This window comes from Salinibacterium sp. AL4.1 (genome assembly GCF_059767305.1).
In genome coordinates this window covers 55,129-112,144 of record NZ_JBSOQK010000003.1, presented here as the reverse complement: position 1 = coordinate 112,144, position 57,016 = coordinate 55,129, and the positions used below count along the sequence as shown (strand labels likewise).

Genomic DNA, 57,016 nt, shown 5'->3' with positions numbered 1-57,016 from the left:
CCGAGTACGGTGACGGAATTTTCCGCCTCAAAGACCGCAAAGACGCCGACTACCTGTTGGCTCCCACGCACGAAGAGGTCTTCACGCTGCTCGTGAAAGACCTGTACTCGAGCTACAAAGATTTGCCGCTGTCGATCTACCAGATTCAGGACAAGTACCGCGATGAGGCTCGTCCTCGCGCCGGCCTCCTGCGCGGTCGTGAGTTCTCGATGAAGGACAGCTATTCCTTCGACTACACGGATGCCGGTCTCGACATTTCGTACCAGCAGCACCGTGATGCCTACGAGCGTATTTTCACCCGCTTGGGCCTCGAGTACGTTGTGGTGTCGGCGGATGCGGGAGCGATGGGTGGCTCGAAGAGCGAAGAGTTCCTGCACCCGACTCCCATTGGTGAAGACACCTTCGTCCGTTCGGCTGGTGGCTATGCGGCCAACGTTGAGGCGTACCGCACGACTCCGCCTGAGGCGCAGCCGATCGAGGGGCTGCCCGCGCCGCTCGTCTTTGATTCACCCAACACGCCCACGATCGACACCCTCGTTGCTCTCGCGAACGAGCAGCAGCCTCGCGCTGATCGTCCGTGGACGGCGGCCGACACGCTTAAGAACATCGTGCTGGCGCTCACCTCGATTGATGGCTCTCGCGAGCTCGTCGTCGTCGGCCTCCCGGGCGACCGCGATGTCGATATGAAGCGCGCTGAAGTGGCGTTTGCTCCGGCTGAGGTCGAACCCGCCACCGAGAAAGACTTTGCAGAATTGGCCAAGCTCGAGGGCAATCCCGGCTTCGTCAAGGGCTACATCGGTCCGTGGTCGCCCGAGGGCGCCGTTATCGGCGAGAAGTCCGCTACCGGAGTGCGCTTCGTTCTCGACCCCCGCGTTGTTGATGGCACTCAGTGGATCACGGGCGCCAACGTTCACGAGAAGCACGTTCTCGGACTCGTGGCTGGGCGCGACTTCATCGCTGATGGCACTGTCGAAGTGGCGGATGTCCGCGCCGGCGACCCTGCTCCTGACGGTAGTGGTCCTATTGAGACCGCTCGCGGCATGGAGATCGGTCACGTATTCCAGCTCGGCCGCAAGTACGCCGAGGTTCTCGGGCTCAAGATTCTCGATGAGAACGGCAAGCTCGTCACCGTCACGATGGGCTCCTACGGAATCGGTGTCACGCGGTTGATGGCAGCAATCGCCGAGACCACTAACGATGGCAAGGGGCTCCTCTGGCCCAAGAACATCAGCCCCTTCGACGTTCACATCGTCGCAGCGGGTAAGGATGCCGTGGTCTTCGAGACCGCAGAGACCCTCGTTGGTTCGCTCGAGAGCGCTGGCCTCGACGTTCTGTTCGACGACCGCCCCAAGGTCTCGCCCGGCGTCAAGTTCGGCGATGCAGAGCTTCTGGGTGTCCCCATGATCGTGATCGTCGGCCGCGATGCTGCCAACGGAATGGTCGAAGTCTGGGATCGCGCCACCAATGAGCGCACGAGCACGCCGGTTGCCGACGTCGTCGCTGCACTCACTAAATAAGCCAGCTAAACTAGCAAGTTCGGAGCCGCAGACGGTTCTGAGTCACAACCCCTAAATGAATATCGGAGGTCCTCAATGGATATCGACTTGAGCGTGCTGCGCATGATGGAGCGCGAGCGAGAGATACCGTTCGAAGAACTGGTGCAGATCATTGAGCAGGCGATTTTGAGCGCCTATCTCAAGCACGTTGAGGCTCCCGAAGGTAAGGCTGTAGAAGTACAGCCGACCGCTCGTGTTGTGCTCGACCGCAAAACCGGCCACGTCAGTGTCTGGGTCCCTGAGTACGACGAAGAGGGTGCGGTTATTGGCGAGGCTGAAGACAGCCCCAGTGATTTCGGACGTATTGCCGCGTTCGCAGCAAAACAGGTCATCAATCAGCGCTTGCGCGACATTGGCGACGACAAGGTTCTCGGTGAATTCAAGGGTCGCGAGGGCGACATTGTTGCCGGTGTGATCCAGCAGGGTCCTAACCCGCGCATGATTCACATCGACCTGGGCACCGTAGAGGCAATCATGCCTCCCGAAGAGCAGGTTCCCAGCGAGGAATACACCCACGGTGCGCGCATCCGCGTGTACGTCACCGCGGTGAACAAGGGCGACAAGGGGCCGCAGATTACGGTCAGCCGTACGCACCCCTCGCTCGTTCGCAAGCTGTTCGCTCTTGAGGTTCCTGAAATCGCGAGTGGACTCGTTGAAATCACTTCGGTTGCTCGCGAAGCCGGCCACCGTACCAAGATGGCGGTTCGCGCCACTGAAGCCGGCATCAACGCTAAGGGCTCGTGCATTGGCGAACTCGGTCAGCGCGTTCGCGCGGTTACCGCCGAGCTCAACAGCGAGAAGATTGACATCGTCGACTACTCGGAGAACCTTGCTGAGTTTGTGGCCAATGCGCTTTCGCCGGCCAAGGTATCGAGCTCTTACGTGATCGACGAAGCCACCAAGGCTGTTCGCGCCCTCGTGCCCGATTACCAGCTGTCCCTCGCGATCGGTAAGGAAGGGCAGAACGCCCGCCTGGCTGCCAAGCTCACGGGTGCGCGCATCGACATTCAGCCCGACTCCATTCTCGACGAAGACTAATCGTTCGCCCGGTTCAGCCCCGCTCGCCCGTGTGCGGCGGGGGTGACCGGGTGTGTTGCGCCGCTGCCCGCGCTCGTGATGGGCGCGGGGGAGTGCGCGATTGCAGAGTAGGGGTATTATGGATGCAGTAAGAACGTGTGTTGGCTGTCGCGCGAGCGCCAGCAGAACCGCGTTACTGAGGGTTGTCGCATCTCACGGTGCGGTGGTGGCCGACCAATCGGCCACACTTCCGGGTCGCGGTGCGTGGCTTCATCCCACAATTTCGTGTTTTGAGTCTGCAGTAAAACGCAGAGCTTTTGCGCGTGCGTTGAAGGTGGATCCACCGCTAGATACCGGAACACTTCTTTCAGTGTTAGCTGAATATGAGGCGGGACATCAACCGATGTCCCCTAACGAACAGGCTGATTGACCTATGGACAACTAATGAGCGGCTCGAAATGAGTTCCGTCCGTAATTAGTGGTCTGCCCCTGTCTGGGAGCAGACCCAGACAGGAGAAAAGTGGCTGCAAAACCACGCGTACACGAAGTCGCCGCCGAAGCTGGCGTCGATAGTAAGGCTGCCCTAGCGAAGCTCAAAGAAATGGGCGAATTCGTTAAGGGCCCATCCTCGAGCATTGAGCCCCCCGTCGCTCGACGGTTGAAGGCTGCTCTCGAGGCTGACGCCGCGAAGGCACCGGCCGCAGAAGAGAAGCCCAAGGCTGCTCCGAAAGCCGCGCCCAAGGCCGCCGCGAAAGCGACGCCTAAGCCGAAGACCCCCATGCCCAGTGCACCGACCCCGGCGAACGTTGCTGAGGAAGCACCCGCTGCGGCAGCAGAACCCGAGCAGCCTCGCGAGCCAGAAGAGGGAGCGGTTCCCGCTCCGTTGACGGTCGCTGAGCGTCAAGCACAGGCTCTTGCCGCCGAGAAGGCAGCAGCAGCGGAGAAGGCTTCCGCCGAGTCTGGCGCGAAGCCCAAGGGAGCGGCAGATGCGCCGAGCCCCTCCGCCGTCCCTCGTCCGGGTACGCCCCGTCCGGGAAACAACCCCTTTGCCTCTAACCAGGGAATGGGTCGTCCAGCACCCGCCGGCGGTGCAAGTTCAATTCCTCGTCCCGGCGCACCTCGCCCCGGACTTCCGCGTCCGGGTGCACCGCGTCCGGGTGCACCTCGTCCCGGCGCTCCGCGTCCCGGTTCGCCGCGCCCCGGCGCTCCGCGTCCCGGTGGGCCTGGCCAGGGCCAGCGTCCCGGCGGCTTCGGTCAGCGCCCCGGCGGTCCCGGTGGAGCAGGTGCTGGTGCCCGTCCCGGCGCAGCTGGTGGCGGATTCCGTCCCGGTGGAGCACCGAACAACTTTGGTCCTAACCGTGCACCAGGCGGCGGCCGCGGCCGTGGTCCCGGTGGAGGTACCGCAGGTGCCTTTGGTCGCGGTGGCGGCAAGAGCAAGGCACGTAAGTCGAAGCGGGCGAAGCGGGCAGAGTTCGAACTGAGAGAAGCACCTTCGCTTGGTGGCGTTAGCGTCCCCCGCGGAAACGGCAAGGAAGTAATTCGCCTTCGTCGTGGTGCCTCGATCACCGATTTCGCCGACAAGATCGACACGAGCCCCGGAAACCTCGTCACCGTTCTGTTCCACCTGGGGCAAATGGCGACAGCAACCGAGTCCCTCGATGAGGCGACCTTCGACATCCTGGGCGAAGAGCTCGGGTTCAAGATCGAAATGGTCTCCCCAGAAGAAGAAGACCGCGAACTGCTTCTTGGCTTCGACATGGACCTCGACCAAGAGCTGGAAGACGAATCAGACGATGAACTCGTCATCCGTCCTCCCGTTGTTACGGTCATGGGTCACGTCGACCACGGTAAGACCAAGCTGCTCGACTCCATCCGTAACGCCAACGTTGTTGCTGGCGAAGCCGGTGGCATCACGCAGCACATTGGTGCGTACCAGGTCGTCAAGGAGCACGACGGTATCGAACGTCCGATCACGTTCATTGACACCCCGGGTCACGAAGCGTTCACCGCTATGCGTGCTCGTGGTGCTCAGGTCACCGACGTTGCGATCCTCGTGGTTGCAGCAGACGACGGAATCATGCCTCAGACGGTTGAAGCACTCAACCACGCTCAGGCAGCTAACGTTCCGATCGTTGTCGCGATCAACAAGATCGATAAAGAAGGCGCCAACCCCGCAAAGGTTCGCCAGCAGCTCACCGAATTCGGCCTCGTTGCCGAAGAGTACGGTGGAGACACGATGTTCATGGACGTTTCGGCGCTCAACAACGTCGGTATCACCGAGCTGCTTGACGCTGTGCTCCTGACGGCGGATGCCGGACTCGACCTGCGTGCAAACCCCAACAAGGATGCTCGTGGTGTCGCGATTGAAGCCAAGCTCGACAAGGGTCGCGGTGCTGTTGCTACCGTGCTCATCCAGTCGGGAACGCTTGAAGTGGGAGACCCCATCGTTGCGGGTACCGCTTACGGTCGCGTTCGTGCAATGTTCGACGAAAACGGCGAATCGGTTACTCACGCGGAGCCTTCGCGCCCCGTTGCAGTACTCGGTCTGACCTCTGTACCCAAGGCCGGCGACGTGTTCTTGGTTACCGATGACGACCGTATGGCTCGTCAGATCGCTGAGAAGCGCGAAGCAGCAGAGCGTAACGCCATGCTGGCTCGTAGCCGCAAGCGCATCAGCCTCGAGGACTTCACGAAGGCCCTCGAAGACGGCAAGGTCGAATCGCTCAACCTCATCATCAAGGGTGACGTATCGGGTGCTGTTGAAGCCCTCGAAGAGTCGCTGCTCAAGATCGAGGTCGACGATTCCGTACAGCTGCGCATCATCCACCGTGGTGTGGGTGCTGTCACCGAGAGCGACATCAACCTCGCGACCGTCGACAACGCCATCATCATTGGATTCAACGTTCGCCCCGACCCGAAGGCACGCGAGCGCGCCGTTCGCGAAGGTGTCGACGTGCGTTTCTACTCGGTCATCTACGCCGCACTCGAAGACGTCGAGAGCTCGCTCAAGGGCATGCTCAAGCCGGAATTCGAAGAAGTGCAGTCGGGTGTTGCAGAGATCCGCGAGATCTTCCGCTCCTCCAAGGTCGGAAACATCGCCGGTGTCATCGTGCGCTCGGGAACGATCACGCGAAACGCCAAGGCACGAGTTATCCGCGAAGGTGTCGTCGTTGGCGACAACCTCGCTATCGACTCGCTGCGTCGCTTCAAGGATGACGTCACTGAAGTTCGTACCGACTACGAAGCCGGTATCGGTCTTGGTAAGTTCAACGACATCCAAATCGGTGACGAGATCGAGACAATCGAAATGAAGGAAAAGCCGCGGGTTTAGCCGTTGGCTTATGACGGCACCCAGGTCAGAAAGCGGAGCTACGCAGGCTCCGCAAGCTTCCTGGCCTGGGTGCCGTCAACGCCTCGGTACACCCCGAGGCACAGAGAGTACTAAGGAGTAGAGATGGTCGACGCAGCTCGTGCCGCGAAAATGGCGGACCGCATCAAGGTAATCGTTGCCAAGACGCTTGAGCGTGGCATCAGAGATCCTCGCTTGGGTTTCGTGACCATCACTGACGTTCGGGTAACCGGCGACCTCCAGCACGCCTCCGTGTTCTACACGGTCTACGGCAGCGACGAAGAACGCGCCGAAAGTGCCGCCGCCCTTCAGTCGGCGACCGGGCTCGTGCGCCGCGAAGTGGGAAAGAACCTCACCGCGCGTCTCACTCCGTCGATTCAGTTCATTGCCGATGGCATCCCCGAGAACGCGGCCCTCATCGACTCGCTCCTCACCGAAGCGCACAAGCGTGATGCTTCTGTTGAGGCGCTCAAGAAGACCGCTCAGTACGCGGGAGACGAAGACCCCTACGTGAAGCCGCGCGACATTGCCGCCGAAGAGGAAGCCGCTGGCTTCGACGACGACGACGACGACGACGGTCACTACGTCAGCGGTAACGCTTAAGCGTTCTTCTTCAGGCCACGTAAGCGGTCTGTGCGATCCGCAGCGGTCGTTCTAGGGAAGAACGTAGCCCGAGCCCTCGGCGACGGCGAGTCCGTCTTTCAGGAGGCCAGCCAGTGCGCGCTCTCGCTGGGCGGCATCCGCCCAAACCTGCTCGATTTCGGCTGCCGTCACGGGGATATCGCTCGCGCGCAGCTCAGCGAGAATGAGCCCGCGCACCTGGCGATCCGAGCCTTCAAACTTCTTCTGCACGACCTGCTTTTTGCCGTCGTAGGCCGGATAGCCGGCCGCACGCCATGCGCAGAGGTCGCGTACGGGGCATTGCTCACACAACGGCTTCTTGGCGGTGCAGACAATAGCGCCGAGCTCCATGATGGCGGCGTTCGTTGCTTGAGCGTCAGCACGCTCCTCGGGAAGCAGGAGTTCCATTGCTGCGAGGTCGCGCTTAGTCGACGGAGGGCCGGCCTCCCCGACGCCATCCACTGCTCGAGCGATGACTCGTCGCACATTGGTGTCGACCACTGGATGCCGGTGCCCGTAGGCAAAAGCGGCCACAGCCCGTGCGGTGTAATCGCCGATACCGGGCAAGGCCAAGAGGGTCGGCACATCTTCGGGCACCACGTTGTCGTGCTGCTCGGCAATTGCTGTTGCCGCGGCATGCAGGTTGAGAGCACGTCGGGGATAGCCAAGGCGTTCCCACGCTCGCACCGCATCGCCGGGAGCGGAAGCAGCAAGCGCTGCGGGCGTCGGCCACCGCTCAAGCCACTGCTCAAGGCGAGGGATCACCCTCACCACAGGAGTCTGCTGCAGCATGATCTCGCTGACGAGAATGCCCCACGCGCCAAAACCGTCGTGGCGCCAGGGCAGGTCGCGCCCGGCTTCAGCAAACCACTCGCGAATCTGGCGCGAAAGTTCAGCGCGATCCGGCGAGGGTGCAGCGGCGGTCACTGTTGTGTCGCGGCGGCGAACCGCGCTACGGCGTCGTCGATGGTCAGGAAGTTTCCGGTGGCCTCGACGTCGTGCACAAGCTCGACCATGAGTGCGTTCACCGGAGCCCCGCGACCACTTTCTTGCGCTGCTCGCACTACAGCGCCGTTGAGGGCATCCACTTCGCTCGGTTGGCCGCGACGAATGCTCTGCAGGGTGGAGCCAGGGTTCGGGGTGCGGCCCATGCGTCGGCTCATCGCTCGCGGGATGAGCTGGCCCAACCACAATGGCGAACTCGCAAGCTTGCGCAGGCGACGGTGGGAGAGACCTTGAAGGGTCTCGAAGTGGATTCCTTGGGCGAGAGCGATCGTGGCGGTCTCGCGCATGCTTGCGGTCATGATGAGACGCAGTCGGGCATCGGCGATGACCTGTTGCACGCTGAGCCCGGTGATGGCGGGTAGCGCGTTGACTTGATTGATGACGAGCTTGGTCCACTGAGCGCCGCGAAAATTCGGCACGGCAAAGGTGGGCATGATGGCGTGGAGCACGTCAGCGGCGTAGCGGGCAGGCACGTCGTTGTCGCCGGCAACGCCGAGGTAACTCGGGCCCGCAGCAGTCACGTGGATGGTGCCGGGGGAGAGAAACGAGGAGGCAAAAGTGGCGAGTCCGCCAATGATGTCGGATCGCGGCGAGGCCTGGGCAGCGGTTTCGAGGGAGTCGAGACCGTTCTGGAAGATGACGACAGGAACATCGCGCACGAAACGAATGTTGTCGCGAAGGGCTTGTTCTGCGTCGTGCGCTTTCGTTGCCACGATGACGAGTTCGTTGACGCGGCTGAGGGTCGCGGCGGCGCGAACCGAGGAGACGCTGTCGCCCCACGCTCCTGTGAGCGTGAGGCCTGACTCTCGAATGGTGTGGAGGTGAGCGCCACGTGCCGTGACTTCAACATCATTGCCGGCGCGCGCGAGTAATCCTGCAATTGCGCCGCCGACGGCACCTGCCCCAATAATGCCGATTCGCATAGCGGCAGTCTAGGCGCAGCGGATGAAGATATCTCGTCACGGTGGTGCAGGGACACACGCGCGTAGGCGGCGTCAGAATTGGCTAAAGTTGATGGGCTACCCATCCGGGGTTGCCAGGGTGGAGGAATCGCATGGCTAAGCCGCCGCGCAATCCTGCTAGTGGAATCTTGTTCGTCGACAAGCCACAGGGCATCACGAGTCATGGCGTTGTCTCGCGCGCCCGCAAGTCTGTCGGCACCCGCAAAATTGGGCACGCTGGCACTCTCGATCCGATGGCAACTGGGCTCCTTGTCCTCGGAGCGAACAATGCCACGCGACTACTCACCTACCTCGTCGGCCTCGATAAGCAGTACACCGCGACGATTCGACTGGGCGCATCCTCGAACACCGACGACGCCGAGGGTGAGCTTTCGGAGTCAGCGGATGCCGCGGCACTCGCCGCTGTCAGTGACGAAGACATCGCTCACGCCGTCGCCCATCTCACCGGAGCTATTTCGCAGCGCCCGAGTTCCGTCAGCGCCATCAAGGTTGATGGCAAGCGTGCGTACACGCTGGCGCGAGCCGGCGAAGAGGTCGTTCTCGCGGAGCGCACGGTCACTGTTTCTCGCTTCGAAGTGCTCGAGACCGCGCGCGGAGAGTTCATCGATCTGAAAGTTGTGGTCGATTGTTCGTCGGGCACTTACATCCGGGCACTGGCTCGTGACCTCGGCGAGGCGCTCAACATCGGCGGGCACCTGACGGTGTTGCGCCGCACCAAGGTTGGCCCGTTCTCTGTGGAGAACGCGAGCGCTCTCGATTCCGATCTGGAGACGCAGTTGGTTGCTCCCGCGGTGGTAGCCGCCCAACTTTTCGAGACCGTGCAGCTGGATGCCGAGCAGTCGAAAGATCTCTCTGACGGCAAGCGAATCGCTCTGGAACCGCAGCAAGCATCACCGATTGCCGCGCTCGCGCCCGATGGTCGCCTTCAGGGGCTCATTCACATCGTTGATGGGCGCGCCCGCGTGCTGTCCAATTTCCCGCGCGATGCGCAGCCTCTCGAACCTCACGAGCATACTGCTCCTGAGGGCGAGCCCGCTTCTGAGGAAGGAACCCCGAACAATGGTTGAGTGGTTTGTGTGGGTGCAAGTAATCATTGCGGTTCTGGCAGGAACGGCCGCCGTTATCGCCGGCTTTGCTAAGGTCACGCCCAACGATTACTCCTTAGGGGCAACGCTCCTCGTTGAAGCGCTGCTGATCGTGCAGTTGGTCATGGCTATCGTCGCTCCTTTCTTGGGCAATGTGGCTACCGGTAGCGCCCTTGAGTTCTGGATCTACCTGGTGTCGGCCATCCTGATTCCGCCCGCCGCTGTCATGTGGGGCCTCATCGAACGCAACCGCTGGAGCACCGTGATCCTGGGGGTCGCGTGTTTGTCGATCGCTGTGATGGTTTACCGCATGAGCCAGATCTGGTTTGTGCAATTGGCCTAGCCAAGAGCGCCTAAAGTTGAGAGAGATGACAAGTAAACGTTCTTCGACTGCCTCGGGTATTGGCCGAGTGCTCATTGCCGTCTACGCCGTGATGGCGTTGGGCGCTACCGCGCGTTCGCTGTTTCAGATCGCGACGAAGTTTGACGAGGCTCCGTTCGCCTATCTCTTGTCGGCGGTAGCAGGGCTCGTGTACATCGTTGCGACCGTTGCGCTGATCCGTTCGGGGCGCACCTGGTATCGGGTCGCCGTCGTGGCGATTGTCTTTGAGCTCCTGGGGGTCATCACCGTGGGCACACTCAGCCTCGTGGATGCCGTGCTGTTCCCGGCAGACACCGTCTGGTCAGCCTTCGGCGCTGGCTACCTCTTCATCCCGCTCGCTCTTCCCGTGCTCGGCCTTATTTGGCTGTACCGGGTACGTATCGCTGAGGGGCGTCGCTGATATGGATCTCTTCGAATCATTGGATGCCGTGCCCGAGGCGTACGGCCCGGTTGCCATCACGATCGGCAAGTTCGACGGCGTGCACAGCGGGCACCGTGCCGTGCTCGCGCGCTTGCGTGAGGTCGCGGCTGATCGTGGTTTGCGTTCGGTCGTGGTCACGTTCGATCGCAACCCCATGAGCTTGCTGAACCCCGCTGCGTGCCCGCAACCCTTGCTGAGCAAGGAACAAAAGCTTGAACGTCTGGCCACGACTGACGTCGACGGCTCGCTCGTGCTGACCTTTGACCAGGCGCTAAGCGAGGTCTCGGCCGAAGACTTTGTCTCGACGGTACTGGCCGGGGCGCTCGACACGAAGGTTGTACTTGTCGGTGCTGACTTCCGCTTCGGCGCTCGCGGCGCTGGCGACGTGGCGCTACTGCGCGAACTGGGCGAAGCGCATGGCTTCGAGGTCGTCGTTATTGACGACATCGCTCTCGAAGAGGGCCGCCGGGTCTCTTCCACTTTCGTGCGTGAACTGCTGTCGGAAGGTCGAGTGGCGGAGGCTGCGCAGTTGCTCACGGCAGCGCACTCCGTGCGGGGCGTCGTCGTTCTCGGCCAACAGCGCGGGCGCGAGCTCGGGTATCCGACCGCTAATCTCGATCGCAACTCGGAGGGGTTCATTCCCGCCGATGGCGTTTATGCCGCGTGGCTCGTTATCGACGGTGTTCGCTTCGCCGCCGCCGTCTCTATCGGCAACAACCCGACTTTTGACGGGGTGCCTGAGAAGCAAGTAGAAGCCCACGCTCTCGACCAAGATTTCGACATCTACGGCAAGCGAGTCGAGATCGAATTCGTCGAATATGTGCGCGGGATGGTCAAGTACACGACGGTTGAAGCGCTCATCGATCAGATGTGCCTCGACGAGGTTGCCGTGAGAAAAATCTTGGGCGTCCCCGCGAAAGAGACGCCCAAGAAATAGGCCGTACGACTAGCCCTTGATGAGCTTATTGAGCGGAACCTTCACACCGTTCTTGAGGTTCTCCACGATGTCGTCGGGGACATCGCCGATGAGGGGCAGGTTGAGGTCCTTCGCCCAGTTGGAGATGGTCTCGAGAATGGTGTCGGTGTCGAGGCCCTGCAGCGTCGGCTGGATGCCTTCCCAAATGGGCTCAAGAGCATCGGTGTCGAGGCCCTTACCCTGAACGAGCCCGCCGACAACGTCGCCGATGTCTCCGAGGTCGAATCCGCTGTTACCCATAGGTGTCTCCTAAGACGATTGGCCGACACGGGTTGTCGGCGATACTGACCATCGTAGGGGTTGGAGTTTTCGCACCGTAGACTCGTGCGAATGACTACCCCCACGCGCACCCTCTGGAGGGGCCGCCTTCTTGCGCTTGCTGGCATCCTTTTCGTCGCGCTGAACGTGCGCACCGCGGTTGCCGCCATCTCTCCGATTATCGGCATTATTGAGAACGATATTCCGATCTCCAGCCTCGGGCTTGGCGTGCTCGGGATGTTGCCTCCGATCGCCTTTGCGATCGCCGGGCTGGCCGCTCCGGCTCTCGCTCGCGCCCGCGGCGTCGACGCGAGTCTGTTGATCGCAGCGGCCGCCATGGTTGCCGGCTCCGCGCTTCGTGCCGTCAGCGACAATTACATTCTTTTGGCGCTCGGCAGCCTCATCGCGCTTGCAGGTATGGGAGTCGGTAACGTATTGCTGCCCCCGGCCGTGAAGAAGTACTTCCCGGATCGTCTTGCGACGGTGACCGGTGGTTACGTCGTGCTCATCTCTTTGGGCGCCGCCATTCCTGCTTTCTTCGCGGCCCCTGTGGCCGAGGTCGCTGGTTGGCGTGCCTCCGTCGCCGTGTGGGCAGTGCTCGCGCTCACGGCCTTCGTTCCGTGGCTTGTGCTCACGGTGCGCGGCCGCCGCGCGAAGCGCAACGCTGCCCTCGACTCGACAGTGGTGCCGGTGGCATCCAGCATCTCGGTGTGGGCTGTGGCCAAGTCGCGCACGGCGTGGGCGATCACGATTGCGTTCGGCGTTTCGTCGATCGGGTTCTACTCGTTCTTCGCCTGGTTGCCCGAGATTTTGATCGAATCAGCGGGGTTCACTCCCGTCGAGGCGGGCGGGATGCTTTCGCTCTTCGGCCTCATTGGCATTCCGCTCGGCATCCTGAGCCCGATTCTGGCCAACAAGGTCTCAAACATTGGCGCCGTCATGGCCGGGGGAGTTTTTGCCGGAGTGCTCGGCTACCTCGGGCTCGCCTTTGTGCCGACGACGCTCACGTGGGTGTCGGTCGTGCTCGTCGGGTTCGGCACCATTCTGTTCCCGTTGTGCCTCGTGCTTATCAATCTGCGCACGCGAAGCCATCAGGGATCGGCGGCGCTGAGCGGTTTCGTGCAGAGCGTGGCCTACACGGTTGCCGCTCTCGGCCCCTTCGCGGTAGCACTCGTGCGCGAACTGAGCGGTGGCTGGGTCTGGCCGTTGATGTTCTTGCTCGTCTCGAGCTTGCTGGCGCTCATCAGTGCCGCAATGTTGGCGCGCCCGAGCTTCGTCGAAGACGAACTCGGGATTGCTGTAGCGGCGCTCGAGGACTAGCTCGAGCTGAGTGCAGACGTGCTCAGTCGCTCCGGGTGATGCACGAGAGCGGCAGCGCCGATCAACGGACCGTCGCTGGAGAGCCCTGATGCCACAACGCGCACCTTAGTGATGAACGGGAACGGTGCGCGGTCGGTGATCGCTTCGGCAACGAGGTCGATGTAATCGGCGGCCACGTGCGAGAAGCCGCCGCCAATGGCGACGAGTTCAAGATCGACGAGGGCCGTTGCTGACGCAATTCCGTGGCCGACGGCACGAGCCGAACGACGTACGGCGCTGATCGCGATGTCGTTCCCGGCTGCGTAGTCCGCGGCAAGTTCTTCACCGGTCGAGCCGGTCCAACCCTGGGCCTGCGCCCATTCGACAGTTTTGGGACCAGAGGCAACCGCTTCGACACAGCCGGTTCCGCCGCAGCCGCACACTACGGTTTCTCCGCCGACTTCGACGTGACCGAAGTGGCCGCCGTTGCCGGTGGGGCCGTCGATGAGCTGGTTGTCAAGAATGAGACCGCCGCCAACGCCGGTCGAAACGACCATGCCCATGAAGTACTTCACTCCTTGGGCAGCGCCAATCCAGTGTTCGGCCAGGGCGATGCAGTTACCATCGCCGCGAAGGGCAACCGAAGAGCCGGGAAGCTCTGCTTCGACTAGTGCGCGCACGCCGTAGTCGCGCCAGGCGGGCAAGTTGAGGGGGGACACTTCGCCGCGCGATACCGAGATGGGCCCGGCGCTACCGATGCCGACGCCGAGGAGTTCAGCACCTTCGGGCAGAGCGGCGGTCGACTGGCGCACGACCGTGCGCACACTCTCGGCGAGTTGCTCGCTCGACGATGCGCGGCCCGTGGGTGCGCGGAAGCGGCTTGTCGCAAGGACGACACCGTTCGGGTCGACGAGGGCAGCCTCGACTTTGGTTCCGCCAATATCAATGGCGAGGGCATAGCGATTCGATGTGGTGGTGGTCACGGCATCCACCTTATGGGGTGCGGGGGGAGTGACGCGCCCGTAGGCCCACGTTCGTGTGGTGTTCAGGTTCGGGGTGTTGGCTGCGCATGTGCGCACTCGCTGCTCCGAGTGTCTGCTCATCTGAGCAAGCACTGCTGCATATGTTGCAGCGCGGTGTGCCGGACTCTATCGTTGAAGGCAGGAGGCAGCAGTGGATGAATCAACCGAGCTATTGGCCGTGCGCGTTGCCGAGCTCTACTACGAAGAGAACAAGACTCAAGATGAAGTTGGCGCTCTTCTCGGTATTACCCGCTGGAAAGTGGGCCGATTGCTCACCCGCGCTCGTGAAGCCGGCATCGTCCGGATCGAGATCATTCACCCTCGTGCCCGCCGACTGGATGTCGAACGCCAGTTGAGAGACCGCTTCGGTCTCAAAGACGCGGTCGTGGTTCCGCTGCCCGCCGACGACGAAGAGGTCAACCCTCGCGTGGCCCAAGCGGCTGCCGACTACTTGGCTGCCGTTCGTCCTGTGCCTCGCACTCTCGGTGTGAGCTGGGGTCGCACGCTCGATGAGGTTGCTCGCTTGCTTGCTCCCGGCTGGACCGTGGGCGTGCAGGTCGTGCAGATCAATGGTGGCGTGAGCCTCAATAGCAAGCAAGGCACAGCAGCGCAGACCGCAGTCACGTTTGCGCAGAAGGGGCACGGTCAAGCGACGCTGCTGCCGATCCCCGCGATTCTGGAGCAGGTCGAAACGAAGCGTGCGATCGAGCGCGACCGGGCTGTTGCGAGCGTTCGTGCTCTGGGTGCGTCGGCATCCGCCTATTTGTATAGCGCCGGTGTTGCCGGTGCTAGTTCGGTTCACGTCGATAGCGGCTACCTCAGCGAGAGCGATGTGGATGACCTCGTCGCTAAGGGAGCCGTGGGCGACGTCGTCGGTCGCTACATCAACAGCGCGGGCAAGATCGTCGACTCTGCTCTGGATGAGCGCACTGTCGGTCTCGGTCTTGACGAGCTTCGTGCTGCCGAGCACGCAATTTTTGTCGTCGCTGGCGACGCTAAACATGACGTCGCGCGCGCCGTCGTTACCAGTGGGCTGTGTTCCGTCATCGTCACCGATGAGGCCACCGCTCACGCCCTTCTGGAGGAAACCACATGACAATCGAAAAGGCCATCGCGCTCGCTCCTGCTGAGCGCGCGGTCAACCTCATCGGCTCAGATCTGACCGAGAAGTCGCTCAAGCTGCACCTCGAGGGGCTCTCGGGCGTCGACGCGGTCGGGCTTGAGCAGCGTGCTGCCGGGCTGGGCACGCGATCGATCAAGACCACGTCAAAGGCTTGGGCTCTTGACACCATCATCAAACTCATCGACCTCACAACGCTCGAGGGTGCAGATACCCCCGGCAAGGTTCGCTCGCTCGCCGCGAAAGCCATGCTGCCCGACCCCGCGGATGCCTCGACCCCGCAGGTTGCAGCAGTGTGCGTTTATGGCGACATGGTTCCCTACGCAGCAGATGCCCTGGGCTCGGCGTGGTCGAACGGCTCAGACAACGGAATCAACGTTGCCGCCGTCGCCACCGCGTTCCCGAGCGGACGCTCGTCGCTGCCGATCAAGATCATGGACACCAAAGAAGCCGTCGCTAACGGCGCGGACGAAATTGACATGGTCATCGACCGTGGCGCCTTCCTCTCTGGCAAGTACGGTGTTGTCTTCGACCAGATCGTGGCTGTCAAAGAGGCATGCCGCCGCGAGAACGGCACCTACGCTCACCTCAAGGTGATCTTGGAAACCGGCGAGCTCAACACCTACGACAACGTGCGCAAAGCCTCGTGGCTCTCGATCCTGGCCGGCGGAGACTTCATCAAGACTTCCACCGGAAAGGTGTCGCCGGCGGCGACCCTGCCCGTCACGCTGCTCATGCTTGAGGTCGTGCGCGACTGGCACCTGCTCACCGGCGAGAAGATCGGAGTGAAGCCTGCTGGCGGCATCCGAAGCTCTAAAGACGCCATCAAATACCTCGTGACCGTTGCAGAGACCGTGGGCGAGGAATGGCTTCAGCCGCACCTCTTCCGCTTCGGCGCATCGAGTCTCCTCAATGACGTGCTCTTGCAGCGTCAGAAGCTCACCACCGGCCACTACTCCGGCCCCGACTACGTCACGATTGACTAAGGCACACCATGACTGAGAATGACACAGCGGTAAGCGCGAAGGCCCCGAGCTTTCTCGACTACGCTCCCGCCCCCGAATCAACGTCCGTTCTGCACCTGAAGAAGCACTACGGTCTCTTCATCGATGGTGAATTTGTGGATGGCCGCGGCGACGCGTTCACCACGATCTCGCCCGCAACCGAGAAGGAGATCGCCTCGATCTCCAACGCCAACAACGCCGATGTGGATGCCGCTGTCGCCGCCGCTCGCAAGGCCTACGACCGCACCTGGTCGAAGCTCTCAGGCGCAGACCGCGGTAAGTACCTCTTCCGCATCGCTCGCCTCGTGCAGGAGCGGGCCCGCGAGCTTGCTGTTGCCGAGAGCCTCGACAACGGAAAGCCGATCAAGGAGAGCCGTGACGTTGACGTGCCTCTCGTCGCTGCGTGGTTCTTCTACTACGCCGGGTGGGCCGACAAGCTCGACTACGCCGGTCTCGGACCGAACCCGCAGTCGCTCGGTGTTGCCGCTCAGGTAATCCCGTGGAACTTCCCGCTGCTCATGCTCGCGTGGAAGATTGCTCCGGCGCTCGCCGCAGGAAACACGGTCGTGATCAAGCCGGCAGAAACCACGCCGCTGAGCGCGATGATCTTCGCTGAAATCCTGCAGCAGGCTGACCTGCCCAAGGGTGTCGTCAACATCGTTACCGGCGCGGGAGACACGGGCCAGGCCCTCGTCAACCACCCGGATGTCAACAAGGTCGCCTTTACCGGTTCGACCGGCGTTGGCCGGGCGATCGCCAAGTCGGTTGCCGGAACCGGCAAGAAGGTCACCCTCGAACTCGGTGGCAAGGCCGCGAACATCGTCTTCGATGATGCTCCAATCGACCAAGCAATCGAAGGAATCGTCAACGGCATCTTCTTCAACCAGGGCCACGTCTGCTGTGCAGGTTCGCGCCTGCTGGTTCAAGAGAATATCCACGACGATGTCGTCGATCGCCTCAAGGCGCGGCTCTCCACGTTGCGCATGGGCGACCCGCTCGACAAGAACACCGATATCGGCGCGATCAACTCCAAGGCTCAGCTCGACCGCATCCGTGAACTCAGCAACGTCGGCGAAGCCGAAGGCGCCGAGCGCTGGACCGCCGACTGCGCGATCCCCGAGAACGGTTTCTGGTTCGCTCCAACTATCTTCACGAACGTCTCGACCTCGAGCCGCATTGCGCGCGAAGAGGTCTTCGGGCCGGTTCTGAGCGTCCTGACGTTCCGCACCCCGGCCGAGGCCATCGCCAAGGCCAACAACACCCCCTACGGGCTGTCTGCGGGCATCTGGAGCGACAAGGGCTCACGCATCCTCGCAGTGGCTGACAAGCTACGCGCCGGTGTCATCTGGGCCAACACGTTCAACCGTTTCGATCCTGCGTCGCCGTTCGGTGGCTACAAGGAGAGTGGCTACGGCCGCGAGGGTGGCCGTCACGGACTGGCCGCTTACCTAGAATCCGCTGGATGGGCCGCGCCCGCCGTCACGAAAGGTGGCAAGAAATGACCCGTCTCACGGTTCCTAAAACCTACAAGCTCTACATCGGTGGCAAGTTCCCGCGCAGCGAAAGCGGCCGCACCTATGAAGTGACGACCAAGAAGGGGGCGTTCCTCGCGAATGCCTCGCTCGCTAGCCGCAAGGATGCTCGGGATGCTGTTGTTGCCGCCCGCGCGGCCGTCAACGGTTGGTCGGGTGCCACGGGCTACAACCGCGGCCAGGTGCTGTACCGCATTGCTGAGCTCTTGGAGGGTCGTCGCGAGCAGTTCGTCGACGAGCTCATGGCTACCGAATCACTCTCGAAGTCGGCGGCGACCACTCAGGTCGACACCGCTATCGACGCGTGGGTCTGGTACGCAGGCTGGGCTGACAAGTACGTTCAGGTTGCCGGAAACGGAAACCCGGTGTCGGGCCCGTACTTCAACCTCTCGACTCCCGAGCCCAGTGGTGTCATTGCCATCGTTGCCCCGCAGGACTCCTCGTCGCTGCTGGGCCTCGTGAGCGTCATCGCTCCGGCTCTCGTCAGCGGTAACACCGTTGTCGTCGTCGCTCACCAGAACGCCCCGCTCAGTGCGATCAGCCTCTCTGAAGTTCTCGCTACGAGTGACGTTCCTGGGGGAGTCGTCAACATCCTCACGGGCTCGCCCGCCGAGATCGCGCCGTGGCTTGCGAGCCACGCGGATGTCAATGGTCTTGACCTTGCCGGTGCAGAACAGCTCGAGTGGGTCGACCTTCAAATCGCGGCTGCCGACACGCTCAAGCGCGTCTCAGGCCCGGTCGTCGGAGTTCCCGCGCCGTCCATCGAACGCATCGTTCAGTGGACCGAAACGAAGACGGTCTGGCACACGAAGTCTCTGATTTAGCCGAGAGGTGCGGCGTGGGGGTTGCCCAGCGCGCGTATCTACGGATACTTGCTGAGTAATGATTTTTTCACGCCGCACTCCCTCTCGTATCGCCAGCGGATTTTTTGCCCTTCTTCTCGCGATTTTCTTAGTCCCCGTCGCTGCTGCTGCCCCCGCTTCAGCTGCCGAAGCTGACACTATCCACAGTCTTGTCAATCAGGCCCGGTGGGATAACGGTCAGCAGGGACTCATCCGCAATGCGGACATGGACGCCGTCGCTTTGGCTTGGGCCAAGAAGATGGCGGCGAGCAGCACGATGTCGCACAACCCCGACTACTCCACCCAGATTCCAGCGGGCTGGCGTTCGGCTGGCGAAAATGTGGCGCAGGGGTATCGCACGGCTCAGGCCATGCACGATGGCTGGATGTCGTCTCAGGGCCACCGGGAGAACATTCTGGGGGCGTTCACCGACATCGGAATCGCGTTCTACTCGAGCGGTGGAACGACGTGGGGCGTGCAGGTGTTTGCCACCTACCCCGGCCACACCGGCCCGGATGCGCCCGCCGCTGCAGCGCCCGCCCCCGATCCCGATCCCGCTGAAGAGTCGAGCGCAACAGCCACTCCGACTCCCACCGCAACGCCGAGCGCGAGCGACTCGGGGGAATCATCCTCGGGCTCTGATGGCTCCTCTGAAAGCTCGGCTAGCGAAGGTACTGTGGGGCAAGTCGATGCCGATGCAGCGCCAACGCTCACTCAAGCCGAGCTGCAAGCCAGCGTATACGGCGCTAAGCCCGACTACACCTGGATCGCGTGGACGATCTTCTTCAGCATCCTTGCCCTCGGCGGGGCGGCCTGGTTCCTGGTCTGGCGTCGAATTAAGTCGCGCCGACCGGTAGCGCGTCGAGCCCGTCAGTAATAGAGCAGCGGCGGATACCGAGCTAACTGTGCGCTGCCTCCCAGCGGCGGTGCCTAGGGTTACGGAATGCGCGTTCTTGTAACTGGAGCAACTGGATACCTTGGCGGCCGACTCGTGCCTCGACTCATCGAGGCGGGGCACAGTGTGCGGGTGCTTGTGCGCAATCCGCGCAAGCTGCGCGACGTGCCGTGGAGCGACGATGTCGAAGTCGTCGTGGGGGATCTCACCGACGCTGACAGCCTCGTCGATGCCGTCGACGGAGTAGACGCGCTTTACTACCTCGTGCACGCCATGGGCGCCGCCGGTGACTTCGAAAAGACCGAGAAGCTCTCAGCCACGAACGTGGCCAAAGCGGCGAAGAAAGCGGGAGTCTCCCGCATCGTCTATCTGGGCGGCCTGCACCCCGAGGGCGATATTTCTGAGCTCAGTCGACACTTGCGCAGCCGAGCCGAGGTCGGCAACATCCTCCTAGAATCGGGCGTGCCGACCATCGCGTTCAACGCGGGAGTTGTCATTGGGTCTGGTTCGGCGTCCTTCGAAATGATCCGCCACCTCACCGAGGTTCTGCCCTATATGCCCGCACCGAAATGGGTGCGCAACTTCATTCAGCCGATCGCCGTGCGCGACGTTCTCTACTACTTGGTGTCGGCGCTCGAACTCCCCGACGACCTCAACCGAAGCTTCGATATTGGCGGGCCGGATGTGCTGCGCTACGGCCAGATGATGAACGGTTACGCACTTGAAGCGGGGCTTCACCAGCGCCCGATCGCATCATTGCCGGTGCTGACTCCGTGGCTTGCTTCGCAGTGGGTAAACCTGGTGACACCGATTCCTCGGCTGCTGGCAGTGCCGATCATTGAGTCGCTGCAGTTCGACTGCGTCGTTCGCGACGAGTCGGTCTCGGAGTTCATTCCCGAGCCTGAGGGCGGTCTCACAAGCTATCGCGCCTCCGTTCGTTTGGCCCTCGTGAAGATGGGCGACGGCGAGGTCGAGACGAGTTGGCAGGACGCGACCGTTGTGGGTGCACCGAGCGACCCCATCCCCAGTGACCCGGAATGGACCGGTCACACGGTCTACACCGACCTACGCGAACGCGCGACGCCCGCGTCTGCGGAAGCACTGTGGGCTGTGGTCGAGGGGATTGGCGGCGAGAACGGATGGTATTCGTTCCCGCTGGCGTGGGCTCTGCGCGGCTGGCTCGACAAGCTGGTTGGCGGGGTCGGCCTGCGCCGTGGCCGCCGTCATCCGAGCACATTGAACACGGGCGACGCCTTGGACTTCTGGCGCGTGGAGAGCATCGAGCGCGGGCACAGCTTGCGGCTGCGCGCCGAAATGAAGTTACCGGGCCGAGCGTGGCTTGAACTGAGCGTCGAAGACCGCGGCGAAGACGGAGCGTTCTATCGCCAGCGCGCGGTGTTCTTTCCGAGCGGACTCGGCGGGCGACTGTACTGGGCTGCGATCCTGCCATTCCACGGCGTGATTTTCAGCGGAATGGTCAACCGCATCGTTGCGGCGGCGGAATCGGATTCTGACGCGAAATAAACCCCACATGTGGTCGTAATGCGTTACTTTTGACTAATGTCTGGAATCGTCGTCGTTGGTAGCGCAAACATTGATCAGGTCTTTCGAGTGGACCGCATCCCCTCGCCGGGCGAAACCGTGCTGTCGCGCAGTCTGAACACCGCTCTAGGCGGCAAGGGCCAGAACCAAGCTGTCGCTGCCGCGCGCGCCGGCGTCGCGACGACCTTCGTGGGAGCTGTCGGTGACGATGGCTTCGGCGAAATGGTGCGCTCGGGGCTCGCCGCAGACTCGATCGACGTCACGCACCTCAAGACGACCGGCAAGCCCACCGGAACCGCCCTCATCGCGGTCGATAACACGGGCGAGAACACGATCATCGTTGAGGCCGGAGCGAACACCGATGTAGCCGACCTCACCGCCGCTGACTCCGCAGCGATCAGTGCGGCATCCGCGCTGGTGATGCAGCTCGAAATCCCGCTGGCCACCGTGATTTCTGCGGCGAAGATCGCCCGGGCAGTTGGTACAAAGGTAATTCTGAACGCCGCCCCTATCCAGGCGCTGCCCGCAGAGCTTCTCGAGAACCTCGACATCCTCATCGTGAACGAACACGAAGCTGCCGAGCTCGCGAAAGACAACGGTCTTTCTGACGAACTCGATGGCATTGGCGAACGACTGCTCGGTCTGGTCTCGACCGTCATTGTCACGCTCGGCTCCAAGGGCGCCGCGCTTCACCGTGTGGGCTCCGAGCCCGTCGTCGTTCCGGCTCATCGCGTCACCGCGGTCGACGCCACCGGCGCGGGGGACACCTTCTGCGGTGCCTTCGCTGCGGGAGTGGTGGAGGGCATGATGCTGGATGACGCCCTGCGCTTCGCGGGAGCCGCGGCATCAATTTCGGTGGAGAACCACGGCGCTGTGCCATCGATCCCTCACCGCGAGGCCATCGAGACACGCCTCAACTAATTCGCCAATAAGGTAACGGATTGGTAACGGGCTCGCTATAGTGGGGTCACCGCGAACGCGCGGCAACCCGACACAAGGATGGCGAGTCCATGGCGGCATCGCAGAACCTGGCACAACCGAACCATCATCTTCGAGCGCGGCGTGCGGCCCTGGCGGCCACGCTTGTCACCGCCATCACGCTGGCGCTCGTGCTGAACGCCAACGTTGTTCGGGTGCATGCCGTGGGCGCGTTCACCTCGCTCAAATCGCCGGGGGAGGCCGCCTTCATTGCCGGTCACCGCGGTGACAAGACGGTGGCGCCAGAGAACACTCTCGAAGCCTTGAGCCTTGCGCTCGACAGCGCAGCCGACTACGTCGAGACTGACGTTCAGCTCACGGCCGACGGAGTGCCCGTGCTCATGCACGACTGGACCGTCGATCGCACCACGAACGGCACCGGACCGGTGTGGAAGTACACCTACGAAGAACTCGCGGCCCTCGACGCTGGCTCGTGGTTTAGCGAAGAATTCGCCGGCGCGACGGTGCCCACCCTCGAGCAGTTTCTCAACGTGCTGCGCTGGTCAACCAAGAACGCGATCCTCGAACTCAAAGGATCGTGGACTGACGAGCAAGTGGCGCTCGTGGCGGATCTCATCGCTCGCAACGGTGTGACCAATCACGTCATTCTGGGCAGCTTCGACATCATGACGCTTCAAGCGGTGCAGCGCGTGAGCCCCGAGTTGCCGGGGATGCTCATCGCGCGCGACATCGTGGGAGATCCTGCTCAACTTGCCGCCGCAGCGGGCGCGGTGGCCCTCGTGACCAGTGAGACCGCGATCACGAGCAACCCCGAACTCGTGCAGCAGGTTCATGATGCCGGTTTGGGCATATTGATCTACACCCTCAACGACAGCGATACATGGTCGGATGCTGTGGCTCTGGGCGTCGACGGAATCGTCACCGATCGTCCGGCCGAGCTTGGCAGTTGGATCGCCAAGGAAGCCAGCGACTCGAACCCGCTGCCCTTCGCGCCCCGCCGCTAATTACGCGACGGAGTACTCGGCCGCGCGCGGCCTTATAGCGACGCGATGAGCGACCGGTAGAACTCGATGCCATCGAGGTAACTGCGCACGAGCATCCGTTCGTTGCGGGCATGGAGCGTGTCCCGCACTTCGCGCGCCATGGCGAAGGGGGTGAAGCGGTAAACGCCATTGCTGATGCGCGTGAAGTGGCGGCTATCGGTCGCACCATTCTGAACGTAGGGCGTGACGATTGTGCCGGGAAAGCTCTTTTCGATCGTGGAACGAAGAAGCTCCCAGGCGAGCCCCGAGGTGGCCGACACCGGCGACGGTTCGCCAGGGGAATCGACGGAAACCCGAACGCGCTTGTCGTTGATGGCACGTGTGACATGGGCGAGGGTCTCGTCGAGGCTCGAGTTCACGGCGATGCGCACGTTGATGATGGCGCTCACCCGTTCGGGCATCGCGTTGACGGCATGGCCGCCTTCCAACATCGTCACGGCCTGAGTCGTGCGCATCATTGCAGCGAGCTCGTCGCTCTTGCGCACCAGAATCGGCAGAAGAAATGGCTTAGTCCACGAAACGTTGCGCAGCAGGTAGCCCGTCATGCCGCCCGCGTGCTCGCCGAGCAGGCGCATGAGGTCTGCGCCCGTATCGGTCAGGCGTGAGGGGAAAGGGCGCGAATTGAGGCGAACAATAGCCTGGGCCAGACGAACAGCAGCGGGAAATTTCGGGGGAGTCGAGGCGTGGCCACCCGACTGGTCGACCGTTAAACGCAGTGTCGCAGTGCCCTTCTCGGCCACGCCGACCACAGCCATGGGGGCATCGACCTGATCGAACACGTCGTCAACGATCGCGCCGCCCTCGTCGAGCACCAGCGTGGGCTTCACGCCCCGGCTTTCGAGAAGATCGACGATGGCGGAGGCGCCGGTTCCGTGGGTTTCCTCGTCGTGACCGAAGCACAAATAAATGTCTTGAGCGGGCACAAGCCCCGCTTCGAGCTGAGCCTCGACGGCCTCGAGAATGGCGACGACGGAGCCCTTGTCGTCGAGGGTGCCCCGCCCCCAGATCAGTTGCTCGTCACCCCTGCCGCTGAGTTCTGCCGCAAAAGGTGGTCGCTTCCAACCTTCGTCGGTCGCCGCGACGACGTCGTAGTGGCCCATCAGCACGGCAGGTTCGGTAGATGCTCGGCCGCGCCACCGGAAAAGAAGGGAATGGCCGAGCACCGTCTCGCGCTCGAGCCGGCTGTGGCACAGTGGATACAGCTTGCGCAATGTCTGAGCGAAACGGTCGAATTCTGTCCATTCCGTGGCGGAGGGATCCACTCGGGAAATTGTCGGGATTCGAACGAGTTCCTGCAGGTGTTCGACAGCCAAAGCACTCTTCATACCTCGACTCTAGCGAGCAGCAGGCGGTGCTCGCTTTCACCCGAGGGTAAGGAAACGGAGACACGATGACAGTCAGAGCGCAGCGACGCCCTCGATTCCGGTGGAGTGCGCGGCTGAGCGCGCGGCTGGTGGGGGCAATTGCGGTGGTGGTGGCGCTGGGCGCAGTACCTCTCGCGGCGACGGCAGCCGGGCATCCGAACAACTTTGCCGGCGACGGAGCTGCAGCGACCGGGCTCGTGAACGCCGGCCTCGACGACTTCGTGTTTGACAGCTACGAGGGCGAGTTCTTCCTCGATCGTGATGACGAGGGGCGTTCAACGCTGCTCACCGTCGAGACTTTCGTTGCGGTGTTTCCAGCCGATCAGAATCGGGGGATGCGCCGCGCTATCCCGAGTACTTACCAGGGCGAACCGCTCGACATCCGTGCGATCTCTGTCACGGATGAGAATGGGCAACCCCGTGACTTCGAGGCCGAAGAAGAGGGCAACTTCACTCTGGTGACGAGTGCGGCCGACTCCTTTGTCGAAGGAACGCAGACGTATGTCTTTACCTACATGCGCTCGAACGTGACGCGGTTCGCCGCCGACACCGGCGCCGATGAGTTCTACTGGGATACCAATGGCACGGGCTGGAATCAGCCCTTCGGCTCTCTCACCGCCACAATTCATCTCGGCGAGGGCCTGAGTGACGCCCTCAGCGTGGCGCCCGACTGCTACTGGGGAATCGATCAGTCAACCCAGCGCTGTGACATTGTCGCTCTGGATGACGATACGTACCTAGCAACGCAGGAGATGCTGCAGCGGGGGCAGAACGTCACGGTCGCCTTCGGGTTCGAACCCGGCACGTTCGTTGCCCGCAACAGCTCCTACTTCGGCTCGGCAGCAGGCTACGGCCAGCCGCTGGGTTTCATCGGTGCGATCGCTGCAGTGATCTGGGCTATTCGCATCCGACGATCCAAGCTGGCGGATGACGGGGGCCGCCCTACGATCATTGCGGAGTATTCGCCCCCACGCGATGTCTCGGTTGTCACCGCCGCGCTCGTGATCAAGAAGCGTCACAAAGCGGTTGCCGCGCAGATTCTGGATTTCGCTGTGCGAGGCAAGTTGCGCATTCTCGAGGAGGAATCAACGGGCTTCTTCTCCTCGGGAACCACCTTCCGTCTCGAGCTGATGGACCCGACCGGTGTGACGGGGCGCGAGTTGGAAGTCTTGCGCGCACTCTTCGGGCAGTCCCTGCAGCATGGCGCCATCCGGGACATGAAGAAGTCGGATTCCAAGCTCAGCAAGAAGATGTATTCGATTCTGACGGCGGAGAACTCCGCGCTCGCGCCGAACGGCTACCGGCAGAAGCTGAGTGCGCGCAATTATCTTCCCTTGCTGGTTTCGGTCGCCGCCGTGATCGTGTCGATCGTCTTCGGTATCGCGCTGATCGATGGTGACTACGGTTCAGCCGTTCCATTCGTGGTCATCATGGTGTCGTTCATGGCAGCGGTGCTGACGATGTCGCTGCTATCGCGTATTCCGCTGACGGCTCAGGGCTCCGAACTGCGCGATCACCTTGAGGGGCTCAAGCTGTACATCAGACTCGCTGAGGCTGATCGCCTGCAGATGTTGCAGAGCCCCGAGGGTGCGTTGCGGGAGAGAAACGAGGCAACGGGCGCCACCGACGTGCTCAAGATCTACGAGAAGCTTTTGCCGTATGCGGTGCTGTTCGGTCTCGAGAAAGAGTGGTCGACAGAGCTCAGCCGGTACTACACCGAGAGTTCGCCGGACTGGTATCGCGGTTCTAGCAGCTTCAACGGCGTGCTGTTCGCCTCGAGCATCTCAAGTTTCTCGACTGCGGTGGCCAGTTCGTACTCGGGCAGTTCGTCAAGCAGCTCGAGCGGTGGCTCGGGTGGTGGCGGTTCCTCGGGTGGTGGCGGCGGTGGCGGTGGAGGAGGCGGCGTCTAGCCCCGCCGAAGACGCCGCGGTCATGGCCTCGTGGTTCGCGCGTGCGAAGCCGAACACCAGCAGGCGGGTATATTCGAACGAGTGAGCGCAACGTACCCGAATCGTCCCCGACGCGTTGCGTTGCCCGCTGCAATCCTGGCCGTTCTCGTGCTGCTGGTGGGTGCTGGTGTCATCGGCACCGAGATCTTCACGATCGTGCGCTACGTCGTGAGCATCCTCGCCTTGATCTGCGTTGTTTTGGTGTGGCAGGCACGGCAATGGTGGTGGGCCGTCGGTCTCATTCCGATTGCGATTCTCTGGAACCCGATCGTGCCCATCGTGATTGATGACACCCAACTTTTCGCGGGATTGCACTACACAGCGGCTCTCGTGTTTATCGCGGTGGGTGTTGGCGCGCGCGTTACAGACTCCACAAGTCGAGGTTAATTCGCTGCAGTAGAGCGCTCGCGCCTATTTCTGCGTACACTGGATACCGCATCCCTTGAGACCACCAATCGCATCGCAGTTGGGTCTGGCTCACTCGAGTGGAAGTTGTCGTTCAATTGAAGTTACCTTCGAGGCAGCAACTACTCGTTCTACGTCCCTGAGTCGTCGTACCCACTACTGAGCCGCTTGCCTAGCGCCAGGAGAATAATTGACCAACTCGTCACAGACCGAGTCCTCGCAGCGCAACAAACGATCCAAGAATTCGGGTCAGCGCCAAGGCAACACTCAGCGCCGTCGCGCCCGTCCCGGTGACGACACGGGCGTTATCCCCGTGTTGGCTCGCGCCGCACGCGAGGTTGAGACAGCTGTTCAGAAGGGCCCGCTCAAGCCGACCAACCGCGCACGTTTCCAGGTCGCAGCGCTGTTGCTGCGTGAAGAGCGTGCCCGCGTGAAGACGGATGCCACGCTCACCGAGTCCGAGCGTGCCAATGAACAAAAGCGCCTCGATGGCCTCGCGGGCATCTTGGCCAAGACGGCTGCTCGCGACACAAGCTTGCTCTCGATGTTGGGGGAGTCGGCACCGATCACTCCCGCGGCTCAGGCGCTGCGCCGCGACCTGCTGCTGGCTGCCGGTGTCGAACTCAGCCCCGATGAACTGATCATCGCCGAAGAACCAAAGCCCGTCGACAAGCAGGTCGAGAAGCAGGTTGTTCCAGCATCCGTTCGCCAGATGCAAATGGCGAATCCCTTCTTGGCTCCCGACTTCAGCGCGATCGCGCCCAAGCCCGAGCACAACAACCGTCTTGCTAACTGGGAACTCATCGACCCACTATTCCGTGCGTTCGAGCACGGTTCTGGCGGCGGAGCAGCGTCGATGGAGCTTCCCGAAGCTGAGTCGCTGCGCACCCGGGGAGATCTTGAGCTGATGCGCCACCAGGCGCGTTTCGTCGAGGTCGTCAAGCAGGGCCACCGCACGTTCTTGCTCGCCGATGAGCCTGGACTGGGTAAAACCGCTCAGGCACTCATGGCTGCCGAAGCCTCTCACTCGTACCCTTTGCTCGTTGTCGTGCCCAATGTCGTGAAGACCAACTGGGAACGCGAAGTTGAACTATGGACTCCTGGCCGCAGCGCCACCGTGGTTCACGGCGACGGCGACACTGTCGATGCGTTCAGCGATGTCGTCATCGTGAACTACGAAGTTCTCGACCGTCACGTCGGCTGGCTCGGTCGTTTCGGCTTCAAGGGCATGGTTGTCGATGAAGCTCATTTCATTAAGAACCTCAAATCTGAACGCTCCAAGCACGTCTTGAGCCTGTCGCAGAATATTCGTGCAACGTACCCGAAAGCGCTGCTCATGGCGCTCACGGGAACCCCGCTGATCAACTCGATCGAAGACTTCCGAGCCATTTGGCAGTTCCTCGGCTGGATCGACGGCACCAAACCGCTCGCCCCGCTCATGTCGAAGCTCGAAGACACCGACCTCACTCCGGCTGACCCCGGCTTCTTCTCAGAAGCGCGTCGTGCCGTGATCGATATGGGTATCGTGCGCCGCAAGAAGGTCGACGTTGCTGCCGACATTCCTGCTCGACGCGTCGCCGACATCCCGGTCGAACTCGACAGCGACCTCGGTCGCTCGATCCGTGCCGCCGAGCAGGCCCTCACCGCTCGCCTCGTCGACCGCTTCACTCGCGTTCGCAAGCTCAAGCCCGATGTGGCCATCGAAGATCTCATTCGCGTTGTTGCTCACGCCGAACTCGAAGAGTCGAAGAGCGCCACTACCGGCGAGAACGTCTTCACAATGGTGCGGCGTATCGGTCAGGCCAAGGCAACGCTGGCCGCGGACTACACCGCGCAGCTCGCTCGTTCGGTGGGCAAGGTCGTTTTCTTTGCTAAGCACATCGATGTCATGGACACCGCTGAGGCGCACTTTGCCAAGGTCGGCCTCAAGGCCGTCTCGATTCGAGGCGACCAGAGCGCCAAAGCTCGCCAGAACGCGATCGACTCGTTCGCTAACGATCCCGAGGTTTCGGTTGTCGTGGCTTCGCTGACTGCTGCGGGCGTCGGCCTCAACTTGCAGGCGGCATCCAACGTCGTGCTTGCCGAGTTGAGCTGGACAAACGCCGAGCAGACGCAGGCGATCGACCGCGTTCACCGCATCGGTCAAGAGCTGCCCGTCACGGCCTGGCGCATTATTGCCGCGCACACTATCGACGCCCGCATCGCCGAACTCATCGATAGCAAGGCCGGCCTCGCCGCGCGTGCGCTCGACGGGTCTGATGAGGATGTCGTTGCTGAAGCGAACATTCAGTTGCAGGCGCTCTCGTCGCTGCTTCGCGACGCTATTAGGGAATAGCTCGTTCGTTAAGAAATGGCTTTCTGGCCATGGCTTTCTCTTCAAGTCTCCCGGTGCGCGAGCGTACACTTGAGGCGCGATCACAGTGTGTGTGTATCGCGCCGTAAATCAATGGAGATGAGAAAAAGAGTTGAGCAACGCCCCTGTGCAAGACACCGCTACCCGTATCGAATCCGATTCACTCGGTTCGCTTGAGGTTCCAGTAGACGCGTATTGGGGAGTGCACACGCTTCGCGCGATGCAGAACTTTCCGATTACGCGTCGTGCTATCTCCGTTTATCCCGATCTCGTTCGAGCGCTTGCTCACATCAAGCAGGCAGCGGCACGCGCCAACGCTGAACTCGGCGTGCTCGAGTCCCGCAAGGCTCACGCGATCGACCAGGCCTGCCAAGAAATTCTTGACGGCTCTCTTCACGCAGAGTTCTGCGTCGGCGTTATTCAGGGCGGTGCCGGCACCTCCACGAACATGAACGCGAACGAAGTAATCGCGAACCGTGCTCTGGAAATTTTGGGGCACAGCAAGGGCGAGTACTCGTTCTTGCATCCCATCGACGACGTCAACCGCAGCCAGAGCACGAACGACGTGTACCCCACGGCAATCAAGCTCGCGATGGTCTTTGGCGTGCGTCGTTTGCTCGTTGAGCACCAATTGCTCTCTGAATCGTTCGGCGCCAAGGGCCGCGAGTTCGTCAACATCCTCAAGATCGGCCGTACCCAGATGCAGGATGCGGTGCCGATGACTCTGGGTCAAGAGTTCACCGGCTTCTCGCACACGCTCGAAGAGGACCACGCGCGCCTCACCGAAGTTCTGCCGTTCATGAGCGAAATCAACATGGGCGCCACCGCGATCGGCACCGGCATCACCGCCGACTCGCGCTATGCCGAGGCTGTGCGCCGCCACCTTACCGAGGCCACGGGCATCGAGATGAAGACGGCGTTCGACCTCATCGAGGCCACGAGTGACGTCGGAATCTTTATGACTCTCAGCAGCGTTCTCAAGCGTTCTGCTGTGAAACTTTCCAAGATTTGTAACGACCTTCGCTTGCTCTCGAGCGGACCTCAGGCTGGCTTCGGCGAAATCAACTTGCCTGCCAAACAGGCAGGGTCGTCGATCATGCCCGGCAAAGTCAACCCGGTTATTCCCGAGGTCGTCAACCAGGTCGCCTTCAGCGTGATCGGTGCGGATGCCACGGTGACCGCCGCGGCGGAGGGTGGCCAGTTGCAGCTCAACGCGTTCGAGCCCGTGATTGCGCACTCGATTCTGCAGTCGGTGGCGTGGATGACCAACGCCTGCCGCACTCTGCGGGAGAACTGCATCGACGGCATCACTGCCAACGAGGAGCGCCTTGCCGCTCAGGTCGAGTCGAGTGTGGGCGTCGTCACCGCCTTGACCCCGTACATCGGCTACGCGGCAGCAGCAAACCTCGCGCACACGGCGCTCACCACGAACGCCTCCATCGCGCAACTGGTGGTCTCTGCCGGACTCATGAAGGAAGAAGACGTCGCCCGCGTTCTTACTCCAGAGCGTCTCAGCGGAGTTTCCCCGATGACGGCCGCTATTTCTCTTCCGTGGTTGGAAGAAGAAGCTAAGTAGTCAGTACGCACACAACCCGGGTCCTCTCAGTGAGAGGACCCGGGTTGTGTTGTTGTCAGAGCAGGGGAGCGGTGCCGCTATTTGGCGGGGAGCTCGTCGTCGTCATCCTCATCGTCAAGAGGAGCGAGCGCTTCGTCGCGTGCTTTACCCGCGGTCGTAAAGGCGCGGTCGATGGCGTTCTCGCCACGTTCGCGCAGTTCAGCGAGTTCTTTGTTTGCGTTCTCGCGCACGTCTTCGGCTGTCTCGGTGACGCGGCCGACAGCACCGCGAGCGGTAGCCGAGGCGCGATCAGCGATCTCTTTAGCGGACTCTTTTGCGTTGTCCGCAAGGTCCTTGGCGGTTTCCTTCGCCGTGCCCGCGAAGTCTTTGGCAGACTCCTTGGCGTTCTCGGCGAGCTTGGTGGCGGTGGTGCGAGCAGTCTCGGCGAATTCGCGAGTGTTCTCGGCGACATCCTTTGCCTTCTCGGTGACAAAGCCGGGAGTCGCCTTAGCTACTGCTTCGGCCTTGTCGAGCAGAATCGGGCCCTGAGTGCGCGCGTAATCCTCGACCGACGTGCGTGCTTTAGTCACGCGAGGGCTCTCCCACGCTTCGGTGGCTTTGCCCTTCATCTGGTCGTAGCGTTCACGGCCTGCGCGCGCGCCAACGACGTATCCAACAGCGATACCAAAACCGAGAATCAAGAGTCTGACGTTCATGTGCCCAGCCTACGGTGAGGTTGCGTTCTGCTCTACCTAGAGTGGCCGCGATCTCCACAAGTGCATGCACGCATAGCTGCGCCAGGGAGCCCACTGGCGTGAGTACTGGGTGAGCGCTGTTGCGGTCGCGGGAAGCCCCAACTCGCCAGCACCTTGGCGCACAACGAGGTCACTGCTGAGCATGATGTCGGAGTTGCCGAGTACCCGCATTGCCATGTAGCCGGCCGTCCACGGGCCGATCCCGGGCATTGCGACGAGCTTTGCTGTGAATTCGTCGACAGGGGTGGAGACATCCAGCTCGAGCTCGCCCGACGCGATTGCTTCGGCAACGCCGAGGATGCTGGCGATACGTGTTTTGGGGCCACGTAAAATCTCGGCCCCGGATGCCGCCAACACTGCTGCGGTCGGGAACAGCCCGTCACTTCCCAGCTCCGTCACGACCCGGGCATGCACCGTTCGCGCAGCGGCGACCGAGATCTGCTGCCCGATGAGCGTGCGGAAGAGGGTCTCCTCGGTATCGACGCTGCCTGGCAACCGCATTCCGGGCACGCGGGCCACCGAGCCAGCGAGGGCCGGGTCGCTGCTGAGCGCGCGGTCGATCGCGAGCGAGTCGGCGTCGAGGTCGAAGAGGCGACGCACGCGGGCGACGAGCGGGGCGACATCCGAAATGGTGGCGAGCTGTGCTGTGCACGTGATGCCTTGGTCGCCGAGTTCGAGGCGCACGTGGGCGATGCCACCGGGCAGGCGGATGGCGCGTTCCAGGCTGGTGGCAGTGGCTGTCTCGATCCCCGCTACCGCGTGATTCGCGAAGAACGTCATGAGCCCGGCGCCGTCGAAGGGTGCCCGCGTCGGCAACCGTAGGGTGAGGGCAGAAGGGCGCTCGTGTGCGGTGTGGGGATGCGCCGCTGCTCCACGCCGAGCGAGCGTGCGCAATTGGCTTGGTGTGGTCTCATACACGGCCTGAATGGTGTCGTTGAACTGACGGATGCTGGAGAAGCCGGCAGCGAATGCCACGTCAGAGATACTCAGTTCGGTTGCGCCGAGCAGTGTTCGGGCGGCTTGAGCGCGGTGCGCACGGGCGAGAGCGAGCGGGCCAGCTCCGAGTTCGGCGGTAAGCACTCGGGTGAGGTGGCGGCTCGTGTAACCGAGCCGAGTGGATAGACCTTCGACTCCGTCGCGTTCGACGACTCCGTCGGCGATGAGGCGCATGGCGCGCGAGGCAAGGTCGTCGTTTAGGTTCCATTCGGGAGAACCGGGAACGGCATCCGGTTGGCACCGCTTGCAGGCACGAAGTCCAGCCTCGTGGGCGGCAGCCGCGGTGCGGTAGAAGCGCACATTGCGTGGTTTCGGAGCCACGGCGGGGCAGCTGGGGCGGCAGTAGATTCCGGTGGAGTGCACGCCCGCAATGAACTGTCCGTCGAAGCGGGCATCCCGCGAACACAGCGCGCGGTATTGCTCGTCGAAGCTGAGCGTGGGGGAGAGCATGTTCTCACTCTGTCACTAGCCCGGCGCTGTGACCAGCGGGAATCAGACATCACCCCACCGTGCTTCCGTGCGGAAACCACGGTAATTCTCGTCAGAAAAGTGGGGAAGCGACTACAGTCGCAGCGTGGAATCTTCGTGGACAGCCCTTACCATCGTGGCCGCTCTCTGGCTCGTAGCTTTCTCAGCGCAGGTCGCTGACTACGCAACGGCACGCTTCGATCACCTGCGACTGGCTCGCGGTGTTCGCACGCGCCTGCGCCTGCATCCGGTGGCCTGGACCGTGCCTCTTGCGGGCATCGCCATCGTGGCGCTCACGATCTCGGCTGATTGGAGCACGCGCCTCTTCTTCGCCGACCCCGCTCAGGCTCCCGCCGCCATTCTGATTGCGCTCGGCACGGTGGTCGTCGCCGTGATTATCGTGGCCATCATTGCGGTCGTCGTCGTGCGCCCACCCGCCGATAGCTACCGCCTCGTGCGCGACGAGCTGCTCGAATCAGCGGGTCTGCGCATCCACCAAGACCAGGTCGACGAGTTCCGCGCTCGCGTCACCGCCATCGACAATGCCACCAAAGCCCACCGTGCTGCGGATGCCGCCACAGTGTCAGCGGCGCTGCAACTGAGCGTGCGCACCCCGCATCGACTCATCGCCCCCGTGCTGGCTGTCATTCTCGTCGTGGTTTCTGGCGTCGCAGCGGGGCAGGACTCGGCGTCGGGCTGGGTAGTGCTTGTCGCTGTTCTCGCTGGTGTGGTGAGCGTCGTAGGAGGAATCGTGGCAGCCCAAGCATCGCTGGCGCTCGCGATGTCGGTGCGCTCGACTCAAGACGTGTATCGCGGCGAGCTCATGAGCCTGATTGTGGAGGCGGAGCGATCGTCAAAGAAGCGCGTCGCGGGACTCGGCGACCGAGTCAATCGTGCGCTCAGCATCCTTCGGGAGCAGCAAGAGGGCACCAAGTAGCAACGAGGGCCGCAGCGCCTGCACGCTAGTCTCGATGTCATGACCGCGAGTGATCCTTCTTCCGTGACTCCTGACTACACGGCGGCATCGGGGCGCACCGCACCCAGCCCCACCGCGGCATCCGCTGAAATTGCGCAGGAAGCGCAACAGCACCAGTTGCCGCCCCACGTGCCGCAACCGCGAGGCCCCGGCCTTCTTATCTTGGGGATTCTGGGTGTCATCGCACTGTCATTCGTGCTGCTCTTTGTGATCGTCTTTGTGATCTCGGGCATCGGAACGGATGCGTTCGCGCTCGGTGGCATCTTGGCTATCGTGCCGCTGGCGGTGGTCTTCTTTGCGGTGCGATGGATCGACCGCTGGGAGCCCGAACCTCGCCTTGCCGTGGTCTTCGCGTTCCTCTGGGGTGCCGGCGTTGCAGTGCTCCTGGCGCTCATTGTGGGGGCCGAGATCGACAACGTCATCAACGCTCTGGGCGGCCCCGGCCCGGCCTACGACTTTTTCTCCGCCGCCATTCAGGCGCCGATCGTGGAAGAGGCGGGTAAGGCCCTCGGCATCCTCGTTATCTTCTGGGCGGCTCGACGCCACTTCGACGGTCCGGTGGATGGTCTCGTCTACGCCGCGTGGATCGCCGGCGGCTTTGCTTTCACCGAAAACATTCTCTACTTCGGCTCGGAGCTTGCGAGCATCAACGGCAGCGGAACCGGCATCCTGCAAATGTTCCTCGTTCGTGGCCTGATGTCGCCCTTCGCGCACGTAATGTTCACCGCCTGCACGGGTATCGCGCTCGGCTTAGCGGTGCGTTCCCGCAGCAACGGCCGCGCTGTCGGTGTTTTCGCTGTGGGGCTCTCCCTCGCGATTGCGCTTCACGCGCTGTGGAACGGGGCGCTCTTCTTCGTCAACGACTTCTTCGGCTACTACGCGATCGTGCAGTTTCCGCTCTTCGTCGTCGCCATTGTGATCGTGGTCTACCTGCGTCGTCAGGAAGCGCGGATGACGTTCGACCGGTTGGCCGAGTACGCCAATGCTGGTTGGTTCAATCAGGATGAGGTCGCCGTGTTGGCCACCCCGGCTGGTCGTCGTCAGGCGCTGGCATGGGCAGCGCGCAACAACAAGCGCGCTGTGATGAAGGTCTACATTCAAGAAGCCACCCGGCTTGCTTTTGCTCGCCAGCGGATCATTACCGGTAGAGATCAGATCGGTGCCATTGCCGATGAAGCCGTATTGCTGGGCGCCATCGTCGAAGCTCGGCACGCTCTTACGGGAGCACAGCGAGCGCACTAGCGAATTCGCTGCGGCGCGCGTCAGTGGGCGATCGTTAGCCAGCGATCGTTAGCCAGCCATTCTGAGGATGAACTGGAGCCCCCATGCCGCGATGAAAATGCCAGCGGTGACGAGGGTCGCGGTGGGAACACCGCTCTTGAGGCGTTGACCGCGCGGCGCGACGAGATTCACACTGCGATCGCCGATGGTTTCGTCGGCGTAGTTTCGGGATTGGCGCAGAGCTTTCGTGCCCACGGTGTCGGCAATGCCCAGGAGGCGACGGTGAACGGCGGGGTCAACGAGATCGAAGGGCTTCGGCGAGTACACCAACAACCAGCGATCAACAACCTCGACGTCGTAGGGGGCCGCTTTGTCGATGAGAAGCGCCATGAGGTCGGGCGTAAAAACATACAGAGCGTCGCGTTCGTACGCTTGCGGGCAGTACAGGGTGAAGTGGGTGTCGAAGTCGCCCTCGAGGCTCAGCGCCTGATTTTTGGCAAAGTTTTGCGGCAGGTTAGTCACGCCGAACAGCTGATTGTTGGCCGTGGCGTCCAACACCATATGGGGGAGCGCGCGATCGAGTTCGAGCGCGAGGAACCCCCAGTTGTGCGTCTGGCGGTTCTTTCCGGAGCCCGTGGTGTACCGGTAGTTGCCGTAATCGAGAGTGCGCCCGCTCGCGCTGCGAAAACGATTGCGAATCGAGCGATTGCCGCCTTGAGTGAAGATGAGCCCGGGATAGAACGCCGTGCTGTCGAGAGGGGAGAAGACGAGGTGGTTGTCGTCGGCAAACTTGTTCATGCGGTAAAAGCGCTGCCACGGCCCGCCGTGCTTGCGCCACGACGTGACGCCGACATAGCCACTACCGACGATCAGCGCGAGCACCAGGAGGCTGAAGAACAGCACCGGGATCGCTGCGAAGAAATTGCCGCTCGAAAAAGCTGACTGAAATGAGCCGCCCACGATCCCCATGATCGGGGCTCCGAGAAAGAGCGCAAAGAACGCGACAACCACCACGATCAGCACGATGGTGCCGGTGCGTCGAATGTTTGAGTATCCGAAGTGATCACGGCGAGACGACTTGAACGCTGCGACATCGTGCGGGTTCACCGGATAAATTAGCCCGGAATAGTCGATGGAACGCAGCATCCGACCATCGTAGGCCGCGGGATGCCCAGGGGAGCAGCCTCAATTCGGGGGTGATCACTGCGTTCGCAATGCTGGCCATCCGCGTTCGCAACGCTGGCGGGCACTCTCGAAGAAACAGCGCCGGGCCGTGGCGACGGGGCAAACCGGCCGTTAACAGACTCATCGCCCACCGGTGCGGCACTGCCTGCGACTCTGGTGAGCGATGAGTTTTAACTGCTTTCAGCGTGCCACTGACTCGGGCAGAGCGCAAGAGCTAATCGGCGAATTTATAGTCAAAAAGAGCGTACGATTGAAGGTCGCAATTTGGAGAGGACACCGGATGTCATCGAGTGAGCTTGAACGCGAGCGGGCGTACGTCCACGGCCTCTATCGCCGGCTGGATGCGCTGCGTAATGCCGCGCAAGAGCAGCTGGAATCTGTGCGTCGCAGCGCGCCGGGCGGCACCCACCAGAACCGCTCGGAGCGAGACGCTTTCGCGCGCATCTACGAAGATCGCATCGGGCAGCTCCGCGAGATCGACGAGCGACTGGCCTTCGGCCGGCTCGAACTCGAATTGGATGCCGACAGCGAGACTGATTCTGAAGGCACCGCTGAGCGCCCCGTGCGCTACATCGGCCGTATCGGCCTGCGGGATGAAGAGCAACGCCCACTGCTGCTCGACTGGCGTGTTCCTCAAGCGCGAGCGTTCTACCAAGCAACCGCGGCGACGCCTCTCGGCGCGCGCGCTCGCCGTCACTTGCAGAGCAATGGTCGGGACATCGTTCGTATCGACGACGAGATCTTCGACTCCGAACTTCTTCACACCGACGCGGCCTCCCTCCAGGGCGAAGCGGCTCTCATGGCAAGCCTCACCGCTGAGCGCACGGGTCGCATGGGCGATATCGTCGCGACGATTCAGGCCGAGCAAGATGCCATCATTCGTTCCGAGCTTCGCGGCGCCCTCGTCGTGCAGGGTGGTCCCGGCACCGGCAAGACGGCGGTCGCGCTGCACCGTGCCGCCTTCTTGCTGTACTCGCATCGGGAACGGCTCTCGGCATCCGGCGTGCTCATTGTGGGGCCCTCGCGTTCGTTTTTGCGTTACATCGAAGCCGTACTGCCGTCGCTCGGCGAGACCGGTGTCGTGCTGGCGAGCCTCGGCCAGTTGTTCCCTGGTGTGGATGCCCGCCGCGAAGACATCGACTCGGTCGCGCAACTGAAGGGCTCGCTCGAGATGGCGCAGCTCATCAAGCGCGCGGTTCGTTCGCGTCGGGTGGTGCCGACCGAAACGCAGCGCATGGAAATCAATGGCGAGATTCTGGATGTTCCCGCCGACCTCATCCGGGCGGCGATGCAGAAGGCGTGGGATTCGCACAAACCGCACAACCTTGCGCGCGTGGTTTTCAACAAAGCGGCGATCGCGGGAATCAGTCGTTTGCTCGCCGACCAGTTGCGCTCCCACGGAAACACGATCGATGATGCCGACCAGAAGTGGCTGCGCGAAGACATTCGTACGGCGCACGATGTGAAGGTTGCGCTCAACACCGCGTGGATGCCGCTCACGCCCGAGAAGCTCGTGAGTGATCTCTACGCCCGCCCGGGCTGGTTGCGCAGCCTCACGCCCCGGTGGACGCCCGAAGAGCGCGACCTGCTGCGTCGTGAGCGCGATGCGCCCTTCACGATCAGCGATGTTGCGCTACTCGACGAAGCGGCAGAGCTTCTCGGCGAAGTCGACCTCGCTCAGACCGCAGCGGAGCGCGAGCGCAAGCAACAACGCAAGCGCGACGTCGAAAACGCTGCCGCCGCCATCCGGAACATGGATGTCGAAGGCATGATTGATGCCGAGACTCTCGCGGAGGGGTTCGAGGCCAGTGCCGAGCGCGCGACCACGGCCGAACTCGCTGCGGCAGATCGCTCGTGGACCTATGGCCACATCGTTGTCGACGAAGCGCAAGAACTTTCGCCCATGCAGTGGCGTTTGCTCGCCCGCCGTAACCCGCTCAAGTCCTTCACGATTGTGGGCGATGTTGCTCAGGCCAGCGCGGCTGCCGCAACGAATAGCTGGGGTGCTGCGCTCGCCGCAGATATCGGTGATCACTGGCGACTCGAGGAACTTACGGTCAACTACCGCACACCGTCTCAGATTGTGGCAGTGGCTGAAGCGGTCGCGCTCGCCCACGACGTATCGATCACGCCGTCGCGCGCCGTTCGCCGGAGCGAGTGGCCCGTCGATGTCACCCTGGTCTCGGCAAGCGAGCTGGGTGCTCGCGTCTGCGATGTTGTCGGTGCCGATCGTGCAATCTCCAGCGACGGCACCTTGGCCGTAATCGTCAGCGATTCGCTCACGAGCAGCATTGTGGATGCCCTGCAGCAGTCCTTCGCCGCCGACGTGGGCGAGGGCGCTGCCGGCCTCAACAAGCCGATCGCCGTGCTCACGCCTCGCGAATCGAAAGGGCTGGAGTTCGACTCCGTTGTCGTCGTTGAACCGCAGCGCATCGTGGATGAGATTTCTCGCGGTGCTGCAGCGCTCTACGTCGCGATGACGCGCTCGACTCAACGCCTCAGTATCGTTGCGTCTCAGGGGCTTCCCGAGGGTATTCCCACCCCGGAATAAGGGTGGTCAGGGGAGTTGACCCCCACTCGGGTATGCCCAATAGTGGGGGTTTCGGCAGATTCTCAGGTTAGGCACTATTGATCTAGAAGTTATTCCTCGGGGGAGGAACCTTCACTCGGGAGCGATTTTTCGCCACGAGTCGGGCCGGAGGCGGGGGAGCCTCCGGCCCAACGTATATCTGCATGCATCTCACTGCATGGAAGAGCTGGAGGGTCTGCGTGCCGCAGAATAACGATCTTCGCGGCCGGATCGCTGGACAATCAGCCATGGCCGCCGTCATCGCGGCGCAAGCGCACCATGCGCGTCGCGGTCTTTTTGCGCGCACCATCGGTCTTTCGCCACTCACCGCTGAAGGCCGCGCGCACTACCGCGGGGCCGTCGGCGAGCTACTCGTCGGGTCGATTCTTGACCATCTCGGTCACAGCTGGGACATTCTCCACGGAGTACCTCTCGGGGAAACATCGCTCGATCACTTCGCCGTGGGGCGGGCGGGGGTTTTCGCTATTTCTGTTGTGAATTGTCAGGGTGACGATGTCGCGATCAATGGTGATGAGCTCGTTATTGCCAAGACCGTTAGTCAGGCCATTACGGAGGCGCGAGCCGCGGGGCAGCGTGTTTCCGCCGCTCTCAGCGCGGCAATGGGCTCACCCGTGAACGTCGTTCCGGTGCTCGTGGTCGTCGAGCCCGTCAAGGTCTCGACGCTGGCGCTGCCGGCTGACGTGCGGGTATTGACGTCAATGCAGCTTGAGCAGTGGCTTCTGTCAGCGCGGGCATCGCTCACGGGGGAGGAGGTTGCGACCCTCTCAACGGTGGCCGAGTCAAGCACCACCTGGCCCGCTCCGCAGCAAGCGACGATTGCCTCGCGCGAGATAACGCGCGAATTCGTTCGCATCCACCACGATGTGCGTCGGGCGAGTGCTCGCCGCTTCGTCTGGGTGGTGGTCGCGCTCGTGGGGACCTTCCTGTGGGTATGGTGGCTCGCCTCCGTTTTTGCATCACTTGTCGTCGGCTCCTAGCGCGTCGAGCCTTTTCTTAGCCCTCGTGGGGCACGATGGGGGAATGTTTCGGCGTCATCCCTATCTGAGCACTGCCACGTTCAGCTATCTCGCCGTGGTGGCTTGGCTGACGCTGAGCCCGCAAGCCCCCGACCAACGTGATGGTCCGCTCTGGCAGCTGGCAGTTTTTCTCGACCGGTTTCAGGCTACGCAGTGGCTCACTTTCAATGACCTCGAGTTCATGGCGAACATCGCGTTGTTTGTGCCGGTGGGATTGTTCTTTGTTCTTCTCGTCGGCAAGCGCCAATGGTGGCTCGCGCTTGGCCTCGCGGTTCTGCTGACGGCGGGAATCGAATGGGTGCAGCAGTTCATTCCCTCCCGAGTCTCTGACCCGCGCGACATCGTTTCCAACTCCGTCGGAGCGACGATTGGTGTGGTGGTCACTCTGGGCGTGGCCGCAGCACGTGAGCGGGCCCGTCGCCGGCGTCGTAATCGACCAGCAGGAAACTATTCCTCCGCACGCTAACCGGCCCTAGGCTGTGGTCGTGCTAATTTTTCGAGGCTTTCTCGCCTATCTTGCTGTGGCGGGACTCCATGTGGTGAGCCTCGCCGCGGGTTGGGCTGACATCGCAGTAGTCACCAAGTTCTCGCTCATGCCCGCTCTTATGGTGGGCGTCGTTATCGTGCGGCGGCGCCCGTTCTCGTGGCCTGACTATCTGCTGCTTGCCGCTCTCACGCTGTCGTGGCTCGGCGACATTTTTGTGTCGGATGCCGCGAGCTCACGCTTCCTCGTCGGGCTCGGCTCGTTCTTTGCCGCCCATGCGCTTTACCTCGTGCTTTTTCTCCGCGTGGTGAAATCGCGCCGGGTGCCCATGCTGGCACTGCTGCTCGTTGTCTGGTGGGCAGGCTTGCTGTTCCTGCTGCGCGATGATCTGGGCTTCTTCTTTGTTCCGCTCGCGGTCTATGGGGCAGTGTTGGCGGCATCCACAGCAGCGGCGTTAGCGACGTCGCGACTGATCGCCACGGGAGCAGTTCTCTTTCTGGCGTCAGATACAGCGCTCGGCTGGGCTCTGTTCGCACCGAGCCCAGTCTGGTGGCAGTCGGATGCCGCAATCATGACGCTTTACATTGCCGGTCAGTTTCTGATCGCCACCGGGTTCGTTCGGGCGCGGAATGCTCGGGGGAACACTGCTAGCGTGTCCGAGTGACTCCTGAGCCCTCCGAACCCGTCGTCCATCGACGCGTTGCGGTGGGCCCGGTTGTGGCGGCTGTCGTGGCGCTCGTTGTTTTTGCCGTCATCGTGACCGTCGTGATCACGCTCGCCGCGGCATCCTCGTCGCCGAGTGCCACTGCGACGCCAGCGGCAGCGTCGTCGCTACCGTCATCGGTGGCAACGAGTGTTCCGACGCCCGAGTCGACGCTGATCCCGCCGAGCGCAGAGTCAACGGGAACACAGTGTTTTGATTACACGGCCGAGGTCTCAGCGCTCGACATCGAATCTGCGCGGGTCGAGCAATTCGATCGTGATGAGGTCGAAGTGGAGATCACTCTGGCGGCACCGTGGGAGGGATCGTCGGCTCAACTGGGCATTTACGCCGAGCGCGCCGATGGCGACCGCGCGTATCAATTCGCGCTCGAGATCGACGACAGCGAGATTGAAGAGTTCACTTCGCACGAATTCGACCGCGATGACGCCGACGAGCTCGATGTCGATGACGCCGAACTCTCCGGCTCCACCGTGCGTTTTCTCGTGCCTCGTTCGATCGGCAAGAAATTGGGAGACGAATGGTCGTGGTTCGCTTTTAGCGCCGCCGACGGCTCGACGATCGATACGTGCCCGGGAGTCCCGAATGCTCCGGAGTACTTGCGTTTCGAGCGTTAGAACTCGCGAACTGCTCGCCGTGTAGCTGCTCCACTAGTGGGCGATGCACGCTCCGCTAGAAACGGTGGTGCTGAGATCAGCGGCGTTCTCGACTACGGGGCGAACAGCATCCAGCGTCAGGGCGTAGCCCACGTTGCTCTGTTCGGTACTGCTGCCAAAAATCGTGCCAGCGATATCGCCGTCAAGAGTCAACAGTGGGCCTCCCGAGTTGCCGGGGTTCACCTGGCCCGCCAACGTATAGACCTCGCGGGCCGCTGCACCTTCGCCATAGATATCGGCGCTTTCGAAGGTGCTCACGTGCTGCACGAGAGCCGCGTTAGTCGTGAACGGGCCGCCGTAGGGGTATCCCTGAATCGCGGTACTCGTGCCGGGGAGTGCCGTGTCTCCGAGCCTGAGCACGTCGGCGGTGAGGCCGGGGACCGCAAGAACCGCTAAGTCATTCACGGCGTCGAAGTACACAATGGAGCTCGGGAGAACTTGCCCGTTGAGCGCTTCAACCACGGGGCCCGACGTGCCCGAAACGACATGGGCGTTGGTCATGATGCGCTCCGGTGCGATGACAAACCCACTTCCCGTTTGACCTTGACCGCAGGCATAGGCGTTTCCGGTGATGCGCACAACGGACTGTGCTGCGGCGGCGAGTGCCGGGCTGTTGGAGTCGATGGTGGGAATCTGCGCATTCGGATCGCCGAGAGGCGAGCCGAGCAAAGGCAAGGCGCGGTCGCTGAGTGCTGTTCGCCAGCGGGCGATGTTCGCTTCGACGACGTCGGGCGTCACATCCTGAATGGTGCGGATGACCGACGACGCTGAAATCGTGCGGGAGAGTACGGGCACTCCCAATTGCGCGGCGCTGAAGCTCACCGTCGAGATGACGAGCGCAGCGACGACGAAGATCGCGAGCCCGCCCACCGCACGATCAGCACCACGAAGAACTCGTGTTTCGATCGACACTTGAATCGCTTTGCCTGCGGCAGAACCCACAGCGTGACCCACGGCAACGAGGGCGATGGCTACCGACACCGCCACAAGTACCCGCACCTGCGGAACTGAGGCCAGCTGCGCAATGTTTTGAGCGAAGAGCATCGCCAAGAAGACGCCGACGGCAACACCAGCGATAACAAAAATACTGCGGGTGAGGCCGATTCTGATGCCGTAGATCGCGTAGCCCAGCAAGACGCCCACGAGTAGCAGATCAAGCATGGGGGCGACGTTCATTGTCTCAGCCTAGAGCGCACCGACGGTGTCGGTTGCCGAGTTGGGCGATCGTCGAACGCGAGATAATCTCTCACAGAACAATGTTGGGGGATCGAGTGGGCGACAAGGCACACGAAAGCCGCGCTCCGGCATCCTCCACCGAGGATTCCGGATTCGGTTTGGCGATGGCTGCGTGCCTTCGAGCTCAGCGGGATCTCGAGCCGCGCACGTGGTTTCAGCGACTCCGCGGCGCGAGCCCGCTCTCGGCCGAAGCCAGCGCGGTGTACGCCCATGGCGTGGGAGAGCTCGAATCTGCCGTCGCACTCGCTGCGCTGGGTGCCGATTGGTTCATTGCCGGCTCCACTGACGGCGGCGATGCGAGCGTTGGCGCGGATCACGTCGTTCTCGGCCCGGCGGGAGTCTTCGCTGTGTGCAGCCAGCGGCATCCGGGTGCGAAAGCGGTCACTGCCGGGCGCATGATCCTCATCAACGGTCGCCGCGTAGCGTCCGTGCGCGATGCCACGATCTTGGCCGAGCGCCTCACTGATTCGTTCGCCGCCCTGGGCGCAGCCTCCGTGCAGGTGCGTCCGCTCGTCACGCTCACCGGAACCTCCGAACTGGTTCGTGGTCGCATGAAGGCGCCGGTTCCAGTTCTGCCTCTCCAGGATCTTGCGGCTTGGCTCATTCGTCGCGAAGCTGTCTATTCTCGGGCTGAAGTCGCCGCTCTGGTTCCCGTCGCCGGGCGTCTCAGCGGCTGGACCGCACGCCCCGCGGTCACGGGCCCGAGCGTTCGGCTCACCGCTCGCTTCGAACGACTGCGGAGTGAAGTGGATGCAGCCCGCCGCCGCTACCGGCTGTGGATCGCCGTCGGGGGAGCGGTTGCGCTCGCGGCCACCGTCACGATGGTGGCGTTCGCGATTCCCGCGATTGTTGCTCTCTTCGCTGGGTAGTACTGCAGGAGCCCTGCCTCTGCTAAACTTTCAAGGTTGCCGTCTAACGGCCGCGGATAAAGAGAGCTCAAGCATTTCAGCTATGGGCACCGCGCAACGACTAGAAAGGGGATCACCTTATGGCTCTAGAAGCAAGCATCAAGAAGGCGATCATCGAAGAGTACGCAACCCACCCAGGTGACACGGGATCCCCCGAGGTCCAGATCGCGATGATGACTCGTCGCATCCTCGACCTCACGGAACACCTCAAGATGCACAAGCATGACCACCACTCACGTCGTGGACTGCTTCTTCTTGTTGGTCAGCGTCGTCGTCTGCTGGGTTACCTGCAGAACGTTGACATCACGCGTTACCGTACGCTGATTGAGAAGCTGGGACTGCGCCGCTAGTCGACTCGTCACACTTGCCAAAGGCCGTCATCGCATTGCGATGGCGGCCTTTGTTGTTGCTGTGAGCGTGTTGCTTATTCGGCGGTAACCGGTGCGCTGGTAGCAGCGGTCTTGGGCTTGCGCGGCAGCGTGAGCAAGGTGGTGAGGCTCACGGCGATCATGAGCACGGCGCCAATAGCGACGAGAGAGAAGACGCCGGCGGCGGGGAGCACGAACATCGCTACGCCGGCGGCCATCGAGACGATGCCGCTGACCCAGCCGAACCAGCGCGGGTGGATGGTGCCGCGCACTCCACCGACGAGGTCGACGACTCCTTCGAGAATCCAGCCGATTCCGATCACGAGGGCGAGCGCGATGAGCGTCTGGAACGGGTTCGCGAGGCACAGGATGCCGGCGATCACGATGAGGAGTCCGAGCAGACCAGTGGTCCAGCGCATCGGGGAGTCAAGATTGTTCGCGACGAAAGCGGCGGTCACCCGGTACATGCCCGACGCGATGAGGTAAATGCCAAAGAGCACCGCGATGGTGAGCAAGGTCGCTCCGGGGAACAGCAGCCCGATGACTCCGAGCACAAGCCCGATCACGGCGACGCCCATGAGTTGTCCGCGGTGAACGCGCAGGAGCCCGGGGAGAAGATCTTCAGCCGAGACGGGGCGGGGGGTGGTGCTGTTAGACGAGCTCATTATGGTCCTAACCAGAGTTGTCAATGCGTGCTTTACGCTGCCTATTCTCCCAGTTGGATTGCCTCTGTGTGCAACTGCGACGCACCGGTTAGGCTCGGAGCATGTCGCGTCGTGTTACTTACTCTCAGCTCGGTGGGCCTGAAGTGCTCACGATTTCCGAAGTTACCGAACCTCGCGCGGGCGAGGGCGAGGTGCGGGTGCGGGTGAAGTGCGCCGGCATCAATCCCTTCGACGCGAAGGTTTTTAGCGGGGCGCGCACTGCTAGTCCCCAGAGCGTGGAATTCCCGAGTGGCAACGGCAATGACTTCGCCGGTGTCGTCGACGAAGTGGGCGCGGGAGTCGACCAGTGGGCTGTTGGCGACGAAGTGCTCGGTGGCAAGGGCTTCAGCGGTCAAGCAGATTTCGTTGTTGTTCCCGAGGCCAAGCTCGTTCGCAAGCCGGCTGATTTAAGTTGGGAACAGGCGGGTGGCCTCGATATCGCCGGTCGTACGGCCTGGGCGAGCGTCGAAGCTGTCGCCCTCACGGAGGCCGACACCGTTCTCGTGAGCGCCGCGGCGGGTGGAGTCGGCGTCATCGCCGCTCAGCTCGCCAAGCTCAAGGGTGCGAAAGTGATTGGCTCCGCCAGCGCATCGAACCATGAGTTCCTGCGTTCGCTCGGCATCCACCCCGTCGCGTACGGCGAGGGCATGGTCGAGCGCATCCTCGAGATCAGCCCCGAAGGTGTCACCGCTGCGCTCGACAACAACGGCCGCGAAACAGTGGATGCTGCGCTAGCGCTGGGTGCCCCGGCCGACCGCGTCAACACGATCGCTGATTACGCTGCGGTCTCGGAGTACGGCACCTCGGGTGTCGGTGCTGCGGGGGCGACCCCGGCCGACCTCGCGTCGATTGCTGCCCTCGTTGCTGCCGGAACCGTTGAGGTTCCGATCGATTCGGTGTTCCCGCTCGAGCAGGTCTCTGAGGCCTACGCCAAGCTTCTCGAAGGCCACTCCCGCGGCAAGATTGTGCTCACGCTCTAGAGAGGCATCCGCCATTTTCCAGCTCTTTTCGACCGGCGTCATCGCCGGTATCGCGGGCTTTGCATCGTCGTTCACCCTCGTGATCGCTGGGCTGCACGCGGTCGGCGCGAGTGACGACCAGGCAGCATCTGGCCTGTTGATTCTGACGGTCATGATGGGGCTCGTCACGATTGGGCTGGCGTGGGGCTACCGGATGCCGATCACGGTCGCCTGGTCGACTCCCGGTGCCGCACTGCTGATCGTTGCGGCGCAGGGAGACGTTGAGTTTCAGGCCGCGGTCGGTGCCTTCATCGTGTGCGGCGTGCTCATAATGGTGTGCGGATTGGTTCCCGCGTTGGGGCGGCTCATCACGCGAATTCCGCAACCGATCGCGAGTGCGATGCTCGCGGGCATCCTGTTCCCGATTTGTCTTGCACCGATTACCGCGTCGGTGGAGTACCCCTGGTTGGGCATTCCGATGGTCGTAGTGTGGTTGATCCTGTTGAAGGTTTCACCGCGGTGGGCTGTGCCGGGAGCGCTCGTCGCAGCGATCGTTGCTATCGCGCTCACGACCGACGGCAGCCTGTTCGGCGATGCCGCCGTGGTGCCACAGCTCACGCCCGTTGTGCCGGTCTTCGACCCGATTCTGATCGTCAGCCTCGGCATCCCGCTGTTCATCGTCACGATGGCGGGGCAGAACGTGCCGGGCTTCACGGTCATGCGTACCTACGGCTATGCGGTTCCCGCCGGCCCCGCCCTCACTGTTACCGGTGCCGCCTCTGCCGCGAGTGCGTTCTTCGGCGGTCACGCCCTCAACCTCGCCGCTATTACGGCAGCGCTCACGGCGAGCGAGGAGGCGCACGATGACCCCAAGCGCCGCTGGATTGCTTCCGTGGCGGCGGGCATCACTTACGTTGTGATCGGTCTGGGGGCCGGTTTCGCCACCGCCCTCGTCTCGGTAGCGCCTCCCATCGTTGTCGTGGCCATCGCGGGGCTCGCTGTCATCGGTGCTCTCATCACCTCGGTGCGTACTGCTCTGGATGCTCCCGAGCACCGCATCGCGGCCATCGCCACGTTCCTCGTTGCTGCGTCGGGCATCACCGTGATCGGAATTGGCTCCGCGTTCTGGGCGCTCATCGTCGGAGCGATCATCATGGCGTGGCTCGGTTGGCGCCGAAAGGCTGGCGTCACGGCTACCCCAGCGGGCCCGGATGCCGCACGCGAGGGAGCCGCACCGGCGGCCCCAGAAGAGAAACTTTAAAGTTTTTTGAAATTGCTGCATCCAAAACAGGGGTTCAGCCAGAAGTACTCCATGTAAGGCGATTTACGCCCGACCATGAGAGGACAAGAACAGTGCGAAACAAAATTTTTGCCGGTGTAGCCGCCGGAGCGATTGCCGCCGTAGGAGTCGCCATCCCCGCCAACGCCATCTCGGACACCACCGCTGACCTGTACGTTCTGCACGCAGTGCCGGGACTCACCGTCGACGTGTACGTCAACGGCGAACTTACCCTCGACGACTTCGAGCCCGGTGACCTCGCAGGCCCTCTCGATCTCCCGGCCGACACCTACACGGTTGCCATCACCGCCTCCGATGCAGCCGACGACTCGTCGCCCGCCATTGGCCCGATCGACCTCACGCTCGAAGCCAACACGAGCTACACCGCGGTGGCTCACCTCGATGAATCGGGTGACCCCACGGCCAGCCTCTTCACCAACGATCTGAGCACTGTTGCTGCGGGTGAAGGTCGACTGACTGTTCGCCACACGGCGGCAGCCCCCGCTGTTGACGTACTCGCCAACGGCGCCGCCGCATTCGAAAATCTGAGCAACCCTGACGAAGTGAAAGCTGACCTCGCTACGGGAACGATCTCCGCCGCTGTTGCGCTCACCGGAACTACTGACCCCGTCATTGGCCCGGCTGACGTCGAAATCGCCGAAGGTGTTAACACGATCGTGTACGCCTGGGGCAGTGCCGAAGACGACAACCTCACCCTCGCAGTACAGACCATTGATGGTCTGCACTCGACTCCCGGCGGAGTAGACGCCGGAACCGCAGGACTCGCCGCTGACAACAACAACGGCATCCTCGTTGCCGGTCTCGGTGGCCTCGCAGCACTCCTTGCTCTCGGGGGATTCGCCGCGACCCGACCCTCCGCCGCACGCGCAGCGAAGTAGTCCCAGCACAACCTCCACAGCACGACCCAGTACGACCAGCACTCACACACCCCAGCAAGGAGAACGTCATGGCCCCGAGAACCCTAGCCCTCGCGGTCATGGCGCTTCTCCTTGCTGGTTGTGCTGCAGCCCCAGCAGAATCCATCGCCCCGGTGCCGGCGCCACTGCCCACGGCAGAGATTGATGTGCCCCGCCAGTCGAGCGAAATTGCGCCGGTCGAGCAGCTTGCTGCCCCGGTTCGCATCCAAATTCCTTCCGTGGGAGTCGATATTTCGATTGCTCCCGTGGGCATTCAGCCCGACGGCTTCATGGAGATTCCAGAGAACATTACGGTCGCAGGGTGGTACAAGTACGGTTCCTCTCCCAGCAGCGACACGGGCTCGACAGTGATCACAGCCCATGTCGACGACTTTGTTCAAGGTCTTGGACCATTTGCGCAGCTTGCATCGATGCCAGCTGAAGCGGAGATCATTGTGACGACCGACGATGGCGTCGATCACCGCTATCAACTCGAATCGGTGCAAAGTGTGCAAAAAGAACAGGTTCCCCTGGATCAAGTCTTTGACCGAGATGGGGCGCCGCGCATCGTGCTCCTCACCTGCGGTGGACAGTTCGACGAAAATGTGCGGCAATACTCTGACAACGTTGTAGCGATTGCCAACCCGCTATGAACGACATTCTTAACCGGAGAGCTATGACGGACGACGAAGCCGCAGACGAAGCCCGCATGACGCAGGCGTTCATCGCTGGCGACGAACCGGCGCTCGCGGAAGTGTACAAGCGGTGGTCATCGCTCGTCTTCACGCTGGCTGTTCGCTCGCTTGGAGATCGCGGCGATGCAGAAGACGTCACTCAAAAAGTCTTCGTCTCAGCCTGGACCGGGCGCTCAAGTTTCAAGCCTGAACGATCGAGCCTGTCGGCGTGGCTCGTCGGAATCACCAAGAACAAGATCGCCGACACTCACGAAGCTCGCGCTCGGATTCGCCGGCTTCAAGAAGAACTGGCGTCAACGACATCGCGGGGAGAAGCCGTTGTGGAAGACTTCGACTTGGCCGACACGCTGATGGTCGCCGACGAGATCTCGCGCCTCGAGCCGGATGCTCAAGCCATCATGCGATTAGCGTTTTTCGACGATCTCACCCACAACCAAATAGCCGACCGTCTCGAACTACCTTTAGGAACGGTCAAGAGCCATATCCGGCGCAGTCTGCAACGGATGCGAACACGATTGGAGGCGACCTATGCGACACGTTGATCCTGAGGTCCTTGCGCTGCTCGCCCTGGGCGAGCAAGTTGCCCTCCCCGAAGACAGCGTGCACGTGAGCGAATGTGACCAGTGCCGCCGCGAGATCGAAATCCTTGCCCGTGCTGCACTGATCGGCCGTTCCACTTTCGATGCTGGTGAGCTGCTCGAAGCTCCCTCGCGCGTCTGGGATCGCATCAGCGATGAGTTGGCGCTGACGGCAGAAGACGCAAGCGCGACATCCGCCCCCGTTGTTGGCGATGCTGACGACAGGGTGCCCCGCGATGAACTGGCCCAGCAACGCGTCGAACGAGACGATGTCGCGGTGGACGCGTCAACCGCAACGAATATTGCGGAAAGTGGCACTGTGCACTCTCTCGCCGAGCGCCGTCGCCGCCCGTGGATCGGCTTTGTTGCTGCAGCGGCCGCCGTCGCCCTGGTCGCGAGCGCCGGTACCGCGCTGTGGGCAACTTTCAGTCCCGCCCCACAGCCGACCATCCTCGCAAGCGCAACCCTCGAAGCCTTTCCAGCCTGGCCAGATTCCACGGGTGAAGCCAAGCTTGAGCAGCTGCCCGATGGCACGCGCGTCATCGACGTGAACTTCGATGCTCCCGCGACCGACGGCGGATACCGCGAAGTGTGGTTGATTACGACGGATGCCACGGCTCTCGTCAGCCTCGGAATCGTTGAAGGTACGTCAGGTCAGTTCACGGTTCCCGACGGCCTCGATATCTCGAGTTATGACCTCGTGGACATCTCAGAGGAACTGTTCGACGGAAACCCGGCTCACTCCGGTGACTCCATCGTGCGCGGTCAGCTCTCGACCGAGGCCTAGCGAACGCCGCTGCCGCACCCGCTCGCCTTGAGCCCGCACTCCGATTAGTCGAAGTGCGTGGTCTCAAGCCGGTGAAGAGCGAGAGCCACGGAGAGCCGGGTGCGACCGCGCGACGTGCGCACGTCGAAGCCGAGTTTCGCGCTCAACTCCTCCGCCCTTGACTGCACCGTCGAGTGGTGAAAACCGAGAGTCGCTGCCGCCGCCCGAAGACTCTCGCTCGCGGAGAGAGTGTCGAGCATCGGCACGATGCGCGGGGTATCGCGAATCACGACGCCGAGCGACTGAAGGTCGCAATTCTCGGGAGCTCCGGCGGGACTGATCTCGGCGAGAAGCAACAGCGAACCAAGATCGTCGCCATACAGCACGGGCTCATGATCGGAGGTCAGGCGTAGCGCGGTGAGTGCCGAGAGCCACGAGCGCACCAGATCGGCGGGGGAGGCAGCGATGCCGACGCCGGCGCGCTCTGCTGCCACGGCATCCGTGCTGAGCACGATTTCGGCGCGAACGGCGCCAGCAATGGTTGTCATCACGGCAGCAGGGCCCGCAGCGACTGTCGTGGCGCTTGCTGGCTGAGTGATCACGCGGTAGCGCGTAGTGGTGACCAAGTGCAGAGAGTGGGCTGCGGCTTGGCGGTGCTCGACGGTTTCGGTGGGGTCGAGAATGGTCTCGACGGGATTGCGTAGTGCTTCGGCAGGGGCGGTGCGTTCGACGAGGATGCTGAGGGCGAGCGCGACGCGTTCGAGAATCATGTCGTCGTTCGCGTGAGCGCCGCCATCGCGTTCGATCCAGACCGTCCCTCCACCGGTAAGGCTTCGGGCTGGCCAAGAAGCGGGGGAGCCCGGATCGGCACTGCGGCGTCCACGCTCGTCGACTCGCAGGCTGAGTGACGGCGAGGCCACCCCGGCGGGGCATCCGGCCAGCATGCTCGCGCCGCGAACAAGAACCTCGGCGTTGGCATGACCGGCAGTCAACGCGTCGAAGTATGAGATCACCCGCAAGGTTTCGCTGGCCTCGGGGTCGAGCGCCTTCAAGCGTCCGGCTAGTTCTTGCATTCTCGTTCCGCCCTCTGTGGTTCGAGCCCTACTCTATTGCGGCCCTGCGAGAACAGACAGTCGCGGTAGGGCTCGAACCACAGCGATGCTGGGGTGTGCCGGTGGGTGATTAGAGGCCGAGCGTGCGGCGCAACCAGCTGAGTCGTGCATCTTGCGTGGCAACCGATAGCGCCGCAAACGGAGCCATCGAGTCATAGCCATGGAACCCGCCGGGCCACACGTGCAGTTCACAGTGCCCGCCCGCTGCCCAGATGGCTGAGGCATAGGCAACATCCTCATCGCGGAATACCTCTGATGTTCCTACGTCGATGAACGCCGGGGGCAGATTGCTGAGGTCGGTGGCCCGGGCAGGAGCAGCGTAGATGGAGACGTCATCGGTCTTGCGGCGGTTGCCGAGCAAAGCATCCCAGCCGGTGTCGTTGCTGCCGCGGTCCCAGACACCTGTGCCGTCGATTTGATGACTCGACACGGTCTCGTTGCGATCATCGAGCATCGGGTAAATCAGCATTTGGGCGGCCAGAGCTGGCCCTTGGCGGTCGCGAGCTAGCAGCGCAGTTCCCGCAGCTAGGCCGCCACCAGCGCTGCCACCGGCAACAATGAGCTTCGTCGAGTCGATACCGAGGCGGTCGGCGTTGTCTGCTGCCCACACCAAGCTGGCGTAGCAATCGTCGATAGGGGCGGGGTCAGGATGCTCGGGAGCCAATCGGTACTCGACCGACACCGCCACCGCATCCAATTCTTCGACCCACGCCAGTATGGTTTCCATGCCGGTGAAGCGATCGCCAATGATCATTCCTCCCGGGTGAAGGTGAACGATTCCGAGGCCCGCGTTCTCATGGTCGGTGCGTTGGAATATAGAGATGAGAAGGTCGCCATCGGGGCCCGCAAAGGTCTCCTCTCGGTGGGTAATCGGTCGGCCTTCGAGAAGTTCGTCGAGAGATGTTGCCATGCCGGTGCGCAGGGGAACGATCATGTCGGGGGTGAGGGTGGGCGGTAGCTGCTCGTTCACAATCGAGAGCACTGCCGCTAGTTCAGTGTCGAACGGGGGAGCGGGATGAACATTGTTCGCAGTCATGAGACCTCCATTGGTCTGCGTCACGCCACTGTGACGGCCTGCCTCCACGCTAGAGCGTTGCGGCGCTGTGCGAGTACCGCCACTCAGTCCACGATGACTGCACGTTAACCGCCATCTGGCGGTACGAGGCCGGAATTATCGGGAAACAGCGTGGTTGAACGGAATAACTGATTCATCCAGACAGATTTTGGGAGACCGGAGCACACCATGCAGTTCGGAATTTTCACCGTCAGCGACATCACGACTGACCCGACCAACGGCACGACGCCCACCGAGGCGGAGCGCATCAAGGCCACCGTGACCATCGCCAAGAAAGCGGAAGAAGTCGGACTCGATGTCTTCGCCCTGGGGGAGCACCACAACCCACCGTTCTTCTCTTCGAGCCCCACCACGACACTCGCCTACATCGCCGCGCAGACTGAGACGCTCATTCTCTCGACCAGCACGACGCTCATCACGACCAACGACCCGGTGAAGATCGCCGAAGACTACGCGATGCTTCAGCACCTCTCGGACGGTCGCACCGACCTCATGATGGGGCGCGGCAACACCGGGCCGGTCTACCCGTGGTTTGGCAAAGACATTCGTGAGGGCATCCCGCTCGCCATCGAAAACTATTCGCTGCTGCACAAGCTGTGGCGTGAAGAGTGCGTGAACTGGGAGGGTAAGTACCGCACACCGCTGCAAGGTTTCCAGTCGACGCCGCGACCCTTGGATGGTGTGCCTCCCTTTGTATGGCACGGCTCGATCCGCAGCCCCGAGATCGCGGAGCAGGCCGCCTATTACGGTGACGGCTTCTTTGCGAACAACATCTTCTGGCCCAAAGAGCACTACATGCGTCTTGTGGGCTACTACCGTCAGCGCTTTGAGCACTACGGCCACGGCACGGCAGCGCAGGCCATTGTGGGGCTCGGCGGTCAAGCCTTCATGCGCAGCAACTCACAGGCAGCCAAGGCAGAGTTCCGCCCGTACTTCGACAATGCTCCCGTGTATGGCCACGGCCCCTCGATGGAGGACTTCACCGACCAGACGCCGCTCGCTGTGGGCAGCCCACAAGAGGTCATCGACAAGTACGCCGGCATGCGTGAACACTTTGGCGACTACCAGCGCCAGCTCTTCCTCATGGATCACGCTGGACTGCCGCTCAAGACCGTTCTCGAGCAGCTCGACATTCTCGGCGAAGAGGTCGTTCCCGTTCTTCGCAAGGAGTTTGCCACCAACCGCCCGGCCGAGGTTCCGGATGCCCCGACTCACGCTTCGCTCGTCGCCAAGCGTGACGCGGCTCTCGCTCCCTCCGCGGCCGGCGCCCCGGCAACCGTCTAGCTCCCCTACCGGCTCGCACCCACTTCACTAGCTCCCCAGAAAGAAGCACATCATGTCCGACGTCAAGAAGATTGCCGTCATCGCTGCTGGCCTCAGCCAGCCATCGTCCACCCGATTACTCGCCGACCGTCTCACCGAAGCAACCGTCACCGACCTGCGCGACCGCGGTATCGAAGCCGAAGTGACGGTCATTGAGCTGCGCGACCTCGCACACGATGTGACGAACAACCTACTCACGGGCTTCCCGAGCACCAAGCTCGACGAAGCGATCGCCGCTGTCACGGGCGCCGACGGGCTTATTGCCGTCACGCCCATCTTCACGACGAGCTACAGCGGGCTGTTTAAGTCATTCATTGACGTGCTCGACCCGCAATCGTTGACGGATCTGCCGGTGCTGCTCGGAGCGACCGGTGGAACAGATCGCCATTCCCTCGCGATCGACTATGCAATGCGACCGCTCTTCAGCTACCTTCACGCCGTGGCCGTGCCGACAGGCGTATATGCGGCATCCGCGGACTGGGGAAGCGGGGGAGAAGGCAGTTCGGGAACCCTGCCGGCTCGGATCGCGCGAGCCGCGGGGGAACTGGCGGCGCTCGCCGCAGTGTCCGACCGTTCAGACCGGATCGTTGATCCATTCGCTCTGCCAGAAGGTTTTAGCCCGGTGGGGAGCTTCGGCGCACAGTAATCGCGCGAGGGCACCCGCACCTCAGGCAGCGAGCAGGCCTGGAAACCAGAAAAGACCGCGCTGCTCGGCGAACTCCGTGATGAGGTAATCATCCGGTGTCGCCGGGCGGCAACGGTCTTTGTGCTGCGTTATCTTGTGTCGCTGCGTTATCCGGTTTTGCGGCGGAAGTCGCGCTTGTGATCAGCGCGATCTTGCGTGCCATGGATAGCCGATTCGGCATCCAAGTGACCGGGGCGTGCGGTTTGCTTGCCCTGCTTGCGATCAAGCGCCTCGCGGAACCTGCGCTTGTTCTCTTCGCTCGCAGAGGGTGTTTCTTCTGTGGGTTCCATACCCGTCAGCGTAAACCACCCGCATGGCAGCAGGCACCGAAACCGTGTCGCGGTCCAATCTCTAGGGCTTCCCAGACCCTCGGTGCTACGATTATCCACAGTTGCCCACGTTGTTGTAGGGCAACAAACGGAGCAGGCTGGCAAGAAGCTGGTCACCGGTGGTAATTTTCCGAGTCGTTCGGAGGCTTTCTACTGTTGGCCAGACACGCGCCGCCACTCTAGGCATGCGCGTGAACCATCGCGTCCTTCTGCCCGCTCCTGCTCCTTGACGAGTCGCACACCACACGGGTGCGCGACGTAAAACAAAGGAGAAACCCCCGCATGGAGGGTCCAGAAATCACATTCGCCGAAGCCGTTCTCGATAACGGCAAGTTCGGCAAGCGCACCGTGCGCTTCGAAACCGGTCGACTCGCTCAGCAGGCACAGGGTGCCGTTGCTGCGTACCTCGACGAAGAAACCATGATCTTGAGCGCCACGAGCGCGGGTAAGCACCCGCGTGAAGGCTTCGACTTCTTCCCGCTCACCGTGGATGTCGAAGAGCGTTCGTACGCTGCCGGCAAGATCCCCGGAAGCTTCTTCCGCCGCGAGGGTCGTCCCTCGACGGAAGCGATTCTCGTTTGCCGTCTCATTGACCGTCCGATGCGTCCGACCTTCGTTGAGGGCCTCCGCAACGAAGTTCAGATCGTCATCACCGTTCTGAGCATCGCTCCGGACGAGTTCTACGACGCACTCTCGATCAACGCCGCATCGCTCAGCACCCAGATCTCAGGACTTCCGTTCTATGGTCCGGTTGCCGGCATCCGCATGGCTCTGATCAACGACCAGTGGGTTGCCTTCCCGAAGCACAGCCAGCTTGCTGACGCTGTCTTCGACCTCACTGTTGCTGGCCGCATGGTCACCAACGACCAGGGTGAAGAAGACATCGCCATCATGATGGTGGAAGCAGAAGCTACCGAGAACAGCTGGGAGCTCATCAAGGCGGGCGCCACGAAGCCCGACGAGGCTGTTGTTGCTCAGGGCCTCGAAGCATCGAAGCCCTTCCTCAAGCAGCTCGTCAAGGCTCAGCTCGAGGTCGCCAACAAGGCTGCCAAGCCTGTTGCCGAGTTCAAGCTCTTCCCGCCGTACTCCGACCAGGCGTACAACGCGGTCAGCGAAATCGCTGAAGCTGAGCTTCGCGACGTCTACAAGATCGCCGACAAGATCGAGCGCCAGACCGCTGATGACGAGCTCAAGGCTCGCGTCAAGGCTGAAGTTCAGTCCAAGGTTGACGCTGAAGAACTCAGCGAAGACGTTCTCGGCATGGTTGGCGGAGCGTACAAGGCCGTCAGCAAGAAGGTCATGCGCACCCGCGTACTCACCGAGGGCATCCGTATCGACGGCCGTGGCTTGAGCGACATTCGTGCGCTCGATGCTGAGGTCGAGGTCATTCCTCGCGTTCACGGTTCGGCTATCTTCCAGCGAGGCGAGACTCAGATCCTGGGTGTCACCACGCTGAACATGCTCAAGATGGAGCAGCAGATTGACTCACTGGCACCAGTGACCAAGAAGCGCTACATGCACCACTACAACTTCCCGCCCTACTCGACTGGTGAGACCGGTCGCGTTGGTAGCCCGAAGCGTCGCGAGATCGGGCACGGCTTCCTTGCCGAGCGCGCTATCGCACCGGTGCTTCCTGCTCGTGAAGACTTCCCTTACGCCATCCGCCAGGTATCCGAGGCTCTCGGTTCCAACGGTTCGACGTCGATGGGTTCCGTCTGTGCTTCGACTCTGTCGCTGCTGAACGCTGGTGTGCCGCTGCGCGCACCCGTCGCCGGTATCGCCATGGGGCTCATCTCCGACGAGGTCAACGGCGAGACGCGTTACGCGGCTCTCACTGACATCCTCGGCGCTGAAGACGCACTCGGCGACATGGACTTCAAGGTTGCCGGTACGAGTGAGTTCATCACCGCTATCCAGCTCGACACCAAGCTCGCTGGTCTGCCGTCGTCAGTTCTCGACGGTGCACTCAAGCAGGCAAAGGAAGCGCGTACCGCGATTCTTTCGGTGATCAACGCTGCAATCGACGCTCCCGACGAGATGGCTCCCACGGCTCCTCGCGTGATCTCGGTTCAGATCCCGATCGACAAGATCGGTGAGCTCATCGGGCCCAAGGGCAAGAACATCAACCAGATTCAGGATGACACCGGAGCCGACATCTCGATTGAGGATGACGGAACGGTCTACATCGGCGCTGTCGATGGTCCTTCTGCCGAGGCTGCACGCGCGGCGGTCAACGCCATCGCGAACCCGCTCAACCCTGAGGTTGGCGAACGCTTCTTGGGTACGGTCGTCAAGATCGCTACCTTCGGTGCCTTCGTATCGCTCACCCCGGGCAAGGACGGACTGCTGCACATCTCTGAGGTTCGCAAGCTCGCCGGTGGCAAGCGTGTCGAGAACGTCGAAGACGTACTCGGAGTCGGCCAGAAGATTCAGGTTGAGATCACCAAGATCGATGACCGCGGCAAGCTCTCGCTCGCACCCGTCACTGACGAGGCTGACGCAGAAGCAGCGGCTCCCG

General features: G+C 62.4%; 53 protein-coding genes (2 of these 53 running past the window's edge). 40 read left to right on the top strand and 13 right to left on the bottom strand.

From position 1 onward, the window contains the following. The 5 genes from ACWTV3_RS13105 to rbfA all read left to right on the top strand — a co-directional run. Positions 1-1,517, top strand: the 3' portion of a protein-coding gene (locus tag ACWTV3_RS13105; protein ID WP_498478655.1) for a proline--tRNA ligase. 265 nt of this gene lie to the left of the window's left edge; only the last 1,517 of its 1,782 coding nucleotides appear in the window; the start codon falls outside the window, past its left edge; the stop codon is at positions 1,515-1,517. Between the two features lie 75 nt (positions 1,518-1,592). Further along, a complete protein-coding gene (gene nusA / locus ACWTV3_RS13100; RefSeq protein WP_100390011.1) occupies positions 1,593-2,594 on the top strand; it encodes a transcription termination factor NusA in 1,002 nt (333 codons plus the stop codon). Positions 2,595-2,712: 118 nt separating this feature from the next. Then, the gene (locus tag ACWTV3_RS13095; protein ID WP_498478654.1) at positions 2,713-3,003 is read left to right on the top strand and encodes a YlxR family protein; all 291 of its coding nucleotides are present in this window, start codon (positions 2,713-2,715) and stop codon (positions 3,001-3,003) included. A gap of 90 nt (positions 3,004-3,093) precedes the next feature. After that, on the top strand, positions 3,094-5,904 hold the full coding sequence (infB, locus tag ACWTV3_RS13090; RefSeq protein ID WP_498478653.1) for a translation initiation factor IF-2: 2,811 nt from the start codon (positions 3,094-3,096) through the stop codon (positions 5,902-5,904). Positions 5,905-6,027: 123 nt separating this feature from the next. Further along, positions 6,028-6,525 carry a 30S ribosome-binding factor RbfA gene (gene rbfA / locus ACWTV3_RS13085; RefSeq protein WP_498478652.1) on the top strand — a complete coding sequence of 166 codons (498 nt, stop codon included), beginning with the start codon at positions 6,028-6,030 and terminating at the stop codon, positions 6,523-6,525. Positions 6,526-6,576: 51 nt separating this feature from the next. Here rbfA and ACWTV3_RS13080 read toward each other — a convergent pair whose 3' ends face one another. Together ACWTV3_RS13080 and ACWTV3_RS13075 are read right to left on the bottom strand one after the other, a co-directional pair. Then, positions 6,577-7,422, bottom strand: a complete 846-nt coding sequence (locus ACWTV3_RS13080; RefSeq protein WP_498478756.1) for an iron-sulfur binding domain-containing protein — start codon at positions 7,420-7,422, stop codon at positions 6,577-6,579. Between the two features lie 44 nt (positions 7,423-7,466). Then, the gene (locus ACWTV3_RS13075; protein WP_498478651.1) at positions 7,467-8,471 is read right to left on the bottom strand and encodes a ketopantoate reductase family protein; all 1,005 of its coding nucleotides are present in this window, start codon (positions 8,469-8,471) and stop codon (positions 7,467-7,469) included. A gap of 131 nt (positions 8,472-8,602) precedes the next feature. On the opposite strand from ACWTV3_RS13075, the gene truB reads away from it, so the two are divergent. Genes truB through ACWTV3_RS13055 form a run of 4 tightly spaced genes read left to right on the top strand, consistent with a single transcriptional unit; the run spans position 8,603 to position 11,335 of the window. Further along, positions 8,603-9,577: a tRNA pseudouridine(55) synthase TruB gene (gene truB, locus ACWTV3_RS13070; RefSeq protein WP_498478650.1), complete on the top strand. Its 975-nt coding sequence runs from the start codon at positions 8,603-8,605 to the stop codon at positions 9,575-9,577. Next, positions 9,570-9,938, top strand: coding sequence for a hypothetical protein (locus ACWTV3_RS13065; RefSeq protein ID WP_498478649.1), 369 nt, complete (start codon positions 9,570-9,572; stop codon positions 9,936-9,938). Before truB ends, ACWTV3_RS13065 begins: the two co-directional genes overlap by 8 nt. Positions 9,939-9,963: 25 nt before the next feature. Further along, positions 9,964-10,377, top strand: coding sequence for a hypothetical protein (locus ACWTV3_RS13060; protein ID WP_498478648.1), 414 nt, complete (start codon positions 9,964-9,966; stop codon positions 10,375-10,377). Position 10,378: 1 nt separating this feature from the next. Next, positions 10,379-11,335 (top strand): bifunctional riboflavin kinase/FAD synthetase, encoded by a 957-nt coding sequence (locus ACWTV3_RS13055; protein WP_498478647.1) that lies wholly within the window; start codon positions 10,379-10,381, stop codon positions 11,333-11,335. 9 nt (positions 11,336-11,344) lie between these two features. On the opposite strand, the gene ACWTV3_RS13050 is transcribed toward ACWTV3_RS13055, so the two are convergent. After that, positions 11,345-11,614, bottom strand: a complete 270-nt coding sequence (locus tag ACWTV3_RS13050) for a hypothetical protein (protein ID WP_498478646.1) — start codon at positions 11,612-11,614, stop codon at positions 11,345-11,347. Between the two features lie 90 nt (positions 11,615-11,704). Between ACWTV3_RS13050 and ACWTV3_RS13045 the strand changes: the two genes are divergently transcribed. After that, positions 11,705-12,952 carry an MFS transporter gene (locus tag ACWTV3_RS13045; RefSeq protein WP_498478645.1) on the top strand — a complete coding sequence of 416 codons (1,248 nt, stop codon included), beginning with the start codon at positions 11,705-11,707 and terminating at the stop codon, positions 12,950-12,952. On the opposite strand, the gene ACWTV3_RS13040 is transcribed toward ACWTV3_RS13045, so the two are convergent. After that, entirely contained in the window at positions 12,949-13,914 is a 966-nt protein-coding gene (locus tag ACWTV3_RS13040; protein WP_498478644.1) for an ROK family protein, read from the bottom strand. The genes ACWTV3_RS13045 and ACWTV3_RS13040 overlap by 4 nt on opposite strands. Before the next feature lie 190 nt (positions 13,915-14,104). Between ACWTV3_RS13040 and ACWTV3_RS13035 the strand changes: the two genes are divergently transcribed. The 8 genes from ACWTV3_RS13035 to ACWTV3_RS13000 all read left to right on the top strand — a co-directional run bounded on the left by ACWTV3_RS13035 (position 14,105) and on the right by ACWTV3_RS13000 (position 22,831). After that, a complete protein-coding gene (locus tag ACWTV3_RS13035; RefSeq protein WP_498478643.1) occupies positions 14,105-15,049 on the top strand; it encodes a sugar-binding transcriptional regulator in 945 nt (314 codons plus the stop codon). Continuing rightward, positions 15,046-16,059 carry a deoxyribose-phosphate aldolase gene (gene deoC / locus ACWTV3_RS13030; RefSeq protein WP_498478642.1) on the top strand — a complete coding sequence of 338 codons (1,014 nt, stop codon included), beginning with the start codon at positions 15,046-15,048 and terminating at the stop codon, positions 16,057-16,059. Before ACWTV3_RS13035 ends, deoC begins: the two co-directional genes overlap by 4 nt. An 8-nt stretch (positions 16,060-16,067) precedes the next feature. Then, a complete protein-coding gene (locus ACWTV3_RS13025; RefSeq protein WP_498478641.1) occupies positions 16,068-17,579 on the top strand; it encodes an aldehyde dehydrogenase family protein in 1,512 nt (503 codons plus the stop codon). After that, a complete protein-coding gene (locus ACWTV3_RS13020) occupies positions 17,576-18,433 on the top strand; it encodes an aldehyde dehydrogenase family protein (protein WP_341620823.1) in 858 nt (285 codons plus the stop codon). Before ACWTV3_RS13025 ends, ACWTV3_RS13020 begins: the two co-directional genes overlap by 4 nt. Positions 18,434-18,491: 58 nt before the next feature. After that, positions 18,492-19,328, top strand: coding sequence for a CAP domain-containing protein (locus tag ACWTV3_RS13015; RefSeq protein ID WP_498478640.1), 837 nt, complete (start codon positions 18,492-18,494; stop codon positions 19,326-19,328). Between the two features lie 66 nt (positions 19,329-19,394). After that, positions 19,395-20,870: an SDR family oxidoreductase gene (locus ACWTV3_RS13010; RefSeq protein WP_498478639.1), complete on the top strand. Its 1,476-nt coding sequence runs from the start codon at positions 19,395-19,397 to the stop codon at positions 20,868-20,870. 36 nt (positions 20,871-20,906) lie between these two features. Next, positions 20,907-21,809 carry a ribokinase gene (locus tag ACWTV3_RS13005; RefSeq protein WP_498478638.1) on the top strand — a complete coding sequence of 301 codons (903 nt, stop codon included), beginning with the start codon at positions 20,907-20,909 and terminating at the stop codon, positions 21,807-21,809. 89 nt (positions 21,810-21,898) lie between these two features. Beyond that, positions 21,899-22,831, top strand: a complete 933-nt coding sequence (locus ACWTV3_RS13000; RefSeq protein WP_498478637.1) for a glycerophosphodiester phosphodiesterase — start codon at positions 21,899-21,901, stop codon at positions 22,829-22,831. 32 nt (positions 22,832-22,863) lie between these two features. Here ACWTV3_RS13000 and ACWTV3_RS12995 read toward each other — a convergent pair whose 3' ends face one another. Then, on the bottom strand, positions 22,864-24,195 hold the full coding sequence (locus ACWTV3_RS12995; protein WP_498478636.1) for a M20/M25/M40 family metallo-hydrolase: 1,332 nt from the start codon (positions 24,193-24,195) through the stop codon (positions 22,864-22,866). Between the two features lie 65 nt (positions 24,196-24,260). Between ACWTV3_RS12995 and ACWTV3_RS12990 the strand changes: the two genes are divergently transcribed. The 4 genes from ACWTV3_RS12990 (at position 24,261) to ACWTV3_RS12975 (ending at position 30,517) form a co-directional block, all read left to right on the top strand. Further along, complete coding sequence (locus ACWTV3_RS12990; protein ID WP_498478635.1) at positions 24,261-26,144, top strand: DUF2207 domain-containing protein; 1,884 nt, start codon at positions 24,261-24,263, stop codon at positions 26,142-26,144. Positions 26,145-26,225: 81 nt separating this feature from the next. Continuing rightward, positions 26,226-26,570 (top strand): DUF6804 family protein, encoded by a 345-nt coding sequence (locus ACWTV3_RS12985; RefSeq protein WP_498478634.1) that lies wholly within the window; start codon positions 26,226-26,228, stop codon positions 26,568-26,570. Positions 26,571-26,778: 208 nt separating this feature from the next. Further along, positions 26,779-28,923, top strand: a complete 2,145-nt coding sequence (locus ACWTV3_RS12980) for a DEAD/DEAH box helicase (RefSeq protein WP_498478633.1) — start codon at positions 26,779-26,781, stop codon at positions 28,921-28,923. A 130-nt stretch (positions 28,924-29,053) separates the two neighbouring features. Beyond that, positions 29,054-30,517: an aspartate ammonia-lyase gene (locus ACWTV3_RS12975; protein WP_498478632.1), complete on the top strand. Its 1,464-nt coding sequence runs from the start codon at positions 29,054-29,056 to the stop codon at positions 30,515-30,517. 77 nt (positions 30,518-30,594) lie between these two features. On the opposite strand, the gene ACWTV3_RS12970 is transcribed toward ACWTV3_RS12975, so the two are convergent. Both ACWTV3_RS12970 and ACWTV3_RS12965 read right to left on the bottom strand, forming a co-directional pair. Continuing rightward, complete coding sequence (locus tag ACWTV3_RS12970) at positions 30,595-31,212, bottom strand: protoporphyrinogen oxidase (protein WP_498478631.1); 618 nt, start codon at positions 31,210-31,212, stop codon at positions 30,595-30,597. A gap of 36 nt (positions 31,213-31,248) precedes the next feature. Next, positions 31,249-32,697 (bottom strand): AlkA N-terminal domain-containing protein, encoded by a 1,449-nt coding sequence (locus tag ACWTV3_RS12965; RefSeq protein ID WP_498478629.1) that lies wholly within the window; start codon positions 32,695-32,697, stop codon positions 31,249-31,251. A gap of 124 nt (positions 32,698-32,821) precedes the next feature. Here ACWTV3_RS12965 and ACWTV3_RS12960 point away from each other — a divergent pair, with 124 nt between their 5' ends. Next, positions 32,822-33,652 (top strand): hypothetical protein, encoded by an 831-nt coding sequence (locus ACWTV3_RS12960; protein WP_498478628.1) that lies wholly within the window; start codon positions 32,822-32,824, stop codon positions 33,650-33,652. 39 nt (positions 33,653-33,691) lie between these two features. Beyond that, the gene (locus ACWTV3_RS12955) at positions 33,692-34,933 is read left to right on the top strand and encodes a PrsW family intramembrane metalloprotease (RefSeq protein ID WP_498478627.1); all 1,242 of its coding nucleotides are present in this window, start codon (positions 33,692-33,694) and stop codon (positions 34,931-34,933) included. A gap of 48 nt (positions 34,934-34,981) precedes the next feature. Here the strand turns inward: ACWTV3_RS12955 and ACWTV3_RS12950 are convergent, their stop codons facing one another. Continuing rightward, complete coding sequence (locus ACWTV3_RS12950) at positions 34,982-36,058, bottom strand: hypothetical protein (RefSeq protein WP_498478626.1); 1,077 nt, start codon at positions 36,056-36,058, stop codon at positions 34,982-34,984. A 319-nt stretch (positions 36,059-36,377) separates the two neighbouring features. On the opposite strand from ACWTV3_RS12950, the gene ACWTV3_RS12945 reads away from it, so the two are divergent. From ACWTV3_RS12945 to ACWTV3_RS12925, 5 genes are all read left to right on the top strand, one after another. Next, a complete protein-coding gene (locus tag ACWTV3_RS12945; protein ID WP_498478624.1) occupies positions 36,378-38,648 on the top strand; it encodes a HelD family protein in 2,271 nt (756 codons plus the stop codon). Positions 38,649-38,866: 218 nt separating this feature from the next. After that, positions 38,867-39,664: a nuclease-related domain-containing protein gene (locus tag ACWTV3_RS12940; protein ID WP_498478623.1), complete on the top strand. Its 798-nt coding sequence runs from the start codon at positions 38,867-38,869 to the stop codon at positions 39,662-39,664. Between the two features lie 43 nt (positions 39,665-39,707). After that, positions 39,708-40,169 carry a VanZ family protein gene (locus tag ACWTV3_RS12935; protein ID WP_498478622.1) on the top strand — a complete coding sequence of 154 codons (462 nt, stop codon included), beginning with the start codon at positions 39,708-39,710 and terminating at the stop codon, positions 40,167-40,169. Between the two features lie 19 nt (positions 40,170-40,188). Continuing rightward, positions 40,189-40,851, top strand: coding sequence for a lysoplasmalogenase family protein (locus ACWTV3_RS12930; RefSeq protein WP_498478621.1), 663 nt, complete (start codon positions 40,189-40,191; stop codon positions 40,849-40,851). Then, entirely contained in the window at positions 40,848-41,525 is a 678-nt protein-coding gene (locus ACWTV3_RS12925) for a hypothetical protein (protein WP_498478620.1), read from the top strand. The genes ACWTV3_RS12930 and ACWTV3_RS12925 overlap by 4 nt, the downstream gene beginning before the upstream one ends. A gap of 33 nt (positions 41,526-41,558) precedes the next feature. Here the strand turns inward: ACWTV3_RS12925 and ACWTV3_RS12920 are convergent, their stop codons facing one another. Further along, entirely contained in the window at positions 41,559-42,740 is a 1,182-nt protein-coding gene (locus ACWTV3_RS12920; RefSeq protein WP_498478619.1) for a MarP family serine protease, read from the bottom strand. Between the two features lie 95 nt (positions 42,741-42,835). Between ACWTV3_RS12920 and ACWTV3_RS12915 the strand changes: the two genes are divergently transcribed. Both ACWTV3_RS12915 and rpsO read left to right on the top strand, forming a co-directional pair. Next, entirely contained in the window at positions 42,836-43,669 is an 834-nt protein-coding gene (locus ACWTV3_RS12915) for a hypothetical protein (protein ID WP_498478618.1), read from the top strand. Between the two features lie 119 nt (positions 43,670-43,788). Beyond that, the gene (gene rpsO, locus ACWTV3_RS12910; RefSeq protein ID WP_009771894.1) at positions 43,789-44,058 is read left to right on the top strand and encodes a 30S ribosomal protein S15; all 270 of its coding nucleotides are present in this window, start codon (positions 43,789-43,791) and stop codon (positions 44,056-44,058) included. A 74-nt stretch (positions 44,059-44,132) separates the two neighbouring features. Here rpsO and ACWTV3_RS12905 read toward each other — a convergent pair whose 3' ends face one another. Further along, the gene (locus ACWTV3_RS12905) at positions 44,133-44,741 is read right to left on the bottom strand and encodes an HdeD family acid-resistance protein (RefSeq protein ID WP_498478617.1); all 609 of its coding nucleotides are present in this window, start codon (positions 44,739-44,741) and stop codon (positions 44,133-44,135) included. 101 nt (positions 44,742-44,842) lie between these two features. Between ACWTV3_RS12905 and ACWTV3_RS12900 the strand changes: the two genes are divergently transcribed. The 6 genes from ACWTV3_RS12900 to ACWTV3_RS12875 all read left to right on the top strand — a co-directional run bounded on the left by ACWTV3_RS12900 (position 44,843) and on the right by ACWTV3_RS12875 (position 49,995). After that, positions 44,843-45,760: an NADP-dependent oxidoreductase gene (locus ACWTV3_RS12900; protein WP_498478616.1), complete on the top strand. Its 918-nt coding sequence runs from the start codon at positions 44,843-44,845 to the stop codon at positions 45,758-45,760. Next, entirely contained in the window at positions 45,744-47,000 is a 1,257-nt protein-coding gene (locus ACWTV3_RS12895) for a benzoate/H(+) symporter BenE family transporter (RefSeq protein WP_498478615.1), read from the top strand. The genes ACWTV3_RS12900 and ACWTV3_RS12895 overlap by 17 nt, the downstream gene beginning before the upstream one ends. 92 nt (positions 47,001-47,092) lie before the next feature. Further along, the gene (locus tag ACWTV3_RS12890) at positions 47,093-47,917 is read left to right on the top strand and encodes a DUF4397 domain-containing protein (RefSeq protein WP_498478614.1); all 825 of its coding nucleotides are present in this window, start codon (positions 47,093-47,095) and stop codon (positions 47,915-47,917) included. A gap of 68 nt (positions 47,918-47,985) precedes the next feature. After that, positions 47,986-48,588, top strand: a complete 603-nt coding sequence (locus tag ACWTV3_RS12885; protein WP_498478613.1) for a class F sortase — start codon at positions 47,986-47,988, stop codon at positions 48,586-48,588. Positions 48,589-48,611: 23 nt separating this feature from the next. Next, positions 48,612-49,172, top strand: coding sequence for an RNA polymerase sigma factor (locus ACWTV3_RS12880; protein ID WP_498478612.1), 561 nt, complete (start codon positions 48,612-48,614; stop codon positions 49,170-49,172). Next, complete coding sequence (locus ACWTV3_RS12875) at positions 49,159-49,995, top strand: anti-sigma factor (protein ID WP_498478611.1); 837 nt, start codon at positions 49,159-49,161, stop codon at positions 49,993-49,995. The genes ACWTV3_RS12880 and ACWTV3_RS12875 overlap by 14 nt, the downstream gene beginning before the upstream one ends. Before the next feature lie 44 nt (positions 49,996-50,039). On the opposite strand, the gene ACWTV3_RS12870 is transcribed toward ACWTV3_RS12875, so the two are convergent. After that, entirely contained in the window at positions 50,040-51,047 is a 1,008-nt protein-coding gene (locus tag ACWTV3_RS12870; RefSeq protein ID WP_498478610.1) for a helix-turn-helix domain-containing protein, read from the bottom strand. Positions 51,048-51,156: 109 nt separating this feature from the next. Next, positions 51,157-52,122: an alpha/beta hydrolase gene (locus ACWTV3_RS12865; protein ID WP_498478609.1), complete on the bottom strand. Its 966-nt coding sequence runs from the start codon at positions 52,120-52,122 to the stop codon at positions 51,157-51,159. 207 nt (positions 52,123-52,329) lie between these two features. Here ACWTV3_RS12865 and ACWTV3_RS12860 point away from each other — a divergent pair, with 207 nt between their 5' ends. Together ACWTV3_RS12860 and ACWTV3_RS12855 are read left to right on the top strand one after the other, a co-directional pair. Next, positions 52,330-53,445 (top strand): LLM class flavin-dependent oxidoreductase, encoded by a 1,116-nt coding sequence (locus tag ACWTV3_RS12860; RefSeq protein WP_498478608.1) that lies wholly within the window; start codon positions 52,330-52,332, stop codon positions 53,443-53,445. Between the two features lie 52 nt (positions 53,446-53,497). Continuing rightward, complete coding sequence (locus tag ACWTV3_RS12855) at positions 53,498-54,130, top strand: FMN reductase (RefSeq protein ID WP_498478607.1); 633 nt, start codon at positions 53,498-53,500, stop codon at positions 54,128-54,130. Positions 54,131-54,276: 146 nt separating this feature from the next. On the opposite strand, the gene ACWTV3_RS12850 is transcribed toward ACWTV3_RS12855, so the two are convergent. Further along, positions 54,277-54,459, bottom strand: coding sequence for a DUF5302 domain-containing protein (locus ACWTV3_RS12850; protein ID WP_129071010.1), 183 nt, complete (start codon positions 54,457-54,459; stop codon positions 54,277-54,279). Between the two features lie 321 nt (positions 54,460-54,780). Between ACWTV3_RS12850 and ACWTV3_RS12845 the strand changes: the two genes are divergently transcribed. After that, positions 54,781-57,016, top strand: partial view of a polyribonucleotide nucleotidyltransferase gene (locus ACWTV3_RS12845; protein ID WP_498478606.1) — the 5' portion only. Its footprint extends 14 nt past the window's final position; the window shows 2,236 of its 2,250 coding nt (coding positions 1-2,236); its start codon is at positions 54,781-54,783; the stop codon falls past the right edge of the window.

Excerpts from the sequence above, each read along its gene's own strand:
- ACWTV3_RS12990 (WP_498478635.1), top strand. The coding sequence starts at position 24,261 with ATGACAGTCAGAGCGCAGCGACGCCCTCGATTCCGGTGGAGTGCGCGG.
- ACWTV3_RS12950 (WP_498478626.1), bottom strand. The coding sequence starts at position 36,058 with ATGCTGCGTTCCATCGACTATTCCGGGCTAATTTATCCGGTGAACCCG.
- ACWTV3_RS12885 (WP_498478613.1), top strand. The coding sequence starts at position 47,986 with ATGGCCCCGAGAACCCTAGCCCTCGCGGTCATGGCGCTTCTCCTTGCT.
- deoC (WP_498478642.1), top strand. The coding sequence starts at position 15,046 with ATGACAATCGAAAAGGCCATCGCGCTCGCTCCTGCTGAGCGCGCGGTC.
- ACWTV3_RS12955 (WP_498478627.1), top strand. The coding sequence starts at position 33,692 with ATGACCGCGAGTGATCCTTCTTCCGTGACTCCTGACTACACGGCGGCA.
- ACWTV3_RS13000 (WP_498478637.1), top strand. The coding sequence starts at position 21,899 with ATGGCGGCATCGCAGAACCTGGCACAACCGAACCATCATCTTCGAGCG.
- ACWTV3_RS13095 (WP_498478654.1), top strand. The coding sequence starts at position 2,713 with ATGGATGCAGTAAGAACGTGTGTTGGCTGTCGCGCGAGCGCCAGCAGA.
- ACWTV3_RS12900 (WP_498478616.1), top strand. The coding sequence starts at position 44,843 with ATGTCGCGTCGTGTTACTTACTCTCAGCTCGGTGGGCCTGAAGTGCTC.
- ACWTV3_RS12880 (WP_498478612.1), top strand. The coding sequence starts at position 48,612 with ATGACGGACGACGAAGCCGCAGACGAAGCCCGCATGACGCAGGCGTTC.
- ACWTV3_RS13065 (WP_498478649.1), top strand. The coding sequence starts at position 9,570 with ATGGTTGAGTGGTTTGTGTGGGTGCAAGTAATCATTGCGGTTCTGGCA.
- ACWTV3_RS12875 (WP_498478611.1), top strand. The coding sequence starts at position 49,159 with ATGCGACACGTTGATCCTGAGGTCCTTGCGCTGCTCGCCCTGGGCGAG.
- ACWTV3_RS12860 (WP_498478608.1), top strand. The coding sequence starts at position 52,330 with ATGCAGTTCGGAATTTTCACCGTCAGCGACATCACGACTGACCCGACC.
- ACWTV3_RS13015 (WP_498478640.1), top strand. The coding sequence starts at position 18,492 with ATGATTTTTTCACGCCGCACTCCCTCTCGTATCGCCAGCGGATTTTTT.
- ACWTV3_RS12865 (WP_498478609.1), bottom strand. The coding sequence starts at position 52,122 with ATGACTGCGAACAATGTTCATCCCGCTCCCCCGTTCGACACTGAACTA.
- ACWTV3_RS13055 (WP_498478647.1), top strand. The coding sequence starts at position 10,379 with ATGGATCTCTTCGAATCATTGGATGCCGTGCCCGAGGCGTACGGCCCG.
- ACWTV3_RS12965 (WP_498478629.1), bottom strand. The coding sequence starts at position 32,697 with ATGCTCTCCCCCACGCTCAGCTTCGACGAGCAATACCGCGCGCTGTGT.
- rbfA (WP_498478652.1), top strand. The coding sequence starts at position 6,028 with ATGGTCGACGCAGCTCGTGCCGCGAAAATGGCGGACCGCATCAAGGTA.
- ACWTV3_RS12855 (WP_498478607.1), top strand. The coding sequence starts at position 53,498 with ATGTCCGACGTCAAGAAGATTGCCGTCATCGCTGCTGGCCTCAGCCAG.
- ACWTV3_RS13075 (WP_498478651.1), bottom strand. The coding sequence starts at position 8,471 with ATGCGAATCGGCATTATTGGGGCAGGTGCCGTCGGCGGCGCAATTGCA.
- ACWTV3_RS13010 (WP_498478639.1), top strand. The coding sequence starts at position 19,395 with ATGCGCGTTCTTGTAACTGGAGCAACTGGATACCTTGGCGGCCGACTC.
- ACWTV3_RS13020 (WP_341620823.1), top strand. The coding sequence starts at position 17,576 with ATGACCCGTCTCACGGTTCCTAAAACCTACAAGCTCTACATCGGTGGC.
- ACWTV3_RS12920 (WP_498478619.1), bottom strand. The coding sequence starts at position 42,740 with ATGAACGTCGCCCCCATGCTTGATCTGCTACTCGTGGGCGTCTTGCTG.
- ACWTV3_RS13025 (WP_498478641.1), top strand. The coding sequence starts at position 16,068 with ATGACTGAGAATGACACAGCGGTAAGCGCGAAGGCCCCGAGCTTTCTC.
- ACWTV3_RS12945 (WP_498478624.1), top strand. The coding sequence starts at position 36,378 with ATGTCATCGAGTGAGCTTGAACGCGAGCGGGCGTACGTCCACGGCCTC.
- ACWTV3_RS12995 (WP_498478636.1), bottom strand. The coding sequence starts at position 24,195 with ATGAAGAGTGCTTTGGCTGTCGAACACCTGCAGGAACTCGTTCGAATC.
- ACWTV3_RS12905 (WP_498478617.1), bottom strand. The coding sequence starts at position 44,741 with ATGAGCTCGTCTAACAGCACCACCCCCCGCCCCGTCTCGGCTGAAGAT.
- ACWTV3_RS13005 (WP_498478638.1), top strand. The coding sequence starts at position 20,907 with ATGTCTGGAATCGTCGTCGTTGGTAGCGCAAACATTGATCAGGTCTTT.
- ACWTV3_RS13060 (WP_498478648.1), top strand. The coding sequence starts at position 9,964 with ATGACAAGTAAACGTTCTTCGACTGCCTCGGGTATTGGCCGAGTGCTC.
- truB (WP_498478650.1), top strand. The coding sequence starts at position 8,603 with ATGGCTAAGCCGCCGCGCAATCCTGCTAGTGGAATCTTGTTCGTCGAC.
- ACWTV3_RS12935 (WP_498478622.1), top strand. The coding sequence starts at position 39,708 with ATGTTTCGGCGTCATCCCTATCTGAGCACTGCCACGTTCAGCTATCTC.
- ACWTV3_RS12870 (WP_498478610.1), bottom strand. The coding sequence starts at position 51,047 with ATGCAAGAACTAGCCGGACGCTTGAAGGCGCTCGACCCCGAGGCCAGC.
- ACWTV3_RS13050 (WP_498478646.1), bottom strand. The coding sequence starts at position 11,614 with ATGGGTAACAGCGGATTCGACCTCGGAGACATCGGCGACGTTGTCGGC.
- rpsO (WP_009771894.1), top strand. The coding sequence starts at position 43,789 with ATGGCTCTAGAAGCAAGCATCAAGAAGGCGATCATCGAAGAGTACGCA.
- ACWTV3_RS12970 (WP_498478631.1), bottom strand. The coding sequence starts at position 31,212 with ATGAACGTCAGACTCTTGATTCTCGGTTTTGGTATCGCTGTTGGATAC.
- ACWTV3_RS13045 (WP_498478645.1), top strand. The coding sequence starts at position 11,705 with ATGACTACCCCCACGCGCACCCTCTGGAGGGGCCGCCTTCTTGCGCTT.
- nusA (WP_100390011.1), top strand. The coding sequence starts at position 1,593 with ATGGATATCGACTTGAGCGTGCTGCGCATGATGGAGCGCGAGCGAGAG.
- ACWTV3_RS12850 (WP_129071010.1), bottom strand. The coding sequence starts at position 54,459 with ATGGAACCCACAGAAGAAACACCCTCTGCGAGCGAAGAGAACAAGCGC.